Origin of the sequence: Mesorhizobium sp. M7A.F.Ca.US.005.03.1.1, from assembly GCF_003997975.1 — a bacterium.
Lineage (GTDB): Bacteria > Pseudomonadota > Alphaproteobacteria > Rhizobiales > Rhizobiaceae > Mesorhizobium > Mesorhizobium ciceri.
The window spans coordinates 1-57,671 of the sequence record NZ_RZRO01000020.1 but is presented as its reverse complement, the minus strand read 5'-3'; the positions used below and the strand labels follow the sequence as shown (position 1 = coordinate 57,671).

General features: G+C 60.2%; 53 protein-coding genes and 3 pseudogenes. 24 read left to right on the top strand and 32 right to left on the bottom strand.

The window, feature by feature from the left end:
* Window positions 1-152: 152 nt before the first annotated feature.
* The 3 genes from EN990_RS11775 (at window position 153) to EN990_RS11760 (ending at window position 1,488) form a co-directional block, all read left to right on the top strand.
* Window positions 153-650 carry an invasion associated locus B family protein gene (locus EN990_RS11775; protein ID WP_127368406.1) on the top strand — a complete coding sequence of 166 codons (498 nt, stop codon included), beginning with the start codon at window positions 153-155 and terminating at the stop codon, window positions 648-650.
* Window positions 651-732: 82 nt separating this feature from the next.
* Window positions 733-927: a hypothetical protein gene (locus tag EN990_RS11770; protein WP_127368407.1), complete on the top strand. Its 195-nt coding sequence runs from the start codon at window positions 733-735 to the stop codon at window positions 925-927.
* A 357-nt stretch (window positions 928-1,284) separates the two neighbouring features.
* Window positions 1,285-1,488, top strand: coding sequence for an SH3 domain-containing protein (locus EN990_RS11760; protein WP_164753724.1), 204 nt, complete (start codon window positions 1,285-1,287; stop codon window positions 1,486-1,488).
* A 303-nt stretch (window positions 1,489-1,791) separates the two neighbouring features.
* On the opposite strand, the gene EN990_RS11755 is transcribed toward EN990_RS11760, so the two are convergent.
* From EN990_RS11755 to EN990_RS11740, 4 genes are all read right to left on the bottom strand, one after another.
* Entirely contained in the window at window positions 1,792-3,423 is a 1,632-nt protein-coding gene (locus EN990_RS11755) for a tetratricopeptide repeat protein (protein WP_127368410.1), read from the bottom strand.
* A 330-nt stretch (window positions 3,424-3,753) separates the two neighbouring features.
* The gene (locus EN990_RS11750) at window positions 3,754-4,431 is read right to left on the bottom strand and encodes a GNAT family protein (RefSeq protein WP_127368411.1); all 678 of its coding nucleotides are present in this window, start codon (window positions 4,429-4,431) and stop codon (window positions 3,754-3,756) included.
* 67 nt (window positions 4,432-4,498) lie between these two features.
* Window positions 4,499-5,452: an alpha/beta fold hydrolase gene (locus EN990_RS11745; RefSeq protein WP_127368412.1), complete on the bottom strand. Its 954-nt coding sequence runs from the start codon at window positions 5,450-5,452 to the stop codon at window positions 4,499-4,501.
* Between the two features lie 63 nt (window positions 5,453-5,515).
* Window positions 5,516-5,965 (bottom strand): hypothetical protein, encoded by a 450-nt coding sequence (locus tag EN990_RS11740; RefSeq protein ID WP_127368413.1) that lies wholly within the window; start codon window positions 5,963-5,965, stop codon window positions 5,516-5,518.
* Between the two features lie 85 nt (window positions 5,966-6,050).
* Here EN990_RS11740 and EN990_RS11735 point away from each other — a divergent pair, with 85 nt between their 5' ends.
* Window positions 6,051-6,674 (top strand): TetR/AcrR family transcriptional regulator, encoded by a 624-nt coding sequence (locus EN990_RS11735; RefSeq protein ID WP_127368414.1) that lies wholly within the window; start codon window positions 6,051-6,053, stop codon window positions 6,672-6,674.
* Window positions 6,675-6,875: 201 nt separating this feature from the next.
* Here the strand turns inward: EN990_RS11735 and EN990_RS36795 are convergent, their stop codons facing one another.
* Entirely contained in the window at window positions 6,876-7,085 is a 210-nt protein-coding gene (locus tag EN990_RS36795) for a hypothetical protein (protein ID WP_348629882.1), read from the bottom strand.
* 21 nt (window positions 7,086-7,106) lie between these two features.
* Between EN990_RS36795 and EN990_RS36090 the strand changes: the two are divergent.
* The 3 genes and pseudogenes from EN990_RS36090 to EN990_RS11720 form a co-directional block, all read left to right on the top strand.
* Window positions 7,107-7,299 (top strand): annotated as a pseudogene (locus EN990_RS36090) (transposase); the annotation flags it as partial.
* A gap of 991 nt (window positions 7,300-8,290) precedes the next feature.
* Entirely contained in the window at window positions 8,291-8,698 is a 408-nt protein-coding gene (locus EN990_RS11725; protein WP_127368417.1) for a helix-turn-helix domain-containing protein, read from the top strand.
* Window positions 8,650-8,997, top strand: coding sequence for a hypothetical protein (locus EN990_RS11720; RefSeq protein WP_128336980.1), 348 nt, complete (start codon window positions 8,650-8,652; stop codon window positions 8,995-8,997). The genes EN990_RS11725 and EN990_RS11720 overlap by 49 nt, the downstream gene beginning before the upstream one ends.
* A 661-nt stretch (window positions 8,998-9,658) precedes the next feature.
* Here EN990_RS11720 and EN990_RS11710 read toward each other — a convergent pair.
* From EN990_RS11710 to EN990_RS11645, 15 genes are all read right to left on the bottom strand, one after another.
* Window positions 9,659-10,816, bottom strand: a complete 1,158-nt coding sequence (locus EN990_RS11710; RefSeq protein ID WP_127385083.1) for a sulfite oxidase — start codon at window positions 10,814-10,816, stop codon at window positions 9,659-9,661.
* Between the two features lie 424 nt (window positions 10,817-11,240).
* A complete protein-coding gene (locus tag EN990_RS35780) occupies window positions 11,241-11,672 on the bottom strand; it encodes a helix-turn-helix domain-containing protein (protein WP_164753726.1) in 432 nt (143 codons plus the stop codon).
* 29 nt (window positions 11,673-11,701) lie between these two features.
* A complete protein-coding gene (locus tag EN990_RS35775) occupies window positions 11,702-12,196 on the bottom strand; it encodes a DJ-1/PfpI family protein (RefSeq protein ID WP_206526341.1) in 495 nt (164 codons plus the stop codon).
* Window positions 12,197-12,376: 180 nt separating this feature from the next.
* Window positions 12,377-13,477, bottom strand: a complete 1,101-nt coding sequence (locus tag EN990_RS11700; RefSeq protein WP_127368292.1) for a four-carbon acid sugar kinase family protein — start codon at window positions 13,475-13,477, stop codon at window positions 12,377-12,379.
* Window positions 13,461-14,477 carry a 4-hydroxythreonine-4-phosphate dehydrogenase PdxA gene (gene pdxA / locus EN990_RS11695; protein ID WP_064994848.1) on the bottom strand — a complete coding sequence of 339 codons (1,017 nt, stop codon included), beginning with the start codon at window positions 14,475-14,477 and terminating at the stop codon, window positions 13,461-13,463. Before pdxA ends, EN990_RS11700 begins: the two co-directional genes overlap by 17 nt.
* 40 nt (window positions 14,478-14,517) lie before the next feature.
* Window positions 14,518-15,267 carry an SDR family oxidoreductase gene (locus EN990_RS11690; RefSeq protein WP_084016082.1) on the bottom strand — a complete coding sequence of 250 codons (750 nt, stop codon included), beginning with the start codon at window positions 15,265-15,267 and terminating at the stop codon, window positions 14,518-14,520.
* Between the two features lie 13 nt (window positions 15,268-15,280).
* Window positions 15,281-16,231 (bottom strand): 3-hydroxyacyl-CoA dehydrogenase, encoded by a 951-nt coding sequence (locus EN990_RS11685; RefSeq protein ID WP_245465092.1) that lies wholly within the window; start codon window positions 16,229-16,231, stop codon window positions 15,281-15,283.
* Window positions 16,219-17,094, bottom strand: coding sequence for an N-acyl homoserine lactonase family protein (locus EN990_RS11680; RefSeq protein ID WP_127369321.1), 876 nt, complete (start codon window positions 17,092-17,094; stop codon window positions 16,219-16,221). Before EN990_RS11680 ends, EN990_RS11685 begins: the two co-directional genes overlap by 13 nt.
* On the bottom strand, window positions 17,066-17,683 hold the full coding sequence (locus EN990_RS11675; RefSeq protein ID WP_127369320.1) for a hypothetical protein: 618 nt from the start codon (window positions 17,681-17,683) through the stop codon (window positions 17,066-17,068). Before EN990_RS11675 ends, EN990_RS11680 begins: the two co-directional genes overlap by 29 nt.
* Window positions 17,676-18,716 carry a LacI family DNA-binding transcriptional regulator gene (locus tag EN990_RS11670; RefSeq protein ID WP_064994844.1) on the bottom strand — a complete coding sequence of 347 codons (1,041 nt, stop codon included), beginning with the start codon at window positions 18,714-18,716 and terminating at the stop codon, window positions 17,676-17,678. The genes EN990_RS11675 and EN990_RS11670 overlap by 8 nt, the downstream gene beginning before the upstream one ends.
* Before the next feature lie 23 nt (window positions 18,717-18,739).
* The gene (gene hisD / locus EN990_RS11665) at window positions 18,740-20,029 is read right to left on the bottom strand and encodes a histidinol dehydrogenase (protein WP_064994852.1); all 1,290 of its coding nucleotides are present in this window, start codon (window positions 20,027-20,029) and stop codon (window positions 18,740-18,742) included.
* Between the two features lie 65 nt (window positions 20,030-20,094).
* The gene (locus EN990_RS11660) at window positions 20,095-21,315 is read right to left on the bottom strand and encodes a sugar ABC transporter substrate-binding protein (protein WP_245461008.1); all 1,221 of its coding nucleotides are present in this window, start codon (window positions 21,313-21,315) and stop codon (window positions 20,095-20,097) included.
* Between the two features lie 99 nt (window positions 21,316-21,414).
* Window positions 21,415-22,443, bottom strand: coding sequence for an ABC transporter permease (locus EN990_RS11655; RefSeq protein ID WP_127385218.1), 1,029 nt, complete (start codon window positions 22,441-22,443; stop codon window positions 21,415-21,417).
* Window positions 22,440-23,432 (bottom strand): ABC transporter permease, encoded by a 993-nt coding sequence (locus tag EN990_RS11650; protein WP_127370204.1) that lies wholly within the window; start codon window positions 23,430-23,432, stop codon window positions 22,440-22,442. Before EN990_RS11650 ends, EN990_RS11655 begins: the two co-directional genes overlap by 4 nt.
* Entirely contained in the window at window positions 23,429-24,964 is a 1,536-nt protein-coding gene (locus EN990_RS11645; protein WP_127385219.1) for a sugar ABC transporter ATP-binding protein, read from the bottom strand. Before EN990_RS11645 ends, EN990_RS11650 begins: the two co-directional genes overlap by 4 nt.
* A gap of 183 nt (window positions 24,965-25,147) precedes the next feature.
* Here EN990_RS11645 and EN990_RS11640 point away from each other — a divergent pair, with 183 nt between their 5' ends.
* The 10 genes and pseudogenes from EN990_RS11640 to EN990_RS11595 form a co-directional block, all read left to right on the top strand.
* Entirely contained in the window at window positions 25,148-25,894 is a 747-nt protein-coding gene (locus EN990_RS11640; RefSeq protein WP_064994839.1) for an FCD domain-containing protein, read from the top strand.
* A gap of 47 nt (window positions 25,895-25,941) precedes the next feature.
* Entirely contained in the window at window positions 25,942-26,925 is a 984-nt protein-coding gene (locus EN990_RS11635) for a substrate-binding domain-containing protein (RefSeq protein WP_064994838.1), read from the top strand.
* Between the two features lie 120 nt (window positions 26,926-27,045).
* Window positions 27,046-28,917, top strand: a complete 1,872-nt coding sequence (locus EN990_RS11630) for a sugar ABC transporter ATP-binding protein (protein ID WP_245469178.1) — start codon at window positions 27,046-27,048, stop codon at window positions 28,915-28,917.
* A 23-nt stretch (window positions 28,918-28,940) separates the two neighbouring features.
* Window positions 28,941-29,879, top strand: coding sequence for an ABC transporter permease (locus EN990_RS11625; RefSeq protein ID WP_245461103.1), 939 nt, complete (start codon window positions 28,941-28,943; stop codon window positions 29,877-29,879).
* 16 nt (window positions 29,880-29,895) lie between these two features.
* Window positions 29,896-31,851 (top strand): hypothetical protein, encoded by a 1,956-nt coding sequence (locus tag EN990_RS11620; protein WP_127388300.1) that lies wholly within the window; start codon window positions 29,896-29,898, stop codon window positions 31,849-31,851.
* Between the two features lie 41 nt (window positions 31,852-31,892).
* Complete coding sequence (gene denD / locus EN990_RS11615) at window positions 31,893-32,879, top strand: D-erythronate dehydrogenase (RefSeq protein WP_064994851.1); 987 nt, start codon at window positions 31,893-31,895, stop codon at window positions 32,877-32,879.
* A 41-nt stretch (window positions 32,880-32,920) separates the two neighbouring features.
* The gene (gene otnK / locus EN990_RS11610) at window positions 32,921-34,198 is read left to right on the top strand and encodes a 3-oxo-tetronate kinase (protein WP_337122168.1); all 1,278 of its coding nucleotides are present in this window, start codon (window positions 32,921-32,923) and stop codon (window positions 34,196-34,198) included.
* Window positions 34,195-34,848: a 3-oxo-tetronate 4-phosphate decarboxylase gene (otnC, locus tag EN990_RS11605; RefSeq protein ID WP_064994833.1), complete on the top strand. Its 654-nt coding sequence runs from the start codon at window positions 34,195-34,197 to the stop codon at window positions 34,846-34,848. Before otnK ends, otnC begins: the two co-directional genes overlap by 4 nt.
* Complete coding sequence (locus EN990_RS11600) at window positions 34,848-35,345, top strand: TIM barrel protein (RefSeq protein ID WP_127368272.1); 498 nt, start codon at window positions 34,848-34,850, stop codon at window positions 35,343-35,345. The genes otnC and EN990_RS11600 overlap by 1 nt, the downstream gene beginning before the upstream one ends.
* Window positions 35,315-35,656: pseudogene (locus tag EN990_RS11595) on the top strand (helix-turn-helix transcriptional regulator); the annotation flags it as partial. The gene EN990_RS11600 and the pseudogene EN990_RS11595, both read left to right, overlap by 31 nt.
* Before the next feature lie 379 nt (window positions 35,657-36,035).
* Here the strand turns inward: EN990_RS11595 and EN990_RS11585 are convergent.
* Window positions 36,036-37,274, bottom strand: a complete 1,239-nt coding sequence (locus tag EN990_RS11585) for an amidohydrolase family protein (protein WP_064994830.1) — start codon at window positions 37,272-37,274, stop codon at window positions 36,036-36,038.
* Window positions 37,275-37,300: 26 nt separating this feature from the next.
* The gene (locus tag EN990_RS11580) at window positions 37,301-38,053 is read right to left on the bottom strand and encodes an SDR family NAD(P)-dependent oxidoreductase (protein ID WP_064994829.1); all 753 of its coding nucleotides are present in this window, start codon (window positions 38,051-38,053) and stop codon (window positions 37,301-37,303) included.
* A gap of 255 nt (window positions 38,054-38,308) precedes the next feature.
* On the opposite strand from EN990_RS11580, the gene EN990_RS11575 reads away from it, so the two are divergent.
* The 4 genes from EN990_RS11575 (at window position 38,309) to EN990_RS11560 (ending at window position 42,218) form a co-directional block, all read left to right on the top strand.
* Window positions 38,309-39,202, top strand: coding sequence for a LysR family transcriptional regulator (locus EN990_RS11575; protein ID WP_127368273.1), 894 nt, complete (start codon window positions 38,309-38,311; stop codon window positions 39,200-39,202).
* A 191-nt stretch (window positions 39,203-39,393) separates the two neighbouring features.
* A complete protein-coding gene (gene leuB / locus EN990_RS11570) occupies window positions 39,394-40,488 on the top strand; it encodes a 3-isopropylmalate dehydrogenase (RefSeq protein ID WP_064994827.1) in 1,095 nt (364 codons plus the stop codon).
* 118 nt (window positions 40,489-40,606) lie between these two features.
* Window positions 40,607-41,449, top strand: a complete 843-nt coding sequence (locus tag EN990_RS11565; protein ID WP_127368274.1) for a fumarylacetoacetate hydrolase family protein — start codon at window positions 40,607-40,609, stop codon at window positions 41,447-41,449.
* A gap of 160 nt (window positions 41,450-41,609) precedes the next feature.
* The gene (locus EN990_RS11560; protein ID WP_064994825.1) at window positions 41,610-42,218 is read left to right on the top strand and encodes a flavin reductase family protein; all 609 of its coding nucleotides are present in this window, start codon (window positions 41,610-41,612) and stop codon (window positions 42,216-42,218) included.
* A 288-nt stretch (window positions 42,219-42,506) separates the two neighbouring features.
* On the opposite strand, the gene leuD is transcribed toward EN990_RS11560, so the two are convergent.
* The 6 genes from leuD to EN990_RS11530 all read right to left on the bottom strand — a co-directional run bounded on the left by leuD (window position 42,507) and on the right by EN990_RS11530 (window position 49,613).
* Window positions 42,507-43,133 (bottom strand): 3-isopropylmalate dehydratase small subunit, encoded by a 627-nt coding sequence (gene leuD / locus EN990_RS11555; RefSeq protein WP_064994824.1) that lies wholly within the window; start codon window positions 43,131-43,133, stop codon window positions 42,507-42,509.
* Window positions 43,134-43,140: 7 nt separating this feature from the next.
* Window positions 43,141-44,547, bottom strand: a complete 1,407-nt coding sequence (gene leuC, locus EN990_RS11550) for a 3-isopropylmalate dehydratase large subunit (RefSeq protein WP_127368275.1) — start codon at window positions 44,545-44,547, stop codon at window positions 43,141-43,143.
* 370 nt (window positions 44,548-44,917) lie between these two features.
* Window positions 44,918-45,610, bottom strand: coding sequence for an ABC transporter ATP-binding protein (locus EN990_RS11545; RefSeq protein ID WP_064994822.1), 693 nt, complete (start codon window positions 45,608-45,610; stop codon window positions 44,918-44,920).
* A gap of 2 nt (window positions 45,611-45,612) precedes the next feature.
* On the bottom strand, window positions 45,613-46,410 hold the full coding sequence (locus EN990_RS11540) for an ABC transporter ATP-binding protein (RefSeq protein WP_157678544.1): 798 nt from the start codon (window positions 46,408-46,410) through the stop codon (window positions 45,613-45,615).
* The gene (locus EN990_RS11535; RefSeq protein ID WP_064994820.1) at window positions 46,403-48,319 is read right to left on the bottom strand and encodes an ABC transporter permease; all 1,917 of its coding nucleotides are present in this window, start codon (window positions 48,317-48,319) and stop codon (window positions 46,403-46,405) included. The genes EN990_RS11540 and EN990_RS11535 overlap by 8 nt, the downstream gene beginning before the upstream one ends.
* A 79-nt stretch (window positions 48,320-48,398) precedes the next feature.
* Window positions 48,399-49,613 (bottom strand): ABC transporter substrate-binding protein, encoded by a 1,215-nt coding sequence (locus EN990_RS11530; RefSeq protein WP_064994819.1) that lies wholly within the window; start codon window positions 49,611-49,613, stop codon window positions 48,399-48,401.
* A gap of 1,113 nt (window positions 49,614-50,726) precedes the next feature.
* On the opposite strand from EN990_RS11530, the gene EN990_RS11525 reads away from it, so the two are divergent.
* Genes EN990_RS11525 through EN990_RS35470 form a run of 3 tightly spaced genes read left to right on the top strand, consistent with a single transcriptional unit; the run spans window position 50,727 to window position 52,821 of the window.
* Complete coding sequence (locus tag EN990_RS11525) at window positions 50,727-51,515, top strand: alpha/beta hydrolase (RefSeq protein WP_064994850.1); 789 nt, start codon at window positions 50,727-50,729, stop codon at window positions 51,513-51,515.
* A 7-nt stretch (window positions 51,516-51,522) separates the two neighbouring features.
* Window positions 51,523-52,629, top strand: coding sequence for a PAS domain-containing sensor histidine kinase (locus tag EN990_RS11520; protein ID WP_127369082.1), 1,107 nt, complete (start codon window positions 51,523-51,525; stop codon window positions 52,627-52,629).
* Window positions 52,630-52,683: 54 nt separating this feature from the next.
* Window positions 52,684-52,821, top strand: a complete 138-nt coding sequence (locus EN990_RS35470; RefSeq protein WP_157678546.1) for a hypothetical protein — start codon at window positions 52,684-52,686, stop codon at window positions 52,819-52,821.
* Between the two features lie 16 nt (window positions 52,822-52,837).
* Here the strand turns inward: EN990_RS35470 and EN990_RS11515 are convergent, their stop codons facing one another.
* The 4 genes and pseudogenes from EN990_RS11515 to EN990_RS11480 form a co-directional block, all read right to left on the bottom strand.
* Complete coding sequence (locus EN990_RS11515; RefSeq protein WP_127369081.1) at window positions 52,838-53,179, bottom strand: hypothetical protein; 342 nt, start codon at window positions 53,177-53,179, stop codon at window positions 52,838-52,840.
* Between the two features lie 1,694 nt (window positions 53,180-54,873).
* Complete coding sequence (locus EN990_RS11495; RefSeq protein WP_127369080.1) at window positions 54,874-55,440, bottom strand: hypothetical protein; 567 nt, start codon at window positions 55,438-55,440, stop codon at window positions 54,874-54,876.
* A 749-nt stretch (window positions 55,441-56,189) separates the two neighbouring features.
* Window positions 56,190-56,444, bottom strand: a complete 255-nt coding sequence (locus tag EN990_RS11490; protein WP_127369079.1) for a hypothetical protein — start codon at window positions 56,442-56,444, stop codon at window positions 56,190-56,192.
* Between the two features lie 332 nt (window positions 56,445-56,776).
* Window positions 56,777-57,671 (bottom strand): annotated as a pseudogene (locus EN990_RS11480) (IS3 family transposase); the annotation flags it as partial.

Here is a 57,671-nt window from a genome sequence, read left to right as displayed (position 1 = left end):
CCCGACTGAGGCAGTTCGATCAAGCCGCAGCACGGCCGGCTTGATGGTGGTCAGAACTTCCAAAGATCCCCCTTGAGAAGCCCATCTTCAAACATCAGTGATATGGAAACCACCTTGACCACGTTTGCTGGTATGAAATCTGGAAGGATATGATGACCATCAAAGCAGTTGTGGCAAGCATTGCATCCTTGCTACTTTCTATCACTTGGGTGCAAGCTGGCCCCAGACTTCTCTCTCGGCACGGTGCATGGGGCGTCTATTCTTATCGTTCAGACACAACATGGTGCTATGTCCTGAGTGTCCCTGTTTCCGAACTTCCTGCGGATGTCGATCATGGCGAGAATTTTGTCATGATCTCGCGAGCGCCGAAGGATGACCAGCCCGAAGCCGTCATGGGGTATCGGCTTAAGCCGGGGTCGGACATCGATGTGGTGATCGCAGACGAGCACTTCTCAATGTTTACTCAAGACAACAAGGCTTGGTTGGCGAGCGCCGAAGAGGATCGATCGATGGTCAATGCCATGCGGGCAGCCAGCAAAATGAAGCTGTTGGCCACGTCCTGGAGAGGTACACAAACCCAGTACGCCTATTCGCTGATGGGGCTCACCGCCGCCTTGAAAGCGAGCAAGATTTGCAAATCAGCTCGTTGAGCGAAGTCCGGCGACGCACGGTAGTCGCTCCAAAGCCGCTCAATCGACTTGGAGAAAACCACCCAGGCGCGTGAAACCTTGGATGAAGAAGATGAGAGAGTTCTTCAATACCGCTATCGTTATCCTGCTGATAGCGATTGCTGTCGTCCTGCTCTTCCTGGCACCAAGAGGCTTTCAGCTCGGTCCGCCCGATCCGCTTGTTACCTCACGTGCTTCTGGTTTGATGCGAGGGGTCGACTCCATTGTGCAGACCCCTTTAACAAAAACTATGGTGTGAGGTGGTCCGGCCGCGCCGCATGCAATCCTTTTTCGAAACCGAACGCGGCGCCCAGGTTTTTAAAGCGTGGGCGCTCATTCGATCTGCTCTCACGGTTGGCTTGGTAGCCGCTTCTGCACCGACGACAGGATTGCGAGCCGAGACCACTAGCGTTCCTATACCCCGCTTCGTCTCGTTGAAAGGTTCACCCGCGAACCTGCGGATCGGCCCTAGTGTCGATTACAGCATTGAATGGGTCTACATGCGCCCGGGCATTCCCCTTGAGATTTACCAGCAATTTGGCAACTGGCGGCGGGTACGGGATTGGAGCGGGGCGGATGGATCTATGCTCCGCTTCTGTCTGGACGCAGAACGGCCGTGATCGCTCCTTGGAGCAAAGGTAACGTTGCTCTACGCAAAAAGGCTAAATTCGATGGCCCGGTTATCTCCTGGCTGGAACCTGCCGTTGAAGTCAAACTCAGGGGCTGCGATGGTCAATGGTGCAGCGTCGCGCTGAGTTCGATGTCAGGCTTCATCAAACAGTTCGACTTGTGGGGGGCTTATCCCGGCGAAGTGTTCTGAATGACGAGGCCGGAAAATCGTTGACGGACGTTCATTCACTTTTCGGCGATCTATGTCCTCCCTCCGGTGTAAGCGTCATCAGGTGCCCACTGTGATCCAGACACCCCACGTCCTCACACTTGCTCGAAGCTGTCAGTTCGATGCATCACGCGCATCCATCGTATAGGCGTATGGGCGGCTACGACAGGAGTTCAGCCTGCGGATGGGCCATCTGCCCGTCTTCGCGCGCAATGGATGCGTGCGACTCGATGCTGGCTCTTTTGGCGCAGAGATCGTTGCAACTAGCGAGCGGAACCTTGCCACTTATCGCGGTGCACTCCGACAGGCACATGATGCCATGATGGGCACTTCTGCATGCGCCAGAGCCTGATCCAACTGCTGTCGGACGTCGCTGATTTCTACCGCGTCACCCCGTCGGCTAAGGCATTCAAGCAGACCGTGAAGGCTCCAGACGTTGCGTGGGTGTTGGCAAGGCCGCGGCAACGTCGCATCAAGCCCAAGGTCAGCGCGATAGACAGCCTCAGCTTCGCCATATCGTTCGGCATCCATCAGCAATGCGCCAAGCGCGTGTCGCGTCGGCTGCATCCAACCCCATGGCTCGTCATAAAGTAAATTGTCGTCGAGATCGACCGCATGCCGCAGGAAATCCAGACCTTCATGGACGCGGCCGGATTTGTAGTGCAACTCCCCCAGCATCATCGCTTCGGCAACCTTCAGGATATCGGCGCAGGGGTTGTTGAACAGCATGCGCTCGGGTTGCACTGCATCGCGCGCTGCCGCGAAAAGGCTAGCGCTTTCCTCGGCTTGGGGAATTCTACCGAGGTTGGACAGAGCCACTGTCCGGGCATAATGCAACAGGACGGTGCTGTAGGAGTAAAGCTCCGCATCCTCGGGGAAGGCCTCTTCCAGGATACAGGACCAGCGCCCAAAGCGTATAAGTACGTGCAACTTCATCGGCGCAAAGGCTTCAAACATCTCTGGCATGTAACGCACCACCGGCTCTGGCAGGTTTTCCATCAATGCTTTCGCAGCTTCGAAGGCGTCCGACGGGCGACCAAGAAACATGGCCCCGTAGATTTGAAAGTGAAGGTTGTGGATCCGGTAGACCGTGTAAAAGTTCTTACCGCCTGCATGAGCGAAATATGAACGATCCACCTGAGCCGCCTGCCGGTTGCGCATCACGACTTTGTGGTAATCGCCGCAAAGCACGTCGATATGCGTCGCCATATGCACAAGATGCCCGGAGTCTGGCACGAGGCGCTCCAGCCGATCTGCATGCGGCAAGGCTTTTTCCGGCGTCGACGACATCTCCATCAGATGAATGTAGAAATGCAACAACCCCGGATGTGCCCAGGCTGCTGGCTGGGTCGTGAAGGCGCGGTCCAGAGCCGCGTGCGCTTCCTCCGTCGAGGTGCCAGCCGCAGGCTGCCCGGTACGAGTATCCCACAGCGCCCAAGGCGTGCGGTTGATCAGTGCCTCGACAAAGATCGCGGTCACATCTAGATCGTCAGGGAAACTCTCGTATACCGTGCGCATCGCTGCAGCGAAATCGTCATTCCAAGGGCCATAATCCGTAATCTCAGGGTCAGTAGGGAACCGCGATGTCAGCGCATCAAGCAGTGCGCGCTCGACTTCGATTGCAGGCAGATGGCACGCCTCCGCCAACAATACATGCGCCCGCGTCAAAGCGACAATACGCTCTTCAGGCCCGAAGGAGGTCCATAGCTTGTTGTAGTTTGGACCTAGACAGTGGGCAATTCCCCACCGCGCCATGACGTTTGTAGGCGCCACTTCCAGCACGCGCTCGTAACAGGCAATGGCCTCTTCGTGGTTAAATCCGTATTGCCAGATTAGCCCCCGGTCGAACCACATCTGCGCCTCGGAAGGCGTGTTGTCCAGCCGGCGGGAGAAGGTGCCTAGATCGAAATACGTCATCGTATCCAACTCCATGGCTGACGGCGACTACCGGCCCAGACTACATCAAACCCGGGAAGGAAGGGAGTTCGACAGAAGGCTGACCGCTTGATCTCACCTGCCATCTTCCTCAACAGCCGCGATATCGTTCGCCTTTCCCAGCCCCGACCCCGATTTCGTACCGGGCCGAAAACGATGTCCCCTCGACGGACGACGTCAGCGAATTCTTGACCTGTTCAATCGGTGGCTCCGAGAATCGGAAACGAGATGAAGCTGAGTGCGGCGGGGCCGGAAGCGGAAGGTCCTCTTCCGTAAGGGAAAGGGAACGAGGCTTTCACTGAGAAGGATCGATTACATGCCGCAATCCAGCTCCGCGAGCCGCGCCATCTGATTGCCCGCGGCGTCGAAGTTTTCGCTCATCAACCACCGACTTATTGTGGCCCGACGACGGGGCCACTCTTCTTTCAAGATGGAAAACCAAGCCACGTCACGCTGACACCCGTCAACGATTGCCGCGCGTCGCCATGTTTCTTCGTAGGTAAATCCTATATTCTTGGCAGCCTTGAACGATTTCTGATTTTGCGACTGACATCTCCAGACAAGACGTTGATAACCCAACTCATCCATCGCATGACACATCAGCAGAAAAATAGCTTCCCGCGCCGCGCGTGTCCCCTGCAACGACGGGGAGAACCAGATACTGCCGATTTCGATGCTGCTATCCTTTTGTTCCACGTCGCAAATTGAAAGCCATCCCTGCGGCGCTTGCCCTTTTGGCTCCACTATCCAAAATGGTTGATGCGTACGAGCGCTGACCTCCTTAAGAAACATTTGAAGGCTTTTGATTTCTGCAAATGGTCCGTATCGCAGATAGGTAAAACTCTCAGGGGCCGCAACGACAGCCGGCCAGAGAGCGTCAGCGTCATTCGCGCTCAAAGGCAGCAAATCGACATAGTTACCGGCACGCCGTTCCTTTATCGGAAAGGGCCAGCTTTGTTGGGAAATACGAGTGCCGAGCGATGACGTCATACAGAAAGACGAACTGTCTCATCCAACGCTCGTGTGAGAATACACAGCCGTGGAATGAGCTTTGTCCTCAGGCCACTGACCGCAAGATCGTGGTCCGAGCTTCCCGGCCTTCCGGCGTTGGCATCCCAGCATAATTATGCGGCTGGCCCTGTTTAAGATGAAGTTCGACCGCCACTCCTGCCGCAGATGCCTTGGCGGCCATGTCGACGCAATCGGGATAGAACAGATCGAGCGTCCCGGAAAAGATGATTATCGGCGCCAGCCCACGGAAATCGCCATTCAATGGACTGACATAAGGATGGGCGATATCAAGGTCCCCCGCAAAGAGGCGCCCGACTTCGCGTACGCCAGGTATATCATTGACAGGATCCCGCGCAGCAATCGGCACCTGCTCCGGCCGGCTGACGGAAAAATCCCCGCCAGGCGAGATCAACACAAGTCGGCTCGGTTGTGTGTGTCCACGATCTCGCAGCCACTGGGCCGCTGCCAATCCCAACGCGGCTCCGGCCGAATTGCCGACCACTGTCACCTTCACCGCCCCCGCATCTTGCAGGATTTTACGCAACAGTTCGCCCATGGCCGGCACTACCTCTTCTGCGGTGTTATGGGGTGCCAATGGATAAATAGGAACGATACAGCGTACCTCGGCAGTTCGGGTGAAGTAGCCGACAATGCGCCAGTGGGCGCGAACGATCTCATTGATATAGCCGCCGCCGTGCAGGAAGACCACGATGTTGCAACCTTCACAATGTGCGGCGGGCGCTGTGTGATAGATTGGCCATCCAGCCACGTCCTTTCTCGTCACCTCGACGCCGCGCCCCAGTCCTGTTGGCCCGAAGAGAACCGGCCGCAATGCTAATCGGCGCACGCGGTGTTGCACGGCACCAGCGGATGCCATCCGCTTCTTGACACGAAACAACCTCAGCAACCCAACGAGGATGCGGCTCTGCAAGCTTGTACAGTCTGTGCCCGAAGTAAGCCGTTGCAGCGTTCTTTCATTGCCGCGAACCAAGGGTGCCATTTTTAAACTCGCCTTCGAATATATTTCGTTCGCTGGCGCGTGCCGACGAGCCAGAGTCCAAGATTATGCGAACCCGTTCAATTCAGGTTTAGCGACCATCAAAGCGATGATGAGCGCAAAAAGCGCTATGACGGCTAATCGTCCAGCCATAGCACGGCTGTCGGCGGCCAATGCCTTGACGTCCACTGCCGAGCCGCGATGCCCCATTTGGCCTCGCATCGCCCATGGACGAACGAATGTGTGCTCAACGGCCATTAGAGCGCCGATAAGCGCGATGGACGCCACCAACCACGGCGTCAACGGGGACCAGCCGCCAAGAACCACAAGGACGATACCGGCGAGGACGCCAGCGCCAGTCAGAGGTCCCGCCAAGCGACTGGCCAAGAAGGCCATTCTTGCCGGTCTTCGGTAGCCTCGTCTTGCCGCAAGGAGCAGAAACTCTGCCGCCACGAACAGGAGCAAAGCAGTGCACATGGCATAGAGATGAATTCCCAAAACAGCTCCATAAAGCATTTATTCGTCCGCTCGTTCACAAGAATGGTGGACATAATGCGAGCGATGGCTCACAATTGTCTACTCGCATTAGGACGGGAGAAACATGGCGCCTAAGCCGCTTATGAATCCAAGGAAGGGCGCGTCTCAGGAGAGGTCCCGCGCGACGGTCGATGCGCTTGTAGAAGCAACTGCTCGCATTTTGGTCAGAGAAGGCTTTGACAAGGCCAGCACCAACCGTATTGCCGTTGAAGCGGGCGTGAGCGTTGGCTCGCTTTACCAATACTATCCTGGCAAAGAGGCGCTCGTCGCCGCCGTCATCGATCGCCACAATCAAGAAATCATGCAGGTTGTCAGGGGGGCATTCGCGGAGATCGCGTCACAGCCGGTTGAAAAAGCTGTGCGCCGGCTTGTCGCAGTTGCGATCGAGGCGCATAGCATCGACCCCAAGCTGCACCGTGTCCTTGCCGAGCAGATACCCCGCACGGGACGCCTCGAAAATGTGGAAACCTTCAATCGTGAAGCCCACGCCATGTTCAAGGCCTATCTCGAAAGTCACAGAGATGAGTTACGCGCGGCAGATCTGGCACTTGCCGCTTTTGTATGTGTGACCTCGATCGAGGCGCTAGCCCATAATGCCGTCTTGCATAGCGATGGGAAGCTTTCTGACAAAACCATCGGAACGCTCACCGACGAGGCCACTCGTCTCGTGGTCGGATATCTGCAATAGTCGCAGCCACTGCGCCGCGACGGCAACGGCGTCGAGACTTGGACGAAGCATCCTCAAAGCCTGGTCTCAGCCACTCCGTGAACCTGAACCGAGACAAGGTGATAATTTCTGCTCCCCTGTAAGGCCGGTTTGAGAGCCTGCGAAATTGTCGGATTGAAGTGGTCGATGCTGCTCGATCGATCAGGACGGGCGAATGGTCAACTACTCGGGCATTGCGTAGCCAGCATATGATCCGGAGGGGGAAATAGACCGGGTGAATATAGCAAGGCGGTCGGCGCGCTGGACAAGTTCACCGTTCGGGAGTGATCGCGATCTGTGGCGGTCGTGCCACAGAACCTTGATCAGAACGCCGCAACGGCCGTAGAAGACGAACAGATGACCGTGCGGATCACGCTTTAACGTCTCCTGCACCACCAGCGCGAGGCCGGGAAAGCCTTCTGCTGGGCAAACGTGCGCCGGCGCTTCTACGAACTCGCCGCAGCCGGCCCAGCGCCGAATCGCGAGCGAGGCGCTCAGGCGCATCCCAGAACTCTATCGCGTCGAAAACGAACTCCACGGCCAGCCGGGGGTGGACGTCGTGCCGGCGCGCCAGGAAAGGTGCCGCCCGATTGTCGTTGCGCGAGAAGCTCGGAGTCCTCTTCATTCGACGCCCTTGGGAATGACGGAACTCGAAAGGCTGAAGCGGGACCTCGGATCGCTCACCTTCTCAGCCCAATACCGGCGTCCCCCCCGCTCCGACCGATTACCTCGTCAAGCGCTCGTGGTTTCGATAGTACGATCCAGGGCAGCTCAACCGTCGTTCAATGACGATCGTGCAAAACTGGGATACGGCCCTCAAAGGCGATATAAGTTGCGACTACTCCGTTGGGACGATCTGGGCGAAGGACGACAACACTACTACTTGCTCGATCTCGTTCGTACTTGCGCCGCCTACCCGCAACTGGTCCAGACGGTGAAAAGATCGATCGACGATCACGATCCGGATATCGTCCTGATTGAGGACGTCGGATCGGGGACGAGCTTGATAGCCGACCTCGACTATCAAGGTCTTTCGACCACGCCCGTCAAAGCTCGGATGGGCAAGGAGAGCCGTCTATCCCGTGTCTCGGCTATGATGGAGAAACGTTCACCTGCCGAAGGAGGCACATTGGGAGGACGATTTCCTGCTGGAAGTCTTAGCGTTCCCCGGTCGCAAGCGTGACGATCGGCTCGACTCCATGTCCCGAGCTCTGGTTTTGGATGAAGGACGACAAGCCCGTTGAACGGTCGCGCACCAAATGAAGGTCTGGAATCGGCCGCAAGCGGACAATCTGTTTCCGGTTCCTGTCTTTGGATCAACGGGGCTTTAAAACGTGCACCGCGCGCGCCAGCTTTTCCCTTCTGACCAATTGCCGGTTCGTCCCTGCACTCTTGAGCGCGCGTGAGGCGGTCTATGGAAGCTATCGGCGCAGGCCACCTCGACGTCTGCTTTGGTCAAGCCAACCGCGCAGATGGAAGTTTCATAGGTGACCAAGCGAGCGCTCTATGTTGCCGCGGGTGCCATTCATGGACAAGGGAAAGCAGGCGTCCGAGCGGACGATCAAGAAAAGTGCCCGGCACGGGCTGTGCGGTCTGGCATGACGCGACGGCCTTACGGACTGGTCTGCCCGATCTCGCGCGCGTGTGAGTTCCTGGAGCCGCGCTGGACGATCCAGATCCTGACCGAGCTCTGGAACGGCTCGACCCGTTTCAATGATATTCGCAAGGGGGTAGGCAACATCTCCTCCGCCCTCTTGTCGAGGCGGCTCAAGGAAATGGAGGCGTTGGGCCTGGTCGAGCGCATCGAGGACGAGGCTGCCCGCACCGTCGCCCTATTCCGCACCGAGAAGTCGATCAAACTCGAGCCGGCGATGAACGCGCTGGCGGAATGGGCACAATGCAACATCGAGGCGGAGATCGCGCTCGCCGACATGGATGTATCGATCCTCATGTGGGCGTGCGGCGAAAGATCGACCTCGCTGAAATGCCGCGGCGGCGCGCCGTGATCCGCTTCCATTTTCGTGACGATCCCCCACCGAAGTGTCCCCATTACTGGTTTGTGGTAGAGCCAGGCGAGGACTTACCCGAGCAATGCTCGCTCGACCCCCGCCGGGACGTCGACCTTTACGTCGAGACTGGCATTGTTTCGCTGGGGGCCATCCTGGAGGGCCGCTCCAACATCGAGCGCGAGAAAGAAAGGGGCGGCCTTTTCCTAAGCGGCGACCCCGGTCTTGCCTGCAGCATGGACCGTTGGCTGCGAACCTCGGTCTGGGCGGCGCTCGAGGGAATCGTCCCGCTTTCTTAAAAACCATAATGAGGGTGCGGCCACACGCATGGAGGGTCGCTCGTGCCCGTGCAACGCCTAGTACAGAGAATAGGGGAGGAAAGACATGTCAGCTAAAATTCTGCAAAAAACTACAAGCTCAACGGGTCCAGCACCAAGTATGAGCAAGAAAACGTGCCTTATGCTCAACCAATCGCGGACCTCTGGCCTGGCTTGGATTGTCTGGATTATAAACGAGGCGCAAAGCGAAGCCGGCGGGATCTACCTGTTCGACGATGAGCAGTGCAAGCCTTCGTGGACGGGCCAATTATTGCGGAGATGAAAGGTGACCCGACGTTGAGCATCAAGGCCTTTGACGTAATCGCGGAACTCACGACCATCACACGTCAACGTAGTATTCTCGGAGGTAGGATGGCGCATGTAACAGTTGAGATAACGGGACGAACGCCTCCCGCTATCGCGCGTATGTAAAGTCAGCCCAGGCCAAACGGGAGTAGTAGCAGGAGCGCTGCCAGAGGCCCGACGATCCCAGCACGCCGCGCGCAGTAGCGCAGAAGCGCACGGAAGAGCGGCGGATCGAGTTCCACATCGGGGTGATGTGGCGACATCGGGCTTTGATGACCCCATGCCAAAAACATGGGGTCACGTCGATCTCAGACAGTTTGATACGGCTTTCCGCCAGTCAGTGAATATCGATACGTCGCGTCACCTGACCGTTACTTTCCCAGTAGGTATGCTTCTTGGCGATGATGGGGTCGTCCATTGCGGGTTGGACCTGCCCTCCAGTACTAACCGCACGCGAGGTGACTGTGTGCTCCCCGGCGGAGGGCTTGGGCCAGTCGACGGACCATATCTTCCAAGCGAAGTCCGCCTTGTCGGTTTCGTCGATGGCCGCCGGCATCCATGGCCCGTCATCGATCTTCACCTCGACCCGGTCGATCGGCGCGCCCCAGGCCGCCCCGACGATCCGGTGGTCACTGCCGATATGAGTGACCCGGGCCGGTGCAGACTTCAAGCGCGCCCGCCCGACAGAGGTTTCCACCCATACCGTCTCTCCGTTGTGCTCCTCCTCGCGCAGTGTGACATAATCGCGTCCCATAAACCGGTTCTCGAAGCGTTGGTCGCTCACGTCCATTCGTTTGAGCCATTTCACGTTCGCGATCCCGTACCAGCCCGGCGCTATCAGCCGCAGCGGGAAGCCGTTATCAGGAGGTAAGGGAGTTCCGTTCATCTCGTAGCAGAGGATGTTTTTGGGATCCATGGCGTCGGTGAGCGACATGCTGCGCGCAAAGTTCTGCGTGAACTTGATGTCGTCGGCTCGCTTTATTTCTCCTTCATCGGTGCCCCAGAAGACAACCTCGATACCACTGTCGAGGACTCCGACCTCCTTGAGGATCGGGGCGAGCGGCGTACCCGCCCAGCGAGCATTGCCAATCCCACCATTGAAAAACGGTAGGCCAGTATTGCCCGAACATTCGACCGTGAACGTGACTTCCTGGCGCGGTCGAGCCCTGATGTCGGCGAGCGTCAGGGCTGTTGGCTTTTTGACGGAACCGCCGATTTCGAGCTTCCACGTAGTTTCGTCGATGACCGGCCGGTTGAAATGCGCGATTGAAAAGAACTTGTCGTTGGGCGTCACCCAGGAATCGAGATCCTCCCACACCAGCTGATTTTTGATGACTTTCGGTACCGGGTTCGGCGGCAGCTGATCGAGCCATTTGATGACTTCCTCGCCGGCCCGGGTTGGAAAGGCATAGGCAATCCGCGATTGAAAGGACGTCAGGGCTACAAGGGCTGCTCCGCCTTGAATGATGAATTCACGTCTGGGAAGGTAATGCATGATGACTTCTCCTCCAGTGAAAAGCTCAGTTCTCCTTCAGGGGTAAGTGCAGTAGCGACCGGGATCGCGCAAAGCAGAGGCCGGCCGCGGCGGGCAATATGAGAGCGCGTGAAACAAGCGCCGTATTTAAAGCGGCGTTTCCCGCTCTCAAATAGCCAGCTCGTCAGGTCCGAGCGGGCTGTCTTCAATCATATGCCCTATCTGTCCTCGTGGCGAGGGCAAGGGCTCGCATCTTTTCGCTCCAGGCTTGATTTCTGCGTCGTGCTCCAAAGTCGAATGCCGCCTACAATTGGTGAGTGGATCTTGTGGGCGGCATGGACCTATTCAGCACCGAGGTCGGCTTTTCAGGAACGATAGAACGACTGCCTACAGCAGAGATGAGGCGCAGAGCAGAATATGGGCATCGCGCCGCGACGGTTGAGATTCAATCGCGGCTCAGCGCTCGCCGGAGAGCACCGAAGCGAATGCGATATTGCGCCGGCGTCACCCCTACCTGGCGGCGGAAGAGACGCCCGAAAAAACTCGCATCCTCATAGCCGACTTCATTCGCCACCGCTTCGACAGGGAGCTCGCCCGTCTCCAGCAGCTGCTTGGCCTGCTCGAGCCTGAGCGCATGGATGGAGTCGATCGCCTTCATGTCCGTGGCCCTGGCGAAGCGGCGCACGAACGACCGCTCGGACAGGCCTGACAGCTTGGTCATGGCGGCGACGGGCGAGTGCATCCGGTAGTTGCCTTCGGCCCATTTCTGGCAGCGGTTGATCACCGCGTCGTCGGTCTGGCGAAAGCGCATCAGCGCGGCGAAGGGCTGCTGGCCCATATCGTGCCACTGCAGCATGTAGACCTTGGCGACCTCCATCGCCTCCCTGAGGCTGACGAAGCGCGCGATCAGATAGAGGGCGAGATCTGCCAGCTCGAGCCGCCCCCGGCCATGACGATGCGGTGGGCCTCGCCGGTCAGCACGAGTGACTGGCCCGGCTTCACCTTAACGCCGGGATAGTTGTTCGTGAGCGTCTCGACATAGCCCCAGTGAATGGTGGCATCGCGATTGTCGAGCAGCCCGACCTCGCCGAGCAGCACCGCGCCCGAACAAGCGCTGGCCAGCATGGCGCCGTCGTCATGCGCTCGCTTCAGCCATGCGGCTTCGGCGTCATACTGCCCGGCGACGCTTTCTCCCGGATTGACGAAGAAATCTGGAATACAGACGATGTCGGGTGGCGGGCAATCGGCAAGGCTGTGATCTGGGCGCACCCAGATGCCGTTTGCAGCGCGAAACGGGCTGCCGTCCCCAGCAACCACATAGGGCCGCATGCGCGGCGTGCCCGCCGCACCGCTGGTTATGAACAGGAAATCCCTGCCGGGCGAGGAAAACAGGTCGAACATGCCGTAGATCGTGGAGGCGGTAGCCTACGGAACTTACATCGCCCTTGCATTGGCATGTCGTCACGTTGGGGCATACCCCTGACGTGCAGCTATTGACGGTTGCTAATTAACTTCTCTATCGCTCCGTGGTAGCGCGCCGTTGCGTGCCAGAAGCTCATGTGCTCAGGCCAGACTGCTTTGCTACCTAGATGAATCACCAGTTTCGCGCGCTGGAAAAAACAGTCTGGCGAAAAGCTCCTCGCTACCGAACCCACCCGACTTCGAGACGATGACAGTGCCATTCCAAGCGCCCGAGATTATTCGGCTGACCGCCACACCGGGCTCGTAGAGCCCTTCGCACAGCATTTGGGAGGCCCCGCAGATGCTCGCCAGCAGCCGCAAGGTCCACCCGCCTGTTACCAGCGCTGAACGTGGCGCCGGCAATCTGGCCACGAGTTGCTTGAGCGATTGCTCTATTGCCAGCCGCGCTTGGGCTTCCGCAGCAGCGTGGGACGGCGCGACCAACAGAAATGGGGAGGCGGGATGTACGGAAATGGATCCGTCCATCACGACGGTCTCCAGCCCGCGGACCGCCGCGACCTGGCGCAAAGCAACCGGATGGTTCGTGCCACAGATGGCGAGATCGAGTGCCGGTGGCCGGAGGCTGGAAGCCGACCTTCCCGCGAGCACGGAAGCCAATCCGCCTGAGCCCACATAAAGGTCCTCGGCCTCCCCTCCGAAGGCAGCGACGGTCGCCGCAAGCTCGGCATCGCTTGAAGCGTTGGCGACAAGAAATCCATCCTGCTTCCAGGCGTCGCCGATCATCGCTGCAGGAACCCCATAGCTCGATAGTGCACCGACTAGCGCTGGACCGACAGGGGTTATCCCGTGCGACGAGCTTACCTGTTGCCGGCCATCGACCGTGGCTCGGCCCATGGCGGGGAATGCGGGAGCAAAAAGAGCACGTCTGAACCGTCCGGCGCGGAAAGCCGCTATCGCCTCGGCCACAGGGTGGCCACGCATGACGCTGTCGATTTTCTTGAATGAGAAGGTCCGTGCGTCAGGTTTGTGACTGACAAAGACGCCTGTGACCCGTTCGTACGCCGCTGCTTCCCCCAAGTCTCGGCTATCGAGGTCGATAGCATCGTAGCCGGTAAGCGACGGTGGCACATCGAACCAAACCTTCACCGGTCTTTCGGGCGTCGCGAAGTAACCGGCGGTATCGAGCGCGCCGGTGATGTCGTCGGCGACGATCAGAACATCGGACTTAGGCGATTTACGCGCGTTAGAATTTTGGCTCACGCGGCCTCTCTCCGGTCAAAAGCAGTGCGTAGTCGATGGCCTCTATGAGGCTGGTCTCTCGGGCGATGCCGCGGCCGGCTATGTCGAAGGCGGTACCGTGGTCGACAGAGGTCCGCACGATCGGTAGGCCGAGCGTGATGTTGACTCCGCTCAGGCCAAGCCATTCACCGGTCTGCGGGTCGATCTGGAAGCCAAGCAGCTTCACCGGAATATGGCCTTGGTCGTGATACATGGCCACGACCGCGTCATAGGCACCGCCGCGCATTTTCACGAAGACAGTGTCGCCGGGGACGGGGCCATGGACGTCGTGGCCGCGTGCCCTGTAGTCGGCGATGATCGGCTGGGTGATGCGGATGTCGTGGGTTCCGAAAATGCCGCCTTCGCCAGCGTGCGGATTGAGCGCCGCAATCGCGACGCGGGGGGCCGCTATCCCCACATGCCCCAAGGCTTCGATCGTAAGATCGAGAACCCGGCGCATGCGTGGCTCCGTCGCCCTCTCCGGCACATCTTCCAGCGGGATGTGGGTCGTGACGTGGCTGACGCGGAAAGAACCGTGCGCGAGCATCATTGCGCTGTCTCGCGCACCGGTCAGCGCCGCCAGCAACTCGGTGTGACCGGGGAACCGATGACCGGCAAGATGAAGCGATTCCTTGTTGAGCGGCGCGGTGACGATTGCCGAAGCCTCGCCGGCCATCGTACGCCGCACACCCTCGGCCACGGCTTCGTAGGCCTGCCTGCCTGCTTCCGCAGACACCTGCCCGATCGCGACGGCCGAACCCTCGATCGGCCAGATACCGAGCGGCTCATCCGCTGTCGTGAGGGCGCGCAAAGGCAAGACCAGCGACCGGGCTGTCTCGTCAAGCGCCGCCAGCGATCCTACCAACCGGAGCCGAAACACACCGGTCTCGAGCTGTGGCGCGAAATGCCGGGCGGCCTTGAGCGCGATCTCGGGTCCGACACCGGCCGGATCGCCGACGGTAATGGCTATAGTTGCGGTCATTCAGGTCTCCACAAGCGCTGTGCGGACGTTCAAGACAGAATCACGCGAGGGGCCGCCCGCCGTCGACTGGAATGATAACGCCTGTCGCGAAGCGAAGGTGGGTCGCGACCGCCAGAACTGCCTCGGCAACATCGTCGGGGGTGCCCAATCGCCCGAGCGGCGTCCGGTTCACCTGTTCATCTCGCCAGGACTCGTCGCGGCCCTTGATAAAATCGGTGTCGACGACGCCCGGCGACACCGACACGACCCTGATTTTCGGTGCCAGGGCGCGCGCCAGCGACTTGGTTAGGTTGTCGACAGCTGCCTTGGAGGCGCAGTAGGCGATGTTGCTGCCCATGGCCGTTACGCCCGCAATCGACGAGATGTTGACGATGACGCCGCTGGCGGCGCGGTCGAGCAGCGGTCGCATTGCCCGCGTAGCGGCGATGACACCGCGCACGTTGACGCTGAGGATGCGGTCGATCAATGCGTCGTCCAGACCATCGAGGTCCGAATGCTGCACGAACCGGGTTATGCCGGCGCAATTGACCAGGATATCCAGCCGGCCAAACCTCTTCTCGATCTGGCCGGCCAGTCGCGCAAGGCAGTCGCTCTCGGTTACGCTCGCCTTGGCGACGAGGTGGTCACGGGGCGCAAGCGAGGAGACCAGTGCCTCCGCCGCCTGGCGCGAATGGTTGTAGCCGACGACGACCGACGCCCCTTCGTGTGCGAGCCTCGATACAATCTGCCCGCCGATACCACCGGTCGCACCGGTCACCAGGGCGACCTTGTCTTGCAGCATTGCCGCCATGGCCCTCTCCCTGTCAGACGCTGGTGCGTCGCTTGTGGGCGACGAGAGCCATGAGCTTGCGGTCGCGCCAGGCGCTGCGCTCACCGAGGCGGGAGGCCGGCAGCTTTTCGCGGCGCGCGGCCTCGGCTTTGCTGACGAGCGCTTCGGACCAAGGCGCCGGATCGCGCCTTTCCAGCGCGATCGCGTGGTAGAGCGGCCCCAGACGCCGTGCATAATCGGCAATCCCACCTGGCGCGTTGAGGTCGATCGTCTCGAACGGCCCCATGAAGGACCAGCGGTAGCCAAGCCCGTGCGACACGGTCAGATCGATGTCGGCGGCACTTGCGACGCCTTCCTCAAGCAATGCCCAGGCTTCGTTGAGCAACGCGCCCTGAAGCCTGTTCAGCACAAAGCCTTCGACCTCCTTGCGCACGACGATGGCCGCCTGACCCACGGCTTCCATTTGTGCCCGAAGCCATGGAACGATGTTTGCGTCCGTCCATGGCGCCGGAACCAATTCGACCAACGGGACCAGATGTGGCGGATTTACCGGATGCACCACGAGGAAGTGTGCGCGGTTTGCACATGGTGCCGTAAACGCCGAGGCAGGTATACCTGAGCTTGAACTGCCAACGACGGCGTCGGGCCGCATGACCCGATCGATTTCGAGGCAGACGGCCTCCTTGACATCGCGCCGTTCGAGCACCGACTCCTGGATATAGTCGGCATCGGCGACCGCCTCCTCCAGGGTGTCGACAACGCTCAACCGCCGGATGACTGGATCGATTGCGTCGATCAGCCCAGCTTCTTTCATGTCGGCAAGACTGGCGCGGATCCTGTCAATCACCTTCGCGCGGATGTCGTCGCTACCATCGTAGATGGTCACCTGATGTCCCGCCCGGGCGAAAACGATCGCCCAGCCGCGGCCGACGAGCCCTGCCCCGATAATGGCGACCTTGCGGATTGCGTCCACTACTGCACCCACGATTTCTCGCCGTCCGCCAGGCAGATTTCAGTGATGCGCAGGCCATCCTTGGTGATGCGCGACGGGAAACGGTCCTTCAGCCGCTCTTCGTGGATGGGAATGACGCGCCGCGCCTCGTAATTCACCTGCTTCATCATCTCCTCGGTGGCCAGCACGAGATTTGTCTGGCTGCCGACCGCTAACCCCACCGGAACGTAGAGCGTCTCGATATCGACGGCAGCTCCCGAGCCCTCGATATTGTCGAAGACATAGACCAGATCGCCTGCCAGTACCCAGGTATCTTCCTTGCCGTTGCGTATGGTGACCCACATCGAACCGTAGGTGTGGCTATCGAAGGCGGGATTGAGATCGACATTCGGGAGCACGTCCTGCTTTGCCCCATCAATCGTCACCAGCCGCTTCTGGCGGGCAAGATCGACACCGCGCACGATATCGCCAGGGTCGACGGCGACGTTCATCCAGCGCATGCGGTCCGGCAGCGACATCGCCCAGACCCATTTCGCGATTTCCCGCTCCTGGATGTAGAAAGTCGCTTTAGGGAAGTCCTCGACATTGCCGAAATGGTCGAAGTGGGCGTGCGTGACGAAGACCGTGTCGACGTCTATCGGCGACAGGCCGATCTCGCCGAGGACGGCCTCGGGCGAGTGCCAGTTTTCGACGCCGAACTTGTCGCCGAGATGCTTGCCGTAGTCCTTGTTATTGTAGCCAACATCGACCATGGCGACGTGGCCGTTGCCCTTAATCAGCGCATAGCAGTAGGGAAGCTTGACGTGACCCTGATTGTGGGCGCCGTAGAGCACGCCGCTCCTGTGGTAGTTGGTGACGTAGCTGTACTCAAGCACCCAGATCGAATACTGACCCATCGTTTCCTCCCTGTTTTCGCCAGCGCTGTGCACAACTGCAGCAGGCATGATTGAAATCGATCGGCGTCATGCCGGCTCGAGGCTCCGACGCCGCCTGCAGCCAGGCATAGGCGTGCTTGATTCTCTCCGCTGCGCGGTCGAGATGCTGCTGCCAGTCGCGCCACAGCCGAGCCAGGCCGAATTCGTCAAGCACTTCGCCGAGCGTCGCGTGCGCAGACTCCAAGCGCACGCGATGGGCCTCCAGACCGCGCGGCGGCTGCAAGGCGCCCAGTCGCCGCTTGACCTCGGCCCATTGTTCACAGGCCGCCGGGATATCCGGCAGGTCGAGCACATCGCGGCGACCGCCAGCTTCGGCCAGAACCAGCAAGCCCGCGACCTGCCCGATCAGTCGGCGCAGACCGTCATAGATGGGACGGGTGGCAACGACATAGCGGACGACAGCCTCGTCGGTCGCCCCATCCTGATCGATGAGCGGCTGGGATTCCCCACTTTCAGCGGACGACGGCTGCGGCGCTGCAACCAGCTCGCAGTCATAGCGGTGAACGGAGAGCGCGCGTTCGAAGAATCGCTTCGCGGATGGATCAGTCATGGTCCCTCCTGCGTGTCGTCGCCCGCTCGATCACGGGGCCGGGCGCAATCATCTGCACGACCGGCTCCCGGCCAGCATTCGTGCCCAATTCCTTGGCCAGCGAGACCGTCGCCTCCAGCATCTTTTCGATGGGCTGCTTGACGGTCGTCAGACCGTGCGAGGGCCAGTGCGCCATTTCGATATCGTCGAAGCCGACGATCGAGATGTCGTCCGGCACGCTAAGCCCCAGTTCCCGCACACCGTCGAGGAAGCCGATGGCGAGAATGTCGTTGGCGCAGAACACGCCGTCGGGCATCTTTTCGAGATCATGCAGCTTGTGGGCGGCCTGATAGCCAGCGTGATAGCTGAATTGCCCCGCATCGATGACGGCAGGCTCTGCAAGGCCGCGCTCGACCGCGCGTTCGCTAAAGCCGCGGTGACGGGCGACATTGGTCGAGGCATCCGCCAGTGCGGCGATGTAGGCCAGGCGCCGGTGGCCCGTATCGGCCAGATAGTCGGCAATGCGGCGACCGCCAAGGATGTTATCGCAGGAGATGCCGAAAGCGTGGTCGTCGGCCGACAGTCGGTTGAAGAAAATCACCGGCGTGCCGGCCTTGCGGCACTCCTGCGCGGCTTCCGAAGACAAGGTCGCCGCGAGGATGATGGCGAGGTCGGGCTGGTAGTTGAGGAGAAGGCGCAGTGCCTGGTCGACCTCACCAGACTGGTCGGCAGCGACCAGCATCACATTCATGTCGATGGCGCGCAGTTCGGTGGTGAGCCGGGTCAGCACTTCCGGATAGAACGGGTTCGTGATGTCGGCGACGACCACGCCGACGATGCGCGTCTTCTTGGTGATGAGGCTGCGAGCGAAGGGATTCGGCGAATAGCCGATCTCCCGCGCCCGGTTCAGCACCACGTCCCGCGTTTCCTTGGCGATCACGGCGTCGGCGTGAAAGGCCCTGGACACGGTCGCGACAGACATGCCGAGGTCGCGCGCCAGATCCTTTACGGTCAGGCGTGGCTTGCTGCTTTTGTTACGGGCGATGACCGACATGAAAACTCCGTTGGCGCGCAGCCTTAGGCCTCGTTGCGACCTCCGTAGCGGCGAACCCGGATGTTGGCCTGCTCGGCATGTCCGTAGAATCCTTCCAGGACGCACAGGCGCGAACAGTACTCGCCGATCATAGCGCTCGCTTCGTCGGTCAGGACGCGCTGATAGGTGCAGGTCTTGATGAACTTGCCAACCCACAAACCGCCGGTGTAGCGGGCCGCCTTCTTGGTCGGCAGCGTATGATTGGTGCCGATGACCTTGTCGCCATAGGCAACGTTGGTGCGTGGACCCAGGAACAGTGCGCCGTAATTGCGCATGTTGTCGAGAAAGTAGTCGGGATCGCGCGTCATCACCTGCACGTGCTCGGAGGCGATCCGGTCGGCTTCCACAACCATTTCCTCGTAGGAATCGCATACGATCACCTCGCCGTAGTCGGCCCATGCCCTGGCAGCGATTTCGGCCGTCGGCAGGATTTTCAACTGACGTTCGATCTCCGCCATGGTGTCGCGCGCCAGCTTTAGCGAATTGGTCAGAAGCACCGCCGGGCTTGTGGGACCATGTTCGGCCTGGCCAAGCAGGTCGGTCGCGCAAATCTCCCCGTCGACGCTGTCGTCAGCGATCACCAGCGTCTCGGTCGGGCCGGCGAACAGATCGATGCCGATGCGGCCGTAGAGCTGGCGCTTGGCTTCAGCAACGAAGGCGTTGCCGGGACCGACAAGCATGTCGACGCGTCCGATGGTCTCGGTTCCGAGCGCCATGGCGCCGACGGCCTGGATACCGCCCAAAACGTAGATCTCGTCGGCGCCGCCCAAGTGCATGGCAGCGACGATGGCCGGGTGTGGCCCGCCCTGGAACGGTGGCGCGCATGCGACGATCTTCTTCACGCCGGCGACCTTCGCTGTGACCACGCTCATATGCGCGGAAGCGACCATTGGATATTTGCCGCCCGGCACGTAGCAGCCAACCGTCTCAACGGGGATGTTCTTGTGGCCAAGGACGACACCTGGCAGCGTTTCCACCTCGAGGTCCTGCAGGCAGGCGCGCTGCTTTTCCGCGAAATTGCGGACCTGCACCTGGGCGAAGCGGATGTCCTCAAGATCTCTTGCCGAGACTTCGGACATGGCCTGCTCTATATCGCTGTCGCTCAGCCGGAAGCTCGGCGGCGACCATTTGTCGAAACGCTCCGACAGTTCCCGGACGGCGTCGTCGCCGCGTTTTTCGATATCGGCGAGGACCGTTTCGACGGTCGTTCGCACGGCCGCGTCGCCCTGGGCAACAGCCTCGGGATCCCTGCCCCGCTTCAGAAAGGTCGGCATGTTCTCATCCTTGTCTTGAGTCGGATGGACGGCACGACGCCGTCCATCTATCGCATTGCTGATCGTCAAGGCTTCACTGTCGCCTCGATCTTGGTCAGCTTGTATTCGTCGGCCGCAGCCTTGCAGGACGAGCAGTTGATGCCGGGCGCGTCGGGCGCCTTCTTTACATCCGCCGGCAGCGGTTGGATGGTCGCTCCCGGTGTTGGCTTGCCCTCCAACGCCGACTGCAGCGACAGTTCCGGCAGCAGCTCGGGATTGAAGACCTCGGTGACGAAGGACGACGGCACCTTGTCTGACGGAAAGACGTTGCAGCCGTCGGCGAAGGTGTCGCCCTTGCAGGGCTTGACCTTATCGGCCGGCACCCACGGCAGCGGGTACTCGACGTTCATCGGCTTCAGGTCGCGCTTCTTGGTGAGGATCTCCATCATCAGCTTGAAGGCGTAGCCGGAGGTGGCAGGCGGCGAGCCGGCCGAGACGCCCTTGAGCCCCATGCCCTGCATCTTCGGATCGGCCAGGCCGAGGCGGAAGCCGTCAGAGTTCTCGCCGGTCATCGGCACGAGCTTGTTGCCCTTGTCAAGCTGCGCCTGGATCGCGCCGTATTCGCCAGCCTGGGCCCAGATGCCGTCGACGTCCGGATGTGCGGCGAGCGCCTTGGCCGTCTCCTGCTGCGTGGTGCGGTCATCCCAGTAGGAATAGTATTCGGCGACCACCTTGATGCCGGGATACTGGCTGAAGATGTGCATTGCGCCGTCGGTGTGGCGTTTGTCGACCGAGTTGCCCGGAACGCCGCGGCTGAGGAAGATATTGCCCTTGCCACCAAGGATATTGACCAGCGCCTGGGCGGTGTTCTCGCCAAAGCCGGCGGTGATGTAGCTGACGTTGTAGGCGCAGGGCTCGGTTACCGTGGCGTCGTACATGAAGAACAGCACGCCTTTCTGGCAGCCGCGATGTATGGTGCGGTTCAACGCCGTCGACGAGATCGGGAAGCTGATGATGCCGTCGGCGCCATCCTGGATCATGCTTTCATAGGCCGAGATCTGCGCCTGCGGATCGGTGCCGGAAATCACCTCCTTCAGTTCCACCGTCTTGTCGTAGGGCGGCGTCTGCGCCAGCGCCTTGACAATGTTCGCGGCCTCCGACTGCCACGAGTTGCCGCTATAGCTCAGCGACAGATAAACCTTGAGCTTCTTGTCCTGCGCGTCGGCCTGGTCGACGACCGTCCCGACGCTCACAGCTGTGGCAAGCGTCAGCGACGCGGCCAGACCTAGTGTTTTTAATAGCTTCATTTGCATCAACCTCCCTTTGGAATTTGGCCCTTGCGTGCCGGGCCATAGCTTGTGAGAACGTTCTCACAATCGAAAGAAACATTGCAAGCAGGGGCATGGTCATTTCCTGCGCGTCAGCATCCGATTGCCGATGTGGGTCAGGAACTCGCCCCGCAGCACCAGCAGCGCGCCAACGATGATCCCGCCCTCGATGACGGTGCGCCATCCCTCGCTGAGTCCAATGGCGGAGATCATCGTGCCGAGCGTGGTTAGAAGGATTGCGCCGCCGACCGTGCCGATGAAGGTCCCGCTGCCGCCGAGAATCGAGGAGCCGCCGATCACGACGGCGGCGATCGAGGGCAGCATATAGCTGTCGCCCATTCTGAGTGTCGCGCCGTTCGAATAGCCGACGAGCATCATGCCGACGAAACCGGCGCAGGCGGCACTCATTGCATAGGGCACGAGTTCGAGCCGGTTGACGTTGACGCCAGCGATGAGCGCGGCGTCCCTGTTGGTGCCGAGCGCACGGAGCCGGCGTCCGAGCGCTGTGAAATTCTGCAGGAGCCAGCCGAACAGGATAAAGGCGAGTGTGAAGTAGATGATCACCGGCACGCCGAGGAACCACTCCTTCATCAGCCACAGCAGCGCCGATGGCGAGCCGCCGCGCGGCGTGCCGCTGGTATAGCCAAGCGCCACCGAAGCGACGAAGATCGACGTCGCCATCGTCATAATGAATGGCGGCACCTTCAGCCAGACGATGCCGATGCCGCTCACCGCGCCGACGAGCGCGCAGATGACCAGAATGGCCGGCAGCATGTACCAGATGCCGGCGTTGCCCGTGCCGATCCAGGTCGTCGTCAGGACGCCGCCGAGCGTGATGAGGGCAGGGATCGACAGATCCAGTCCGCCGACCAGGATGACAAGCCCTTGCCCGAAGGAAAGGATGATCAGGAAGGACGCAAGGATCAGCACCGTGAGCACCTGGCTCCAGGAGCCGAGCGCCGGGCTGATGAAGCGCGAGCACAACACGAGCACGATGCTCAGCCCGAACACGACAAGCGTGTTCACCGTTTCCCGGTCGAGTTTCTGCCTGCCGCGCTGGTCGGAAGAGGCATCGAAAGGCATCGCTACGTCCTTATGCGCGTTCACTGGACTTCGTCCTTCTTGAGCAGACGCGCCACCGCGTTGCCGAAAACGATCGCAAGCACCAGTACCAAGCCTTGGAAGATACCGGTGTAGAAAGACGAGACCCCGCCCGAGAACAGCACCTTCTGCAAAAGCATGAGCGTGCCGGCACCGAGGATCGATCCGACGAGGCTGCCGCGGCCACCGCTGAGCGGGGTGCCGCCGAGCGCCACAGCGGCAAAGGTAAGCATCAGGAATGGCGTGCCCGCCGTCGGATTGCCGGTCGCGGTCTGAGCGCTCAGCATGAAGCCGGCGACACCGTAGAGCATGCCCGCACCGATGAAGGCGGTGATGCGGACGCCTGAGACAGCCACGCCGGAGAAGCGGGCCGACTGTTCGTCGGCGCCAATCGCATAAAGGCCGATGCCGGTGTTGGTTCGCCGGAAGGCCAGCCACAGCAAGACGACGGCAACCAGGAACAGGCCGGCAGTCGGAACGGCGCCGAAAAGCGTGTCGGTCAGGGTGTAGCTGACGAAGTCGGCGATCATGCCGCCGGGCGCGTCGAGAATGACGAGCGCCAGTCCCTGGCAAATGATCATCGTGCCGAGTGTCGCCGCGATGGTCTGGAGTCCGATCCTGGCAACCAGAATGCCGTTGATCAAGCCGACGAAGGCTCCGATCGCGCAGCACATCAGCAGGCTGACCAAAGCTCCACCGGGGCCATCGAGCGGATAGACGGCCATCAGCACGTTGGTCAGCGAGACGACGCCGGCGACGGACAAGTCAAAGCCGCGGCTGATGACGACCAGCGTCTCGCCCGCAGCCGCTAGTGCCAGCGGCGTCGAATTGTTGACGAGGTCGGTGAACGTATAGACCGACAGCGCATCGGGCTGCCAGAACGCATAGAGCGCGTAGAGCAGAATGTAGATCAGTGCGACGATGCCGGTGCCGCTGACGACGGCGCGCCGGAAAACCGAGCGGCGCGGCGCGGGACTTGCCGAGATCGCGCTCATGCGGCCACCCCCTTCATCGTGCCCCGGGCATGGCCGATCAGCGCGCCGACAATGGCCTGCTCGTCGATAGCCTCGCCCTGGTATTCGGCGAAGATGCGGCCGCCATAGAGCACAATGCAACGATGCGCGAGGTGGACCAGTTCCGGCAGTTCGGACGAATAAAACAGCACCGAACCACCATCGGCGGTGAACTTGCGGATCGCCTCGTAGATCGACTGTTTGGTTCCGACATCGACCCCGCGCGTCGGATCGAAGAGCAGCAAAGTGCGCGCGCCGGTCATGATGACGCGCGCCAGAAGGGCCTTTTGCTGGTTGCCGCCGGAAAGCTCCTCGATCTTGAAATGCAGGTAGCGCTCCTGCAGGTCGACCGCCTTGGCTGTTTCTTGCGCGGCGCGGCGCTCGACGGCCGGCCAGACGATGCCGCCCTGCGCGATGCGGGAGATGATCGGCAGCACCATGTTGCTGGCGGTGGTAAGGCCGGCGAGGATGCCCTCCGACTTGCGATCCTCAGGCAGGTAGGCAAGGCCGTTACCACACTGGAGCGCGGCGCTCGGGCTGCCGATCTGTGCGCCCACGCCGTCGATTTCGATGCTTCCGCCCTTCGCCTTGCCAAGACCGATCAGCGTCCTGAACAGGTCGCGCTGGCCCTGCCCTTCGAGCGCGGCAATGCCGACGATCTCGCCGCGCCTGACATTGAACGATACATCGTTCAGGATGCCGCCCGAGAGGCTCTTGATGCAGAGCGCGATGGGCGCGCCGTCACCGGCTGCCGGCAACGCGTTGATCGTTTGACGCGCGCTGCGGCCCACCATCATCTCGAAGATGTTGTCATCCGAGGCGCCCGAAAGCTCGACGGTGCCGATGCTGCGGCCGTTGCGCAGGATGGTGGCGCGTGAGCACAAAGTACGCACTTCGCCGAGGCGATGGGAAATGTAGAGGATGGCGGTCTGCAGAGTCTTTTGCCGGCGCACGAGATCGAACAGCCATTCGACGTCGGCCAGCGCTGCCGTCGGCTCGTCCAGGATCAGCAGTTTCGACGCATGGCTGAAGGCACGGACGATTTCGAGCCGCTGACGATCCGACAATGAGAGCACACCGACCGACGCGTCCGGATCGAAATGCGCGAGACCGTAGTCCTGCAGGGTCTTGCCGGCGCAGGCCATGGCCGCGCTGTGTGAAGCGAGGCCGAGCATGCCTCTGGGCATTTTCGGCAGCATCAGGTTCTGCGCGATGCTGAGATTGGGCAGCAGGCTGAGTTCCTGGAAAGCCGTAGCCACGCCCTGCGCCCGTGCATCGACGATGCCGTGCGGCGTATAGGGCTTGCCGAAAACCGACATCGACCCGCTGTCGAGCTTCACCACGCCGCTGAGAATCTTCACCAAGGTCGACTTGCCGGCGCCGTTCTCGCCCAGCAGCGCATGGACTTCTCCCGGACGCAGGTCGATGGAAACGGAATCGAGCGCGACGGTAGGCCCGTAGGACTTCGCAATGCTGGCGATGCGGACGGCTAGCCGCGTCTCGTCGGTGCTCATGCCTCCTCCCAAGGTTAGGCCTCAAGCGGTGAGAACGTTCTCTGAGAACGTTCTCACCGTTCCACAAAGCGATATTCGTTGTCAACCGGGATTTGACGCCGCGTCTTCGCTATTGACGTATAGCTGAAGCAGGCCTACTGGTACACATACCGGACCACAAGACCTGTTAGGGTGCAAGGACGGATGGATCTACGAGCAATCCTAACCGACGACAACGGCGCGCTGAGCGGGGTGCCGAAGCGGTCGATGAAGGACTTCGTCGTCCAGAAGATCGCCACGTTCATTGCGACTGGTGTGCTTGACGTGGGCGATCCACTTCCAAGCGAGCGTGAGCTTGCGGCCGCTTTGTCCGTCAGCCGCGAGACGGTGCGCGGTGCGATCCTGATCCTTTCGACGAAGGGCATCGTTTCCGTTACGCAGGGGACTCGGACCGTAGTCGCCTCTACAGAAGTCGGGGAACTCGCAGTTCAATCGGCTCGCTATCGCGATATCTCCGGATACAGTCTCGACGATGTCCATGAGGCTCGGCTGCTGATTGAAGAGCAGGTGGCGCGGGCCGCCGCTGACCGGGTCGAAGCGGCGACGCTGGAGACTCTGGCCAGATCGATCGAAGCGCAGGAGGCGGCAATCGATGATCCTGTCCGCTTCCTCATTTGCGATCGCGAGTTTCACACGACCATCTATCGAGCTGGCGGCAATGGCGCTTTGGCGGATATTGCCTCGGATCTCTATTCCTACCTTCTCGACCATCGACGGCGCGCGGTTGCTCAGCCAACGAGCATCGCGACGAGCATAGCCGATCACCGCGCCATTTTTGCGGGGCTCGAGGCGCGCGATCCTGACGCGGCGGCAAGAGCGTTCGCTGTCCATGAAACACGCATCTACACCACGACCAGGCAGCTTCTGACGAAGTCCGCCCGGAAGCGATGAGGACGGTATTGCCGAACGACCATGCAGCACAACAGGGAGGATTTACAATGCTGACCAGACGCCTTTTTGCCACCGCAGCCCTAGCGGGCATTGTCACGCTCACCGGCATTGCCGGCTCGATGACCACCGCTTTCGCCCAGTCCAAAGAGTTGGTTTATTTGACCCCAGGCCTTGACCTTGCCTTCTGGCGATACCTCTCCAAGGGCATCGAGAATGTCGCGACGAAGGGTGGATATACCTATCAGGCTCTGGATTCCGGCAACAACGCCCAGACGCAGCTTAAAAATGCCAAGGACGCGATCGCTCGCGGCGTGGCTGGCATAATTATTTCTCCAACCGACAGCTCAACCGCGCCGGCCGTGCTCGATCTCGCCAAGCAAGCAAATATCCCCGTGGTCATCGCCGACATCGGTACCGACAGCGGTGACTATGTGTCCTTCATCATCTCTGACAATTATCAGGGCGCAAACGGCGTCGGCAAAGCGCTGGCCGAGGCGATGAAAGCCGCAGGCAAGCAAGATGGCAGCGTGGGAATCGTCGGCATCAGCCAGGCCCGTCTCAACGGTCAGGCGCGGACGAAGGGCTTCAAGGACGCGATGACAGCGGCTGGCATCACCAAGGAAGCCGGGCTGCAGCAGATGCAGACCTACACCGCTGACGAAACCTTCAAGTTCACGCAGGATATGACAACCGCGCATCCGGACATGAAGGGGCTGTTCGTTCAGACCGACGGCCCGACGCTCGGCGCCTTGCAGGCGATCAAGGCGGCACGCCTCACCGGTGACGTACTGGTTGCCGGTTTCGACGGGGTGCCGGAATTCGTACCACTGCTCCAGTCGGGCGAACTGGTGGTTTCTGGCATGCAGCAGCCGTATCTGATGGGCCAAGAATCGGGGCGCGCGATGGTCGACCATCTCGGCGGCAAAACTCCAGAAAAGAAGATCCTCGTACCGATCAAGATCGTGACCAGCAAGAACATCGAACAGGAGCTTCCAACCATCAAGGAAACGGTCTTCGCCAACGAGATGTAATCGAGAGTTTAGCCGACTTATACTGTTCGGGGGACGCGCCCTCCCCGCACAGTTCAATCATGTTCTCTTGGAGTGTACCCGCGGATGGTAGAGAGCAGTAAGGCTAGCGAGCCACTTCTCGTGGCTCGTGGCATCACCCGCCTGTTTGGGACCGCCTACGCGCTCAGCAACGCATCGATAGCGCTCTGCCGGCACGAGATCTGTGGATTGATTGGCGCAAACGGTGCGGGCAAGTCGACGCTGTCGCGGATCGTTTGCGGCCACTTGCGGCCTTCGTCGGGCGAGATATTGTTTAAGGGCGCTCCTTTGATTGCGGGCTCCGCGCGTGATGCGCTGCGCTCCGGCATAGCGCTCGTCGCACAGGAAACCAGCCTGGCGCCCGACATGAACGTGCTGGAGAACATCTTCTTGCCCAGCTATGCGATGCCCGGACGCCTGTCTTTCAGCCAATTGCGGCACAAGGCGCAGGCCCTCCTGTCGGAACTCGGTCACGACCACATGCTGCCACTCGACATCGAGGTGCGGCGGCTCTCGGCGGCGCAACGGCAACTCGTCGAAATAGCGAAGGCGCTGGCCTTAAACGCCGATCTCGTCATCTTCGACGAGCCGACCGCCTCGCTGTCGCCGATCGAGGTTGACCGGCTGTTCGACATCATGACGCGGCTGAAAAACAGTGGCAAGGCACTCGCTTTCGTCTCCCATCGGCTTGAGGAAGTGTTCGCAATCACCGATCGCGTCACGATCCTGCGCGAGGGCAAGACCGTGGCGGAAGGCCTGCCGACGGCCGGTCTCACCCAGGCTGACGTCATCCGCCACATGGTGGGACGCGACATCGGCAATGTGTATCGCAAGGCATCATCGCCTGCGGCCTCGAACGAGCAGCCGGTGGCTCTCGAGGTGACCGGGCTCAGCGCTTCGCCGATGGTGCGTAACGTCTCGTTCATGGTGCGCAAGGGCGAAATTCTCGGCCTCGGCGGCCTTGTCGGAGCTGGGCGCACGGAGAGCGCCGAAGCGATATTCGGGCTACGCCATCGCAACGGGGGGCGCATCCTCGTCGGCGGCAAGGAGATTCCTCCCAATAGCCCCATCGCGGCAATTCGCGCTGGCCTCGGCATGGTCGCCGAGGACCGGCGCGCCCAGAATATCGTGCCTGATATGACGGTCGGCGAGAACCTTTTCCTCGCCCAGATGGGCAAGCACAGGGGTTTTGGCCGCGGCCACTCAGCGCGTCGAAAACAAGCCCGCGAGCTTATTTTCCGTCTCGGCCTTCCCACCGACCGGATGGAAGCAAACCTCCTGCACTTCTCCGGCGGCATGCAACAGAAGGTCATCATCGCGCGCTGGCTGCTGATCGAGCCCGAAGTGCTCATTCTGGATGAACCAACGAAGGGCGTCGATATCGGGACACGCCAGGCGATCTACGAGCTGCTGCGCGAAGTCGCCGAAAAGGGGATTGCCGTGGTGGTGATCTCCTCGGACTTTGGGGAGCTCCTGGGAGTTTGCGAGCGGGTCGTCGTGGTGAGTGACGGCTATACCATCGCCGACCTGCCGGCTTCGCTCCTGAGCGAAGAGAGCCTGACATTGCTCGCTGCGCCGCGAAGTTCAGCAGAGCGCAATGCCGCATTCCTGCGGGATCTTGTCGCCAGCTACGGCGGCACGGCATTCTGGGGACTGATCGACGACGACCGGTTCGTCTGCCTCGCCATCGCCAACAGTGCACGTAGTACACCAATGGGACTCGCGGCCGGCCATGTCTACCTGGCGCACCAGACGGCGATCCCCCTCGCTCTTGAAGGGCGCCAGCCAGGCATCGTGACTGAGAACGACGGCCGGTCTACTGTGCTTGCGCCACTCTCCAACCGCAGGGGCCACGATCTCGGCTGGATCGGCCTCACCCTACCGCCGGGATCCAAGCTGCCGAAAACTGAGACGCTGTCGGCCCGCATGGCCGGGTTGTTCGATACACCTCCAAACGAAGAGATCGACGCATGAATGCGCCCTCCCGATCCTTTGCCATGCCTAGATTCACCAGCACCCTTGAGTTCCGAATGCTCGGCCTTGCCGTGGTGCTTGCGGTGATCCTGTCGTTCATCTCGCCCTACTTCTTCACCGAACGTAACGTGTTCAACATCCTCGACCAGTCGGTGGTGCTGGGCATTGTTGCCGTCGGCATGACCCTGGTGATTCTGACCGGAGGCATCGACCTTTCCGTCGGTTCGGTTGCCGGCCTGACCGGCATTGTTCTCGCCCTGCTTCTGAAGGAATTTCCCATTCCCTTAGCGATAGCGCTCGCCGTCGGCTGCGGCGCACTGATCGGGCTTTTCTCCGGCGTTCTCATCGCGGTGTTCGGCTTGGCGCCCTTCGTGGTGACGCTCGGCGTCATGGCGATGGGGCGCAGTCTTGCCTACATCGTGTCGGGGCAGCGCTCGATTTCGGGACTGCCGATGGGGCTGCAGAACATCGTCTACACGACCCTGCTCGGCATCCCCACCAACGTCGTCTTCCTCATCGCGCTCTACGTCGCCACCTGGGCGTGGCTGACATATTCGAAGGGCGGGCGCACGATCTACGCTGTCGGCTCGAATCTCGAAGCCGCCCGGGCCGCCGGCCTCAACACCCTCTTCTACTCGATCTTCCCCTATGTGGCCTGCGGGGCCCTTTCGGCGACAGCGATGACCTTTTCGCTGGCACAGATCATGTCGGCCGACCCGATCGGCGGAAACCAGCTTGAACTCGACGCCATAGCGGCCGTGGTCATCGGTGGCGCGAGCCTCTACGGTGGACGAGGCACCATATTCGGCACGCTGATGGGGGTTCTGATCATGGTGATGATTCGCAATGGACTGAACTTGCTCGGCGTCTCGCCGTTCTGGCAGGGGACTGCTATCGGCGCCATCATCATCCTCGCCCTGCTGGCCGAGCGCCTCATCACCTGGAAATCGCGCCGCGTCTGAGATCGGGAGCACGCCGATGACACATTCCGATCCCTCCCGCACGGTCCGGCTTTACGGTACCGAGGAGCCCCCGGCAGAGGAGCGCGTGCTGAATGCCGGTCCGCTCAGCGTACTTTTTGACGGCGCCAACCTACGCGACGTCCGTATGCATGGCGAAGAGGCGATCCGCGCAATCTCCTTCGTCGTGCGCGACAAGGACTGGGCGACGCTGATTCCGAAAATTGCGGATCTGATCGTCCAGCAAGATGGCGATCGATTTTGGATCAGCTACCGCGCAGGAGTAGCCGGCAATGGCGAGACCTTTGGCTACGAAGTCGTCATCGAAGGGTCCGCAGCCGGCGTGCTGACCTATTCGGCTCGCGGGAAGACGCCGACCGGGCTTCTGACGAATCGAACCGGGTTTGTCGTCCTGCATCCTATTGAGGGCGTGAGCGGCGCGCCGGCCACGATCACGCATACAAGCGGCGAAAGGGTCGAGACACGCTTTCCCGTAGAGATCGATCCTGTACAGCCGATGATGGATCTTCGTGAAATAGCGCACCGTACTCCCGGCGGGCTGGAGGTCACCTGCCTGATGGAGGGCGACGCCTTCGAGATGGAAGACCAGCGGAACTGGACCGACGCCTCCTACAAAACCTATGTTCGTCCCCTCGCCTTGCCCTGGCCATACAGGATCGAGCCAGGCGAGGTCGTCCAACAGAAGATCACCCTGACCGTCAAGGGCTTTCCGAGGGCTCCGTCGCGTTGGGCTGGGGGCGCAGCCGTCCTGACGCTTGGCGAGGCGGAGGGCACGATGCCCCCTCTCGGCATTGGGCTCCAGCCCGAGGATGCTTCGGCTGCATTGCGGCATGTCGAGACGCTGCACCAGCTCGGCGTCGCCCATATTATCTGCCATCACGATCCACGGCGCGGCCATGATGCCGAATCGCTGGCGAGGCATGTGGAGGTCGCCGCCGCGTTAGGCGCGCAACCTTGGCTCGAAGCCGTCGTCGAGCACGTCAACGATGCCGGAGCCGCGGCGGAAATCGACTTCCTCGGCAAGCTTGTCGCGAAACTCGATCGTCGTTTCGCGACAGTTTTGGTGTCGCCGGCGCCCGACCTCAAATGCACGCTGCCCGGCAGCGTCTGGCCGGCTGCGCCTGCCCCGGCGAAACTCTATGCCGCCACGCGCACCGCCTTCCCTGGGTCCCGCATCGGCGGCGGGATGTTCAGCTTCTTCACTGAGCTCAACCGTAAACGTCCCCCGACCGAGACGATAGACCTCGTGACATTTACGACGGCAGCGATCTTCCATGCTGGTGACGACCGATCCTTGATGGAGACGCTCGAATGTTTACCGCATATCGTCAGGACCGTGCCAGCCATCGCCAGGGGGCTGCCGTATTCCGTTGGGCCGTCCGCGATCGGGTTGCGTGACAATCCCTATGGCGAAGCGCCCGTCGCCAATCCCACGAACATCCGGCAGGCGGTCAATTTCAATGATCCGCGCCAGAGGGGCATCATGGGCGCAGCCTGGAATCTCGGCTATTTCGCTGCCTTCGCGGAAGGCGGCGCGGAGGCCGTCGCGCTCGGCGGCGCGGTCGGCCCGTTCGGCGTTCTCTCCGTGCCGACGCCGTTTCCGCAGTCCTGGTTCGAGGGCAAGGGCGAACTGTATCCTGTTTGGCACATCGTGCGAGGCCTGGCGAAACTCAAAGGCCGTCCGATCCGTCCGCTGCGATCGTCCGTCGCCGGGGCGGTGCGAGGGATCGCGGCGGTTACGGAAAAAGGCACCGAGCTATGGCTCTGCAATCCCTCGCCCAACACGCTGGAAGTCCGCCTCCCCGAAGGCTTCACGACCGCTGCAATTCTTGATGCCTCATCTTTCGTTGCGGCATCCCGTCAACCGGATCTGCTCGACCGCCTGACGCCTGTCGAAACACAGACGCTGTCGCTCGAAAGCTACGCGGTGGTGCGTGCCTTCAGGCCAGTATGATGCAGCATCCCGAGACAGTCCCTGAAGAGAACGGAGCATCCATGCATATACTCATCATTGGCGCTGGTGGAATGATCGGCCGCAAACTCGCGGCGGAGCTTTCCCGGACCGGGTCGCTCGGGGATAAGAAGATCGAGCGGATGACGTTGGCAGACTTGACGAAGCCCCCAGTGCCAACCGGTGCCTTATATTCCATCGAAGCCATTGCCGCTGATATTGCCGTCTCCGGTGCAGCCGAGGAGCTAGCCGCGCGCCGCGCCGATGTGATTTTCCATCTCGCAGCCATCGTGTCCGGCGAAGCGGAACGCGATTTCGAGAAGGGGTACCTGATCAATGTGGACGGCACGCGTGCTCTTTTCGAGGCGATCCGACTGGAAGGGGCGCGTAAGAAGTATCTCCCCCGGCTGGTGTTCACCTCGTCGGTCGCAGTATATGGCGCGCCTTTACCAGACCCTATTCCCGACGATTACATTCTTGCCCCGCTAACCAGCTACGGCACCCAGAAGGCGATATCCGAGCTGTTGCTCGCAGACTATTCGCGACGCGGCTTCCTTGACGGAATTGGGATACGGCTGCCTACGATCGTTATTCGGCCTGGCGCTCCCAACGCGGCGGCCTCGGGATTCTTCTCCGGAATCCTGCGCGAGCCACTCGCCGGCCAACGCTCCGTCCTGCCGGTGGAGGAGACGGTCAAGCATTGGCTGGCTAGTCCGCGCACGGCGGTAGCTCTCCTCATCCATGCCGCGATGCTCGATACGTCCGCGCTGGGCGCCCGGCGCACGCTGAACATGCCTGGGGTCGCGGCCACAGTTTCCGACCAAATTGCCGCGCTCCGCCGCGTGGCAGGCGCCGAAGCCGAGGCTTTGATAGACCGCAAGCCGGACGAGGCGATTAAGGCCATCATTGCGGGTTGGCCAAAATCCTTCTCGCCCACGCTAGCCAACAATCTGGGCTTCGTGGCCGAAAGCACGGTGGATGAACTGATAGCGGTTTACCTGGCGGATGACGCCCCGAAGGCCATCCCTTAACCGCCAAGGCAGAGTCACTAGCGTTTCCATGGAAGTTGAAAGTGAGAGATCTGATGCTTCTCGGCTGCATAGGCGATGATTTCACCGGGTCGTCCGACTTGGCCAACACGCTCGCCAAGGGGGGTATGCGCACCGTCCAGTACAATGGCGTTCCCAAAATCGACTCCGACCGCTCGGTTGACGCGGGCGTCGTTGCCCTGAAGACCAGAACGATACCCGCCAGCGAGGCGGTGAAGCAGTCGCTTGCGGCGCTAGAGTGGCTTAGACGCCAGGGCTGCCGCCAGTATCTGTTCAAGTACTGCTCGACATTCGATTCGACCCCCGAAGGCAATATCGGGCCGGTGCTAGACGCTCTTGGCGACGCCGTGGGGGCGGCACGCGCGATCGTCTGTCCGGCGTTTCCCGCGACCGGCCGGTCGATCTACCAGGGGCATCTTTTCGTTAACGATCGTCTGTTGAGCGAATCCGGCATGGAGAAACATCCGCTTACGCCAATGACAGATCCCGATCTGAGACGTTGGCTTGCACGACAGACCGGGCGCGGGATCGGCCATGTCCCCTACGACGTCGTGGCGGGAGGAAGCATCCCGATCAGGGATGCTCTAGAGGCTGCTGCTGCGAGCGGCTCTCGCTACATCGTCGTCGACGCCATTTTGGACAAGGACCTTATCGCCATTGGCGAGGCTGCCGAATCGGATGTCCTGCTCAGCGGCGGTTCGGGCATTGCCCTTGGACTTCCGACCAACTTTCGTCGGGCCGGGCTGATTGGCAGGGCGGCCATGGATTGGATGGGAAAACAGGGGCCGGCAGCCGTGCTTTGCGGCTCGTGCTCTGCCATGAGCCGACGCCAGATCGCCGAGCACCGGAAAAGCCATCCAACGCGCGTCGTGGAGGTGGACGCTGTCATGGACCGCGCGGCCAATCCTGTCGAATATGCCGAATGGGTTATCGGCCAGCAGCAGCATGGCTTGCCGCTCGTGTTTTCGTCGGCTGAGCCCGAAGCCGTCGCAGCCGCGCAGAAGCACCACGGGAAGGAGCGCGTCGCAACGGCGGTCGAAGGTTTTTTCGGCGAATTGGCGCGCCAGCTTCTGGCGCATGGCGTCCGCCGGCTGGTCACGGCGGGCGGCGAGACATCGGGGGCCGTCGTATCGGCGCTCGAGATTTCGTCGTTCGAGATCGGACCGGAGATCGACCCCGGCGTTCCAGCGTTGAAGGCCGGTGGGCTGGAAATGGTGCTCGCACTGAAGTCGGGCAATTTCGGCGCGGCTGACTTCTTCAAAAAGGCAGCCGGCGTCCTTGCTGGAGACGTTGTCCGATGAACGATGAAACAAGGCTCAGGGAGCAAATTTGCAGCGTTGCCGCGTCCATGTTCACGCGCGGCCTTACTGCCGGAAGCTCGGGGAACATCTCCGCTCGCCTCGGCGACGGTCGGCTTCTCGTCTCGCCGACGGGATCGTCCTTTGGCACGCTCGATCCCGCCCGCCTGTCGTTGTTTGACGCGGAGGGGCGGTTCGTGGACGGCGACAAGCCGACGAAGGAAATGCCGCTGCATTCGGCGTTCTACGAGACGCGCGGTGCGCGCGCTGGAGCGGTCGTCCATCTTCATTCAACCCATTCGGTCGCGGTTTCGCTTCTGCCCGGCATCGATCCGGACAGCGTCTTCAAGCCATTGACGGCCTATTCGGTCATGCGGCTGGGCAAGGTGAAACTGCTGCCCTACATCCGGCCTGGCGATCCGTCGATGGGAGACGCCGTGCGCGGACTCGCTGGAAAACGGTCGGCAGTGTTGCTGGCCCACCACGGCCCCGTGGTGGCCGGCAAGGATCTCGAAGCCGCCGCCTACGCGATGGAAGAGCTTGAGGAAACGGCCAAACTCACGCTTCTCACCCGCGGCTTGCGGCCTAAAATCCTCGCAGCGCCGCAAATTCGTGAGTTGGTGGAATATTTTGACGTGGAGTGGGACGACTGATGCAGCTTTCGGCCAATCTGGGATTTCTTTTTCGTGACCTCGCGCTTCCAGACGCGATCCGTGCGGCAAAACGGCTCGGTTTTGCCGCCGTTGAGATGCATTGGCCATACGACACCGATGCATCGGTGATCGCGCAGACGCTCATCGAAACTGGCCTTCCGCTTCTTGGCATCAACACGGCCAGAGGCGACGTTGGAGCGGGTGACAATGGCCTCGCTGCGCTGCCGGGTCGGGAAACGGAAGCTCGCGCGGCGATTGACCAGGCGGTTCAATGGGCAGCAGCCACGCGCTGTCGCAACATCCATGTGATGGCAGGCAAGGCAACCGGTGACGAGGCCTTCGCGACCTTCGAAGGCAACTTGCGGTACGCATCGAAGAGCGCCGCGCAGCACAACATCGGGGTGCTGATCGAGCCGTTGAACCCGCGCGATGCGCCAGGCTATTTTCTTTCCGACCTCCCCACCGCCTTCTCCGTGGATTGGCTGACGCCCAGCTAGGGAGCGCAATACCCTGCATTCACGGCGACCCGCGCCATGAATGGACGGTGGAGCGACTGGCGAAGGAGGCCTCCATGTCGCGCTCGGTGTTCTTCGACAGGTTCCGCAGGGAGGTCGGCGTCCAGCCGATGGAGTACCTGCTATGTGGCGGATGGCCCTCGCCAGGGACATGCTGCGGCGCGGGGATGGCGGCGTGAAGGAGGTTGCGGAAACCGTCGGCTATGGCTCCGCCAGTTCCTTCCAGTGTTGCATTCACCCGGTTTGTCGGCATACCGCCAATACAGTTCGCACGCCAAAGGGTCTCACGGTAGGCTAGAGCTGTGAAGACCACTCCTTGGAATTCCCCTAGCCGACTTCTCGTTCGTTCATTTTTCCATGACGGACCACCGATTCCTGACCGACCAGGCCCCGCAATTGGCATCTTGCACCGGTGAGGCACCGAATAGCCGCTTGTATTCACGGCTGAATTGGGAGGCGCTGCCATAACCGACCGAAAGGCCACACCGGCTGCGTCCAGCGGCGCCTGCAACAGTTGCCGGCGCGCGCCGGATTGCCAACGTACAGTGTGCTGTCTCTTCAGATCGCGCGCGGGCCGCATGTCCGCGTCGCCCGACTATACGAAAAGACGGAGCGGAATTTTCGCGCCCGTCGCCCTCGCCACAGCCTCCATCTTGCCGAATCCGTCCACCATTAGTGGGAAAGTTCGTTCTTATAGAAAACCCCACCCTTCATGATCGCCTGGAAGGATTTGCCTTCGTCGCCGAGCAGCGAGATGTCCTTCAGTGGATCGCCGTCTATCACAATCATGTCAGCATAGGCCCCTGCGGCGATGGTGCCGATCTTGCCAGCCATCAAGCACAGTTCGGCCGCGTTGATGGTGGTCGATCGGATGACCTCGATGGGCGGCAGCGCCTCGGCGCGGATATTGAATTCCAGGTTCTGGTGTGGATGTAGAAAGCCTAGATGATCCGAACCATGGCAAATCTTTACACCGGCGTTGTGCATGATCTCCAGCGATACCGGGCCACGATCACGCACCCACTGCAGGCGCTCAACGGCGGCAGCGTCGAGTCCGAGCCTTTCAGCCTCGATGATTTGTCCCTCGTATGCGCTGATTGTCGGCGTTGAATAAGCGCCCTTCTCGGCCATGATCGCCGCCGTTGCGGGAGTGATCAGCGTACAGTGCTCGATCGACTTGATCCCGCAGGCCAGCGCCCGCGCGATTGACTCGTCCGAATGTGCGTGCACGCAAACGTAGGTCTTGGCGTTCTCCGCTTCTTCCTGGAAGGCGCGAAGCTCATCCATCGAATAGGCATTCCATGAGCGTGGCATCCGCAGCTGCGCCGCGCCGCCGCCGGCCATCACCTTGATGAACTGAGCGCCTTTGCGTATCTCCTCGCGCGCCGCGCGGCGACACTCATCAACGCCGTCGACGATCTTCGACACGTTGCCGAGTTGATTGTTGAAGGTTTCAGCCGAGATCAGGTCGCCGCGCTCGCGCGGATCGGTATGGCCGCCGGACTGGACAAAAGCCTTGCCGCACATGGTCAACCTGGGTCCGTCGATCAGACCGCTTTCAAGCGCGTATTTGAAGCCCAGCGTCGCCCCACCGACGTCGCGGACTGTCGTGAAGCCGCGCAACAGCATGCCCTTGACGATCTTGGCCGCGTGCAGCGCCACCAGTTCGTTGGGCATACGTGAGCTGGCGGACGGATCTTCAGCGGCCGAATAAACGTGGACGTGGCAATCGATCAAGCCGGGCATCAGCGTCTTGCCCTTCAGGTCGATCATGATCGCGTTGACGTCCTTAATCGGCTTGTCGGAAACTTCGTCAATCATGCCTTCCGACACCCGTACATGACGGTCATACTCCCCGTCGTCCGAGGAACCATCAAGCACGCGCGCGTTCTCGAAGACATATGAAGGCATGGGAATCTCCTCTTCAATCATTCCTGTTAGTAGGTCGCACGTCCGCCCGACAGGTCGAAGACCGCTCCGGTGGTGAAGGAATTCTCCTGCGTGGCCAGCCAGCAGATCATGGACGCTGCCTCCTCCAGTTCGAGCATGCGCCCGCGTGGGATCTTGCCAAGGATATAGGCTATATGTTCGGGCGCCTGGGCCATCGCGCCCGGTGTCTTGGCGACGGCCGGCGTCACGCAGTTGACGGCGACGTTGCGATCGGCCAACTCCTTACCAAGCGACTTGGTTAGCGCGATCACGCCGGCTTTCATTGACGAATAGGCGACCGCATTGGGATTGCCTTCCTTGCCGGCGACAGAGCTGATGTTGACGATGCGTCCGTAACCCTTCTCCATCATGTGGGGCACGATCGTTCGGCAGCAGTGGAAGGTGCCATTGAGTCCGACCTGAACCACCTCGGCGAAGGCTTCCGGCGGATACTCCCAAGTTGGCATATTAGGGCCAACCAAGGCGGCGTTATTAACTAGGATGTCGACCTTGCCGTAGCGCTCGACAGTTGCCTTTGTCGCAGCCTCAACTGAGGCGAGCACGCCGATATCGGCTGTCAGGCACTGGACGCGGTCTGAGGCTCCGACCTTCTCGGCGCAGACACCGAGCACCATCTCGTCGCGGTCCCAGATGGAGACACTCGCACCTGATTCGAGCATACGCTTGACGACGGCAAACCCGATTCCTTGAGCGCCTCCCGTGATGACTGCGGTTCGGCCTGCGAGATCATATTCATTCATGTATAGACGGTTCCTGACTTTCCGCTGGCGCCCCGGCTACGCCGGACGTGAGCAATTTCATTTTGTGTTTTCTGCCAAACCGGAATACGACCTTATTGGAGACATGATGGGCAGCGCGAAGACTTGATTGGGAACGGGTGCGTCGTGATCCGCGATGAGCCCCGGCGCAGCTGAACATTCGCGATTGTCGATCCCTTCCTTGGCACCAGGATCGTGGACAGTGGTCGGCCAATCCAGCATGGAGCTTTGCGACGAATGCGTTTTGACCTGTTGTCATTGGAATTGTTCGTCGCAGTCTGTGAGGAGCAAAGCATTGCCAAGGCCGCTGACCGCGAGCACATAGCTGCATCTGCAATCAGCAAGCGCATTTCCGATCTCGAGGCCCGGCTCAAGACACCGCTGTTCTTGCGTGGTTCCAAGGGGTTGGAACTCACCGCAGCCGCCAATTCCCTGCTGTACCACGCCCGCGTGGTCATGCGCGACCTGCGCCAGATGGAATCCGAGCTGTCCAATCATGCCAGCGGCGTGCGTGGCCACGTCCGCGTCTATGCCAGTGTTTCCACCATCATCCAACACCTGCCGCGTGACCTGCGCGAGTTCCTCGCCCTACACGACGCCGTGCGCATTGACCTGCAGGAAGGAACAAGCCAGGAGGCGCTCGAGGCGGTGGCGGAGAACGCCGCCGATATCGGCGTCTTCGGCGGCGTTGTGCCGCGCCAAGGCTTGAAGATCATCCCGTACCGTGTCGACCGCATTGTCGCACTCGTTCACAAGGACCACCCGCTGGCGGACCGCACGATCGTCAAGTTTGCTGAGTTCACCGATTTCGATCTAATCGGGCCGATGAAGGGATCCTTCCTCGACTCGCTTGTGCTACGCGCTGCTTCCGACCTCGCCCGCTCGTTGCGGATGCCAGTCCGCGTGAACGGTTTCGAGACCGTATTCAGCATGGTTGAAGCCGGACTGGGGATCGGCCTGGTCCCGGAGAAATGCGCCGAGCGCTATGTGACCAGCGGCAACACCGTCGCCATCGTCCTTGACGAACCCTGGGCCGAGCGCCAGTGGAACCTTTGCGTGCAGGCAAGCCAGACCATGCCGCCGCCCGTGCGGCTGCTGCTCAACCATCTCACCAACAGCGAAACCCGATAAGGCCGCTTGATTTCGCCGGCCGTCCTCGTCGGCGCGGTCCGCCCGCGACCGCCGGGGCGCGTTCGCCTATGGCGATGGGCTGTTTCCGAAGGACGACTTCGAGGATGCACGCGACACTCCTATAAGACACCCGAAAGGGCGCGCGCCGTGGTGGTTTGCGCTCCTGTGAAATCCATCTGGAGGAATAGGACGTGAAAATCGCGGTACTTCCCGGCGACGGCATCGGCAAGGAGGTGACCGCTGAGGCGGTCAAAGTGTTGCGCTCACTTGCCGGCGCTGGACTCGCCTTCGAGATGACCGAAGCCATCATCGGCGACGAAGGCATTCAGACCGTCGGCGATGCGTTGCCGGCGAAAACGCTTGAACTCTGCCGTGCGGTTGACGCTATCCTGCTTGGCGGTACCGGTGTGCCCGCCGACGAGCACCGCCCACCATCCGAAGGCGCTGGAAACGGGTTGTTGCGGCTTCGCCGGGCGCTGTCGCTCTATGCCAATTTTCGTCCGGTCCTGCTCTATCCCGAATTGCTCGACGCCTCGACGCTGAAGCCGGAGGTGGTCGAAGGCGTCGATATGCTGATCCTGCGGGAGTTGAATGGTGACCTGTATTTCGGCGAGCCCCGCGGCATCTCTGTCAACGCGGCCGGGGAGCGCGAAGGCATCAACACAATGCGCTACACCGAGAGCGAGATAGACCGTATCGCCCATGTAGGCTTCAAGGCGGCACAAAAACGCGGCAGGAAGCTGTGCTCTGTCGACAAGTCGAACGTGCTGGAGACAATGATGTTGTGGCGCGAGGTGGTGACCCGCGTCGGCAAGGACTATACGGATGTGGAACTGACCCATCTCTATGTCGATGCAGCCTCCATGGCGCTGATCCGCAATCCCAGGCAGTTTGACGTCATCGTCACCGGAAATGTCTTCGGTGACATCCTCTCCGATGCCGCGGCGATGCTTGCCGGTTCAATCGGCATGCTGCCGTCGGCCTCGTTGGGTGTCGGAAACAAGGGGCTCTACGAACCTGTCCACGGCACCGCACCCGACATTGCGGGCCGCAATATTGCCAATCCGCTGGCAGCGATTTTGTCGGTAGCGCTGATGCTGCGCTATTCTTTCTCGCTGGAAGATGAGGCCGCGCGGGTCGAGGCTGCGGTCCGTTCGGTGCTTGCCGCCGGCTACCGAACCGCCGACATTATGCGGCCCGGCTGTCGCAGGGTCTCCACCAGCGAGATGGGTGACGCCGTTGTAGCGGTTCTCGTCGCCGGAACCAGCAGGCAGGCCGTCTGCTGATCGGTCCGATGCGTCGCAAGTTCCTAGAAAGGAGAGTCCCTCTCCCGCCTGGGCGTCTTCAATCCAGGTCTGACGCTCGACTGAAATCCCAGTGGGCGCAAAAGGAGTACGACACGCGATGAAATTGCTGCGCTATGGCGAGCCGGGTGAGGAAAAGCCTGGCATTCTCGACCGCGAGGGCCTCATTCGTAACCTGTCTGGCCATGTCTGCGATATTGCCGGCGGGACGCTGTGTCCCATTGGTCTCGACGCGCTCCGTGCGATCGATATCGCCAGTCTCCCGGTCGTCGACGGTAATCCACGCATCGGCCCTTGCGTCGCCGGGACCGGAAAATTCATCTGCATCGGGCTGAATTATTCTGACCATGCCGAGGAAACCGGCGCCACGGTGCCGTCGGAGCCGATTATCTTCATGAAGGCAACTTCGGCGATCACCGGCCCATACGACCGGGTCGAGATCCCACGCGGTTCCGAAAAGACCGACTGGGAGGTCGAACTCGGCGTCGTTATCGGCAAGACCGCGAAATATGTCTCGGAGGACGAGGCGATGGACCATGTCGCTGGCTATTGTGTCGTCAACGACTTATCCGAGCGCTCCTTCCAGGCCGAACGACAAGGTCAGTGGACCAAGGGCAAGTCGGCCGACACCTTCGGCCCGCTCGGGCCCTGGCTGGTCACCGCGGACGAGGTGTGCGATCCACAGCCGCTGAAGATGCATCTTGAGGTCAATGGCAAAGCCTTCCAGAACGGCTCGACAGCGACCATGGTCTACGGCGTGAGGCACTTGGTATCCTATCTGTCGCAGTTCATGAGCCTGCGCCCCGGCGATATCATTTCCACTGGCACTCCGCCCGGCGTCGGCCTCGGTCAGAAGCCGAATATTTTTCTCAAGGCTGGCGATGTCATTACCTTGGGCATCGAGGGTCTTGGCGAACAACGCCAGCAATGCATTCAGGCGTAGCGATCGGATGCTCCATGACCGTCGACCCGACGCCTTTGACGTGGGTGGCAGCGATTTAAATCCTCGAAGCTCGACGATTTCCGGTCGCCATCCCGATTAGGGGCCTTCCTATCGCCCATCAATGTTGGCATCTGACATTTCTAGACCCGCCGGAGCAGGCATGCACTTCAATTTTTCCGACCTCAAGCCCATTGAGCGATACAAGCTCCTGTCCTCCACCATCACGCCCCGCCCAATAGCCTGGGTTTCCACCATCAGCGAAGCCGGTCAACGCAACGCCGCGCCGTTCTCCTTCTTCAATGTTTTCGGCGAGGATCCGCCGGTTGTCGGATTCTCGATCAACGACCGCAGTCCGGGCGACCGGAAGGACACAGGCCGTAACATCCGCGCCACCGGCGAGTTCGTCGTCAACCTAGTCGACGAGGATCAGCTGAAGGCGATGAACGTCACGGCCACTGAATACGGCCCGGCCGTCGACGAGTTCACCGTCTCCGGCCTGAGCTCGCAGGCCTCGCTTTCGATCGGCGCGCCGCGCATCGCAGAAAGTCCGGTGTCCTTCGAGTGCAAGCTGATGCAAATCGTCGAGCTGGGGTCAAACCGTTCGCTTATCCTCGGCCATGTGCAAGTCATGCATATCCGCAACGACCTGCTCATCAATCCGGAACGCTTCCATGTCGATACGGCGAAGATGCGCGTCGTCGGGCGGATGCAGGGTAACAACTACATTGTCTGCGACGACATTTTTGAGATGGCACGCCTTCAGCCATAAGCCTGATTGCGGGAATAGAAGCGGCGCTTCCTTCACGGTGTTCGGTGCTCGTCGAGCGGGTGTCAGGCCGCGGAGCGAGAGCGACCCTATGGAGTTTTGGCGTATAACCGAGGCAAGTCGTTCGAGCCATGGATGACCCTAGCTGTGTCCCGATAGCGTTGCTTTCTGTAGCGGTTGTGGCTCAAACAGCAGCGAACACGATCGTTGCTAGCGGCGTAGAGAACGGTGCATCCGCGACTGCGTGGTCTCAAAGCGCAGCCGACAATAACGCCATTTGGCCCTTTCGTGTCAGTCGGTGACAGCCCCGATACTGAGCCATGGCGTCGCTTGCGCCGACGCTTTCTCATGATCTTTGATCGCCGGCAGTTCCGCCAGAGTGTCGTCGATGAAATCATTGCCCTTCAGCAGTCGCTCCCGGTCTGAATCGACAATCAAGAACGGCACTGTGCCAAGCCGCAGGTGGCTGAGCTCGCGCCTTTCCAGGTCCACCGTGAAGCGCGCTTCCTGCGGATTCGCCGCCGCGCGCAGGCACTCTGCTAGCACGTCCTCACTGACGGTCGCAGGAATGATGCCGTTGTTGATGCAGTTCGCCTTGAAAATATCGGCGAACATGGAGGAGATCAGGCAGCGTATGCCAAATGATTTCAGTGCCCAGGGCGCGTGCTCGCGCGACGAACCGGAGCCGAAATTACGCCCCGCGATGATGATCGTCGCCTCGTCATAGGGCTGCTTGTTGAGGATAAAGTCCGGATCTGGTGTGCCGTCTGGTCTGTAGCGCAGGCTATGAAACAGGAACGGTGCCATCGCGTTGCGATCCGGCTTGCGCAGGAACTGCTGGGGATAGATCAGGTCTGTGTTGATGTCGGACATCGGAAAGGGCGCGGCGATGCCGCTGTGTCCGGAGATCGGTTCCATATTCGCCTCAGATCAGTTCGCGCACGTCTGTCAAATGGCCGGTGATCGCCGCTGCCGCGGCCATGGCGGGGCTCATCAGATGCGTACGCGCACCGCGCCCCTGTCGCCCTTCGAAATTCCGGTTCGATGTCGATGCGCATCGTTCGCCAGGTTTCAGCCGCTCGCCATTCATCGCCAGGCACATCGAGCAGCCAGGCTCACGCCAGTCGAATCCGGCCTCGATGAAGATCTGGTCGAGTCCCTCCTGCTCAGCCTGGTCCTTGACCGGCCCCGAACCAGGCACAATCCAGGCAGTCGTACCGTCGGCGACCTTGCGCCCCCGCACCACTACGGCCGCGGCCCGCAAATCCTCGATGCGGCCATTGGTGCACGAGCCGATGAAGACGTGATCAACGTGGATGTCGGTCAGCGCCTGTCCGGGCTGCAGGCCCATGTAGTCGAGTGCGCCTTGGATACTGGTGCGCTCGCTCTCGTTGTCGCAGGACGAAGGGTTTGGCACCCTGCCTACGATCGGCAGCGATTGGCCGGGATTGGTGCCCCAGGTGACGAAGGGCACTACGTCGGATCCGGCGATTTCGACATCCGCGTCGAAGAACGCATCCGGATCTGACTTCAGCGAGCGCCACGAATCCACTGCCCGGCCCCACATTTCGTCCTTCGGCGAGTATTTGCGTCCTTCCAGATAGGCGATGGTCTTCTCGTCGGGCGCCACCATGCCGGCGCGCGCGCCGCCCTCGATCGACATGTTGCACAGCGTCATGCGCTGTTCCATGGTCAGCGCCCGAACCGCCTCTCCCTGGTATTCGATGACGTGGCCGGTACCACCTGCCACGCCAATCCTATGCAGAATCGAAAGGATTAGGTCTTTCGCCGTTGCGCCGGAGGGCAGTTCGCCCTTCACGTTGACACGCATCGACTTGGACTTGCGCTGCACGATGGTCTGCGTCGCCAGCACGTGCTCGACCTCGGAGATACCGATGCCAAAGGCGAGTGCCCCGAATGCGCCAAGGGTGGAGGTGTGGCTGTCGCCGCACACCACCAGAGCGCCGGGCAGCACAAAGCCGAGTTCAGGCCCGATCACGTGGACGATACCCTGCCGGCGGTTGCCGACCGAATAGACGTCGATACCGGCCTGCCCGCAGTAGGCCTCAATGTCCTGGACCATCTTGCGTGCGTCCTCGTCCTCATAGGCGATCCCGTTGACGCGGGGCGTCGTGGGAACGACGTGGTCGGCCACGCCGATCGTCAGATCGGGACGGTGCACCTTGCGCCCGCGCGCACTTAGCCCCGAAAATGCGTAAGTCGCGACACCTTCATGAACCAGATGTCGGTCGACAAAGAGAATGGCCCTGTTGTCGCCCAGCGGCTTGACGACATGGGCATCCCAGATTTTTTCATACAGCGTCTTCGCCATGGTGACCTCTTCGCGGCGCCGCCTGATTGCATCTGCCGAGGACACTCGCTGAACGGCGCATGCGACTGGACACCAGGCGCTCGTCATCGGCGAAATCCTCAGAGGTATCAGGCCGCCTGCAATCTAGGAGTTAGCCCACACGCCTTGAAGGCTCATTTCGACATGGCTCCGTCGCGAACGACGATGCGGATCACGCCCTGGTCCAGTTTGCCCGCCGCATCTTCAAAATCAGCGGAGCGGCTGGACAGTTCTGCCTCCCAGCCCTGTCAGGTGTTGGTCGGCATTCCCAAGCCGACGCCAAAAACGGTCGGTCATGAAGGCTCCGATCCCGGCACGCCTTCCTACACGCAACGAGAAGTACGGAGAATTGTCAGACACCAAGATAGTCGAGTAGACTTTCTTCCTCCGCAGCCATCTGGAGATTCGTCAATTCCTTTACGATCTTCCCGTTCTCGATCATGTAGTATCTGTCCGTAACCTCAGCCGCAAACTGAAGATTCTGTTCGACCAATAGAATTGTCAGACCGGTCGACTTGATATCATTAATGATCGCACCGATTGCATCGACAACTACAGGAGCCAAGCCCTCGGTTGGCTCATCAAGCAGGAGGAACGACGCTCCCATATAGAGCGGACGCGCGATCGCCAGCATCTGCTTCTCTCCGCCAGACAGAGACGCTGCTTTTTGCAGGCGCCGCGCCTTGAGAATGGGGAAATGCTGGTAGATCCGTTCAAGTGGCCATCCTGTGGTTTTGTTCGGCCGACCGATGGTCAGATTTTCATGGACGTTCAATGTCGAAAATATGCCGCGGTCCTCAGGGGCAAAGCCCACTCCCATCCTGCAAATGCGCTCGGGCGAAAGGTCGATGATTTCCGAGCTGCCAAAACGGATGCTGCCCGTCCGGCGCGGTATGTCACCAATGATGGATTTAAGCAGCGTGGTCTTGCCGGCGCCGTTGCGCCCCACCAGCGTCACGACCTCGCCTGCGTCGACTGACAGGCCAACACTCTGCAATATATGGCTTTCACCATAATAGGCATCGAGATTTCTTATCTCCAACATACTCAATGGCGTTTTCCCAGATAGGCTTCGATTACGCGAGGGTCCGTTCGTACGTCGTCATAGCGCCCGCGAGCGAGCAGAGCACCCTGCTGCATGACGATGATTTCGTCGGCGACATCGGCGATGACTCCAAGATTGTGCTCCACAACGATGATCGTGCGCTCGCGGGACAATTGGGCGATTAGGTCAGTTGTGCGTGACACGTCCGCACTCGTCATCCCTGCGGTCGGTTCGTCGAGAAGAAGGATCGCCGGGTGCGCCGCCAAGGAGATCGCGAGTTCCAAGGCCCGTTTGCGGCCATAGGAAAGATCACTGGCCGGCCGCTCGCGCAAAGATGGCGGAATGCCGACTTGATCCAGCAAAGCGTTGGCTTCAGGTCTGTGGTTTTCGTGCCAGCCTGACTTCGCCAGCACTTTGGCGCCCCCATCCGCTCGCCGTTGCACCGACAGGACAACATTGTCCATGACCGCCAGATTGGGAAAAATGCTGGTGATTTGAAAACTTCGCACGATCCCGCGCCGGGCAAACTGTTCGGTGCGCAGCGAAGTCATGTCTTCACCATTAAACAGCAGACGACCACGCTTGGGCCGATAAAAACCGCTCAAGACATTGAACAGAGTGGTCTTGCCGGCGCCGTTCGGTCCGATGATCCCGTAAACCGGCTTTTTCTCGAACTTCAAGCTAATGTTGTTGATGGCCGTGAAACCGCCAAAGCTCATTGTGACCGATTGCAGTTCAAGGAGCGGCACGTCTGTCGAACCCGCCCCGTAGACGGAGTTACTAGCGCCAGGATCAGGCATCGGCCACCTCTCCGGTTGTTGCAATCTGGTTCGGGTTTGCAGCGTAAAGCTCACCCTTTGCCGGCATATCGGGCGACGTGGCGCGATCGACCGAATGATGCACGATCTCGCCGAGTATTCCGCGTCGGAACAACAGCACGACGGCCACGAACAGAAGGCCGAGGAACAGGCTGCCATTGTCCGTGATTGACGACAACGTATTGCGCATGAGCAAAACGATGCCACTGCCTAAAAATGGGCCGAAGATGGTACCGGCGCCGCCAAGCAGCGTCATCATGATAGGCTCTCCAGAAGCGCGCCATGAGACCATTTCAAGGGTAACAAACTGATGGTTAAGGGCATAGAGAGCGCCGCCGATCGAGCACACCACTGCCGAAAATACATACGCCTTCACACGCAAGCCGTAGACGCTGTAGCCAAGACTCATCATGCGCTGCTCGTTCTCGCGGGCGCCGAGAAGCGCAAGGCCATACGGCGACTTTAGAAGTCGAATTGTCGTGATAATCACCAAGGCAGCGGCAGCGAGGCAAACATAATAGAAGATCCGGTCGTCCTTGAGGTCCAAGCCCAGGAGCGTTGGTCGAACCAATCCGTGCAACCCGTCCTCACCGCCCGTGTAGTCGGGAAACTGATTGACGACGAAATAGACGATCGACGCGAATGCAAAGGTGATCATAGAGAAATAGATCCCTTTCTTTCTTGCGACGATGAAGCCAAAAAGAAGACTTACAATGGTGCTCAGGGCGACGCCGGCGAGCAGCGAAAGGAACATCGGAGCCCCGAACTTAACCATCAGGATCCCGGTGACGTAGGCCGACATGCCCCAATAGGCGGCCTGGCCGAACGAGAGGAGTCCGCCGATCGCGAACAACAGATCGAAACCAACCGCAAACAGCCCCCAAAGGATAATGTCAGTCGCAAGGACTGGATAGACCAGCCACGGAAGCAAAAGCGCTGCCGCCAGCGCAATGAGAGCGGTGGGTCGGCTCAAGAACACCCGCCGCGCACGCTCGGTCATCGGTGTATAATGCAGCGCGAAATGCGAAATATCGATGCCTTGGAAAATCCCGCCCGGGCGTATTAGGAGCACGACAAGCATCAAAATGTATATGACTGCGGAGGCCGCCGGCGCATAGAAGATGGCCGCGATAGCCGAGACGAGGCCTGACGCAAAGCCCATGATTGCCGATCCGGCGATCGAGCCCATGCCGCCGGCGACGACCACGGCGAAGACGAAATTGATCATTTCCTCTCCCATAAACGGCGACACGTTGCGCATCGGTGCGGAAAGCGCCCCCGCGAGCCCAGCCAGAGCGGAGGCGAAAAAGAACGTGCCGGACACGAGAAGGGGCACATTGCCGCCGAAGCATTTAAGCAGATCGGGCCGCTCCGATGCCGCCCGGATCAGCGCTCCCAGGCGCGTGCGCTCAAGCGCCAAATATGTGCCCAGACATAGAAATACCGATACCACAACGACGAAGAGGCGATATTTCGGGTATGAGGCGAAGCCGAGGCTGACGGCACCCTTGAGAAGGTCAGGCACCAGGTATGGCGCCGACGTAACGCCGTAAAAAATTCGAACAACGTCTTCGATGATCAGCGAGAGGCCGAAGGTCAAAATCAGGATGTAGGCGAGATCCAAGCCATAAAGTCGGCGGATGAGCAGCCGCTCAATAATCACACCAAGCAGTCCGACCAGAACGGCGGAAATGAGAAAGCCCAGCCAAAGCGAAACACCGAGATGCGATCCCAGAATCACCGCGATGATTGCGCCCAGCATGAACATCGCGCCATGCATGAAATTAACCACGCGCATCATGCCGAAGATGATGCTCATGCCGAGACTCATCAACGCCAGGACACCTCCCGTGACAAGTCCGTTGAAGAGCAAAATTGCATAGTAAGACATTGGCCGGCCTCGGTTGCGTTGCGGATGAACCCCTCTCCCCGTCGGCGATCAGCCGGCGGCGGGAGGCATGCTTCTTCCGCTACCAATCGTGCTTGCAGGTGCTTTCTGCTTCCGGGTAGTACGCCTCATCCCCTGGAACCGACCCGACGATGTTGAAAAAGTCGCTGTCGTTCTTGACCTCCGATGCGGGTTTGACCTGGCCAATAAAGGTACGCTTCACCACAAGATGGTCGCGCTTGCGCATGAGCGCGTCCTTGGTGAACATGTCGCTGAAACGCCGACCTTCTAGGGCTTCCGTTACCTTGTCGGGATCGTCCGTCCCGATTTCTTGGACGGCCTTCAGTACTTGATAGACGGCAGAATAGTTGCCCGCGTGTATGTCACCAGGGTAGAAGCTGAGCTTCTCGCGGAAACGCTTTGTGAATTTCCGGGTTTCGTCGTCGAGATCCCAATACCAGATCAGCGCGGCGTTTACGCCGGCCCACGTGTCCGGCCCGAGAGCCTTCACATCAGAAAGATTCAACTGTCCGGGAACAATCTTTATTCCGGCATCCATCAAGCCGAATTCACGGGCCTGCTTAACCGCGTTGCGCAGATCCTGTCCGGATTCAAGGATTCCGATTGCCTCGGCGCCAGCCGCCTGCGCTTTGAGAAGATAGCTTGAGAAATCGTCGTTCGGGAACGGCACCATATCCACCCCAACGACCTCACCACCGTTTTGATTAACGGCACTCGAGAAAGAAGCCAGCAACGACTTTCCGAAGGCAAAGTCGGCTGTGATAAAATACCATTTTTTGGTGCCGTCCTGGGTCATTTTCTTGACCGGCGCGGACATGGCTGAGGTATCGTATCCATAGTGCCAAGTGTATTTGCCGCAAGCTTCATTCGTAAGCGCCATGGTTCCCGGGCTAACAAAGGTCGTCAGAATGTGCCTTTCGTTAGCGAGCTTGGCTATGGCAATGGCTGCGGCGGAACTCGACACGTCGGTAATGAGGTTCACGCCCTGAGAGTCTATGATCTCGCGCGCCTTATTGACCGAGAGTGCAGGATCCAGCTTGTTGTCGACGACGATGACATTGATCGGTACCCCGTTGACCTTTCCACCGAAGTCATCAACGGCCATCTTGGCGAATTCAACGTCACCGGGACCTGATGTTTCTGAATAAACCGAAGAAAGATCGGTCAACATCAGGATATTGAACTGTTTGGCTTTCATCTGAGCATACGCCGGGACGGTACCGGCAAAAGCGATAGCCGCCAGCAGGCCAGCGGCTGCCAATGATTTAATCCGCATTTCAACTCCTCCTCCTCGAAAACAGGCATCCCTAGCCGTGAGCCACTTCAGTGACCGCATCTTATTGTCATTCGGTTTTTAGCGGCAACGAAAGCAATGGGAGAAGTCTCATATGGGCAGGACGTCATCGCGTTTGGAGATGCACCACATCGCGCCAATCGCATCGCCATGGAAACTCCAGAACATCCGCGGGCCAACCTCAAATGATTTTCGCGTGCGCCAAGGTTTTACCGCGTTTCACTGATCGCGGCGCCCCTCTGGTGACCGAGCGACACTAGTAGGCGGAACATTCCTGGATATTCGCCACGCTTCATCCTATGGGCGCTGCCGAGCACCAACGCCCTCAATTCAGTATCTTCTTCCTCACCTCGAAAGGGCCCAGCACCGAACCTGTCCCGAGCGGCAGGTGAGAGGACGGTCTTAGTGTCCGCTTTGAAATCTCGGCGCTTGAGTTTGCTCAGCAGTGGCGCGACGGCAAACGGACGCGGGCACCCCGAACGTCCGCGATGGAACGACCAATATCGTTGACAAAAGAGGGTGCGGAACATGGCCGTCGGCGGCAAGTTTGTTGCCGGCGGCTTTCATTCGCATGATTTATCACTTGGCGGGCACGCATTGCCGGATTGCGCCGTAACACTAAGTCGAAGTTGCCGCGAAGCTGATCAGTCGGCGCGGGACCTTCGGCCGCTGATCACAGTCTCTGTTGCGTTCCATCCACTCGTTGAGAAGCAGGGTTGGAGGAGCCAGCATAGCAACCATTTCTACCACCCAGCCAAAACGCCAAGCCTATCCAGAGCAGGCGCGAGCCCTTTTAGCGACACGGACAGCACCACGTCCTTCTGGTCGGTGCTTCTGACCTAGATCTTCAGCACGGTACCCGCCCGCAGTGCGGTAACCGTTGCTTCATCGAGAGTGAGCGGCACGATGCAGCCGGCCGCCTCGACAACGAGTACGGAAATGGGCTGCGGCATAAAACTATTGGACCATCGAGCTATTCATCAACCACAACGTGCTGAACGAAGATACGATTCAGGCGTCCAAACCATTTCATTTGCGTTTGAAGTTTTTTCCGAACCCGCTATTTTGCAGTAAGGGGTTATGAGACGGAAAATCGTGGACGTTCTGAAACGCAACAATGTCCGGCTCCACGGCACGGGGCCGAAAAGTATGGTGTTCGCGCACGGCTTTGGCTGTGATCAGAACATGTGGCGTTTCGTCGAGCCAGCATTCCGCCGCCAGTTTCGGACCGTGCTCTTCGACCATGTCGGCGCTGGAAGGTCCGATCTTGCCGCTTATGACAGCGCCAAGTACGCGGCCCTGGACGGTTACGCGGATGACCTTATCGAAATCGGGAATGCCGTAGAGCTTTCGGGAGCAGTGTTTGTCGGGCATTCTGTCAGCGCGATGATCGGAGTTCTCGCATCTGTAAAGGTGCCCGAAATGTTCGACAGTCTGGTTCTGGTCGGTCCGTCTCCTCGATATATTGACGATGCCGGCTATGTCGGGGGCTTTTCAGAGGCGGATGTCGAGGGTCTGCTTTCATCGCTTGCTGACAACCACATGGGCTGGTCGGCTGCGATGGCGCCAGCGATCATGGGCAACGCGGATCGCCCGGACCTTGCCGACGAGTTGACCAACAGTTTTTGTCGGACTGATCCCGACATAGCCCGCGAATTCGCACGGGCCACATTCACCTCTGACAACAGGTCCGACCTGCCGAAAGTCACAGCGCGGACGCTAGTCCTCCAGTGCTCGGACGACATCATTGCAGGCGATCATGTCGGTGAATACGTGCGTGCTCACATAGCTGGAAGCAAACTGATTCACCTGGACGCCGTCGGTCACTGCCCCAACCTCAGCGCCCCGCAGGAAGTTGTGGCGGCGATACGGGCTTTCGTCTGAGTTCGCGATGGGGGCGGACGACAAATATCTCGATCTTTTCGAGAACGCGCCGTGTGGCTACCTCGTCATAGGCGCAGATGGCCGCATCCAGGACGCGAACGGCACTTTCCAAAGATGGACTGGGTTCTCGAAGGAGGCAGTCTGCGGCAAACGCTTCCGTGAAATTCTCAATGTCGCAGGCAGGATGTTCTACGAGACACATTTCGCTCCATTGTTGAGGATGCAAGGATTTTTCGAAGAGGTCGCGTTGGATATCGTGAAGGCGGATGGCGACATCCTGCCGGTTCTAGCCAACTCATTGGAACAGCGCACGCCCGCCGGAGACGTGATCGAAACACGGGTGACATTGTTTCGCGCAACACAGCGGCGGCGCTATGAGCGCGAGTTGGGCGAGGCTAAACGTCAGCTGGAACAAGGATTGCATTCTGCGCAACAAACAGCGGAGTTGCGCGAGCAGTTCATCGCGGTGCTTGGCCACGATCTGCGAAATCCACTAGCGTCGATATCCGCTGGGGTACATATGCTCGCCCGTAACACCGATCCGAGTGACGAAAAAGTTGCCAAAGTCCTGCGCCTGATGCTGGCGAGCATAGCGCGCATGAGCGGCTTGATCGACAACGTCCTGGATTTCGCAAGGGGCAGGTTGGGAGGCGGCTTGGGATTGACGAGGGATCGAGGCAAGCCGATCCAGCCTACATTGCAGCAAGTGCTTGACGAGATTAGATCAAGTTACCCGGAGCGTCAGATCGACGTATTGTGGAATCTCGATGGTGACATGATCGAAGTTGACCATGTGAGGCTTGCGCAGCTGTTTTCCAACCTGATGGGAAACGCGATTGCCCATGGAGACCCTGAAACTCTGATCCAGGTGACCGGTAAGTTCAGTGAAGGCTTTTTCGATCTCTCGGTCGCGAATGGCGGCAAGCCTATTCCGCAAGCGGCATTGAAGCGCCTCTTTCAACCATTCTATCGAGGAGATGCAAAAGGTCGCCAACAAGGCTTGGGATTGGGGCTCTACATCGCGTCAGAAATAGCCCGTGCCCATGGTGGAACCTTGGACGTGGTGTCGGATATGGAGCAAACGCGATTTAGTTTCCGTATGCCCATAAGATGATGACGCAAGCCAATTTGACTGCGAGCAGCTCCGCTTGGCGCCGAGACGCCAGCCATGCGTGACGACCTGCTCCCACGCATGTGCAGTGAATGCCAAAGCCGCAATGTCGATCTGATCTACACGCCCGACCCGTCGAAGCATTCCGGCATGGGGCAAGCTAACGCCTGTGCGAAGGCGAAGGACGGGCGCTAGGGCCAATCCGGCCTTGTCAGTACCGGCAAACCCGAACGCGTTCCAGCACCCGGTGGTGATGGTGCCAGTGCCTAACCCACTTCACGCGGCAATGGTGACGATGCCGGTAATAGTAGCGATGCGGGTAGCGGGCCACGTAGGCAGGATAGCGGGGGCCGTAATAGCGGCCGCCATAGTCGTAAAACGGACCTCCGCCGTAGAAGGGGCCACCGCGGTAAAACGGGCCGCCGCCGAACGGACCGAAGCCCCCGAACGGACCAAAAAAGCTGATGCCAGAACCGAAGTGTGCATCCGCAGGCACAACCGTGGCTGCGGCGCAGGCGATGGCAATCACCGAAGCAAGGAACACTTTTCTCATAGCAACCTCCCTGAGGTCCCTTCACCCGAGAAACTCCCGCAGGAGCCGTACGTTCCCGATTGCTAAAATTCTCTGCGCGCCGTCACCCAACCAGACGTTTTTGCCGATTCCGCCGTATAAGGCCGCATCATACCTTCGACTTCCGCCATCCTGCCCACCATGCTTCCATTGAGAGCAGAACCAGCGCTCGCCTTTGGCCAGTTGACGACCGTTTCGGTGTAATGTCGCTGCCCTGGCATGTGGTAGATGCGCTCGCCTGTCACGCTAATGTTGCCCCTTGATGGCGCAGCCGCCCGGCGCGCTAATGCCGCCGCCCTGACGATGCACTGTGGGGAGAGGATGCTGTACGGACTGCGGTATAAGGTAGCTTGCCCCGGCAACGCCGCAAAGCACGACAGGGATTAGCGCCCGCTGCTCTAACAGCGAACGCCTACGTCGCCTTATAGGCTTGGAAGCCTTCTGCCCCTGTATGCCCACGCCCGGTGGGAGAATGCGACTCCTAAGGCTTGGAGTCCAGATGGGGCGGGCTCACCGGTCCTGTGGTGTTCCGCCGGATGAACGGGACTTCCTTCCCGGTCACTTCCCGCACGGCTTTAGACAGCGCCTCATGCAGGACGCGCGTCAGCCGGTAGTGCTTGCAATATATAACGGCTTGACGATGCTCAAGTGCAGCGCTTCCGCTGCTGTCACAAAGCGTTCAATTTCAGTCTGCGAATTTCTGCGAACCTTTTGACCTGGCCATTTTCCATCCGAATCTCTCGGTGTGCCATACGATCTTGGCCGTCGATCTTCGTCGGCTTGTGGATTATCAGGCTTCGGCAGGTGTTCGGGGTGGGCCTCGAGAAGCGTGATCTTGATCTGCGGTCTGCAGCGGTTCCAGTCGAACTTCTACCTCATAGGATCGACACCGCCGCCGTAAGCGGACATTGCCGCAGCTGCACTCGGCCTTCACAAGCATGTGTGCGGGATCGTGCGCCATCAGAACAAAAAAGGAACATATTCCTTGCGCGTCAAGACGCTTGTGGAATCTTTTCCCCCATGAGCGATGGACCATCCCGGCTTGCCGAAGGCATGACAGCGGCCCCGCGCGATCGACGAAGCGTCGACAATCATACGTGCGAGCACCCCGGCTGCGGCAAAGATGGAGGCTTCGGCTTCGCCAGGATGCGTCAGCCTTCGCACTGATTTTGCATGGAGCACCGTGGCGAAGGAGAGCTAGCACACTAAAAAGGCTCGCGGTCCCATTGGCGAGTCCGCGAGCCTCCCCGTGCCCCAACCCCACAGCAGCAAAGCGATTTCAGTCCCAGCCAATATGACCCATCGCGGGACGGCATAGCGCCAAGAATCACCTATCGCGTGAGCGGCGGACCTGTTTCCGAATAGGCGGGCCTCGCCGGCAACTTTGCCTTACTTAACGTAAGAACAGCCAGGGTCTTTAGGTGAACAGCGGGCGCGCCCATGCGAGGGATTACTCAACATTGTTTGCCCTGCTGACTTTACGCATGAGCTGCTTATCCACCCAGTCCTGAATTGGTCGGTCGGAGTTGCGACTACGCCAAGCAACCGGCGCAGTCGGATTTGAACCTACATGGAGTGCCAAATCTGTGAGCGACGGGAATGTCTTCTTGACCCCGTCGATTGTGACGGTAACCGGAATTAAAACCCCGCTCGGCATTGCCTTACCCCTCGCGCTGTTAACCAAATCCCGCCTCCGAGGTAAGCCGAGATGGCCCTCCTAGAAGTGGCGGCTGCCCCACCGGAATCAGCCCGCTGGGGCTGTTGATCAGCCCATTTAGCGACTGGCAAAAGGGGCTGTTCGGTGGTGACCCTGGATCACATTTGCAACTTGACGCCTTACTTTGGCTGGCACATCGGCCGAACAGATGAGGGCGTACGATCGATAGGAGTCGATCCGCCATATCAAGGCGTGAGAAGGCGATAGGTTCTGTCGGGAAATAGGTCTCACCAGCGCGTTTCCCCCGGCCGCCATCATACGCCGGCGATGCACCTTGCGCGTGCTGACGCCCGCCTGTGGCCAGCAGGAAGCGCGCATTCGCCCTTGCCCGGAAGAGATCGACCTCGGCCTGCTTCTGCGCTTCCCGCGCCAGCCCGTAGACCTCGGGCAGCGGTTGCCGGTCGGCCGGCTTCGCCTTCATGGTCCACTTCTCGCTGCGGAAGCCCCAATGAGCGATGCCGTCGAGTTCGCTGCCGTCGAACCAAGCGCTCGAGTTCAGTTTCGGGAAATGCAACACCCGAGCCATCCACCAGATTTTCTCGATGTCGTGTTCGCCGGCACCCTTCGCCCATGGCGTCCAGCCCTTGCCTGGTCGCTCCGTCAGATCGCGTCGCGCATGGTGGTCTCCGTTTGTCTCACTTCAGGACGGAAGTGCTGGCACCCGTCTTGCACCGAAGGCGGTTGCCGGCTGATCCCCGGCAGCTCGTCGGGCTTGAGGCAGTAGTTGGGGGCCCTCGCCCGGCGAGTTCACCAATACGGTTTGTCAATGTTGAAGGGTCGCCCGCAACCATCGCTGGGCCTTGCGGGGGCGAAGCTTGCGCACGATCCCCTGCGCTCATTCGTCGTCTTCCCAACTGTGAGTTTTTTCCACGGAGTTCATGGATGGCGCGCACAATGCAATGGAAATCTACATACCTCGGTGCATCGATCATTATTTTAGTGATCACTAAAATCCCCGATGATTTGAACGCCAGAGTTTAACGCAGCCCGTGCGATTTCAGGGCGACGTTTCTTCTGCGTGGGGTTGGATATGCGTGCCCGGATGTTAGTTAGGAACTCGAAGGCTACAGAAGCCTTCGAATTGCGCGTGAAAATCGCGTCCTTGGAAGAGGAGCAGAGGCGAAGAGTGGCGAGCTCGGCTGGTATGTTAAAGCTGGCGCAAGTCGGCCAAGAATTAAAGTGGCTCCGGTTTCGCCTGGCCATCCTGGAAGACTGTGTGGCGGCGCTTTCAACCAAACACTAATTTACGTGCCCGTACTGGATTAGCCGGGACCATCATCGGCCGCCTTCAGATGAGACACCACCGTCCCGACGGGTAGGCTCGGCAGTGTTTGGTTTTTCTTCGGTTCTCTTCGTCCCAAACTGGTAGAAAAGCGCGAATGACAATACGAGATATCCCACCTGGAAAATGATCAAGATCAGCAATGTCCATGCAAGCGACTTCCAGAACGAGCCGGTTGCTAGAAGAATCCAGATCGCCGCCACGGTCGAAGTGGCGAACATCCCGATCAGGAAACGCGGAAAAAACATTTATGCTCAATGCCGCCCCATAACTGGACCGACCGGGTCTCTCGCGTCTACTCTCTAGAAGCATTTAACGTTTCACTAAATTAGTAATTGCGCAAGTCATCATGAGAGGTGACCCCAGCGAGCCCTCTGGTCACCCACTTTGGAATATAGGATTATTATCCTCGTTGCAGCGATCCCCTCAAAACGGAGTTCGCCAAATGCCTAGGTCAAAAGGTTCGCAGAAGCTATCGCAGGCTGAAATTGAGCGCTTTGTGGCGGCAGCGGAATCGCTGCACTTGAGCATCATCAAGCCCTTCATATCCCCGCATTGCGAGTGACGTTGCCCCCAGTTTTTATCCAGTTTTGAGTTCGTTTCCGGCGTGGGCTGTGCCCTGCTGGGCGGGTGAAGCGACGGGCGCTGGCGCGGAGCCTTTGGCATAGCGCAGCGCGAGCGACCGCCGCGGATTGAAGGTGCTGGCGAACTCGGCCGGTGTCTGCCAGGCGATTTGGGAGTGCGGCCGCGCGGTATCGTAGTCGGCGTGCCACAGGGCAATGGCTACGCGCGCCTGAGCCAGCGAGGTAAACAGTGTCTCGTTGAGCAGTTCATCGCGCAGTCGGCCGTTGAAGCTCTCGATGAAGCCGTTCTGCATCGGCTTCCCGGGCGCAATGTAATGCCATTCGACGCGGCTCTGATCCGCCCAGGAGAGGATGGCGTTCGAGGTGAACTCGCTGCCATTGTCGCTGACGATCATCCTCGGCCGGCCGCGCTCGGTGGATGAGCCGGTCCAATTCGCGGGCGACCCGCATGCCCGAGAGACGCGTATCAACGATCAGTGCCAGGCACTCTCTCGTGCATGTCGACGACGGCCAGGATGCGCAAGCGTCGCCCGTCGGTGAGCTGGTCCGATACGAAGTCAAGCGACCATCGCTCGTCGGGCCTCAGCGGCACCAGCATCGGCGCCCTGGTCCCGATTGCCCGTTTGCGGCCGCCACGCCGGCGAACGGCGAGCTTATCCTCCCGATAAAGCCGGAACAGCTTCTTGTGGTTAACGACCAGGCCCTCCCGCCTCAGCATCACCAGAAGACGCCGGTAGCCGAACCGGCGACGCTCCTGCGCGATCGCCTTCATCCGCTCGCGAACCTCGCGGTCGTCCGGCCTGCTGGTCTCGTAGCGAACCGTCATGCGGCAACAGCCGATGGCTTTACACGCCCGCCGTTCGCTCATCCCGAAGCCTTCCTTCAGGCGAG

Bases quoted from the DNA above. Each gene is read 5' to 3' on its own strand.
- EN990_RS11575 (WP_127368273.1), top strand. From the start codon at position 38,309: ATGCGTTTTGACCTGTTGTCATTGGAATTGTTCGTCGCAGTCTGTGAG.
- EN990_RS11770 (WP_127368407.1), top strand. From the start codon at position 733: ATGAAGAAGATGAGAGAGTTCTTCAATACCGCTATCGTTATCCTGCTG.
- EN990_RS11625 (WP_245461103.1), top strand. From the start codon at position 28,941: ATGCCTAGATTCACCAGCACCCTTGAGTTCCGAATGCTCGGCCTTGCC.
- EN990_RS11620 (WP_127388300.1), top strand. From the start codon at position 29,896: ATGACACATTCCGATCCCTCCCGCACGGTCCGGCTTTACGGTACCGAG.
- EN990_RS11735 (WP_127368414.1), top strand. From the start codon at position 6,051: ATGGCGCCTAAGCCGCTTATGAATCCAAGGAAGGGCGCGTCTCAGGAG.
- EN990_RS11600 (WP_127368272.1), top strand. From the start codon at position 34,848: ATGCAGCTTTCGGCCAATCTGGGATTTCTTTTTCGTGACCTCGCGCTT.
- EN990_RS11515 (WP_127369081.1), bottom strand. From the start codon at position 53,179: ATGAGAAAAGTGTTCCTTGCTTCGGTGATTGCCATCGCCTGCGCCGCA.
- EN990_RS35780 (WP_164753726.1), bottom strand. From the start codon at position 11,672: ATGGAGGTCGCCAAGGTCTACATGCTGCAGTGGCACGATATGGGCCAG.
- EN990_RS11680 (WP_127369321.1), bottom strand. From the start codon at position 17,094: ATGGGTCAGTATTCGATCTGGGTGCTTGAGTACAGCTACGTCACCAAC.
- EN990_RS11635 (WP_064994838.1), top strand. From the start codon at position 25,942: ATGCTGACCAGACGCCTTTTTGCCACCGCAGCCCTAGCGGGCATTGTC.
- EN990_RS35775 (WP_206526341.1), bottom strand. From the start codon at position 12,196: ATGTTCGACCTGTTTTCCTCGCCCGGCAGGGATTTCCTGTTCATAACC.
- EN990_RS11645 (WP_127385219.1), bottom strand. From the start codon at position 24,964: ATGAGCACCGACGAGACGCGGCTAGCCGTCCGCATCGCCAGCATTGCG.
- EN990_RS11580 (WP_064994829.1), bottom strand. From the start codon at position 38,053: ATGAATGAATATGATCTCGCAGGCCGAACCGCAGTCATCACGGGAGGC.
- EN990_RS11540 (WP_157678544.1), bottom strand. From the start codon at position 46,410: ATGCCTGATCCTGGCGCTAGTAACTCCGTCTACGGGGCGGGTTCGACA.
- EN990_RS11750 (WP_127368411.1), bottom strand. From the start codon at position 4,431: ATGACGTCATCGCTCGGCACTCGTATTTCCCAACAAAGCTGGCCCTTT.
- EN990_RS35470 (WP_157678546.1), top strand. From the start codon at position 52,684: ATGCGTGACGACCTGCTCCCACGCATGTGCAGTGAATGCCAAAGCCGC.
- EN990_RS11745 (WP_127368412.1), bottom strand. From the start codon at position 5,452: ATGGCACCCTTGGTTCGCGGCAATGAAAGAACGCTGCAACGGCTTACT.
- otnC (WP_064994833.1), top strand. From the start codon at position 34,195: ATGAACGATGAAACAAGGCTCAGGGAGCAAATTTGCAGCGTTGCCGCG.
- EN990_RS11520 (WP_127369082.1), top strand. From the start codon at position 51,523: ATGGGGGCGGACGACAAATATCTCGATCTTTTCGAGAACGCGCCGTGT.
- EN990_RS11725 (WP_127368417.1), top strand. From the start codon at position 8,291: ATGACGCGACGGCCTTACGGACTGGTCTGCCCGATCTCGCGCGCGTGT.
- EN990_RS11565 (WP_127368274.1), top strand. From the start codon at position 40,607: ATGAAATTGCTGCGCTATGGCGAGCCGGGTGAGGAAAAGCCTGGCATT.
- pdxA (WP_064994848.1), bottom strand. From the start codon at position 14,477: ATGACCGCAACTATAGCCATTACCGTCGGCGATCCGGCCGGTGTCGGA.
- denD (WP_064994851.1), top strand. From the start codon at position 31,893: ATGCATATACTCATCATTGGCGCTGGTGGAATGATCGGCCGCAAACTC.
- leuC (WP_127368275.1), bottom strand. From the start codon at position 44,547: ATGGCGAAGACGCTGTATGAAAAAATCTGGGATGCCCATGTCGTCAAG.
- EN990_RS11690 (WP_084016082.1), bottom strand. From the start codon at position 15,267: ATGGCGGCAATGCTGCAAGACAAGGTCGCCCTGGTGACCGGTGCGACC.
- hisD (WP_064994852.1), bottom strand. From the start codon at position 20,029: ATGCCGACCTTTCTGAAGCGGGGCAGGGATCCCGAGGCTGTTGCCCAG.
- EN990_RS11650 (WP_127370204.1), bottom strand. From the start codon at position 23,432: ATGAGCGCGATCTCGGCAAGTCCCGCGCCGCGCCGCTCGGTTTTCCGG.
- EN990_RS11490 (WP_127369079.1), bottom strand. From the start codon at position 56,444: ATGTTTTTTCCGCGTTTCCTGATCGGGATGTTCGCCACTTCGACCGTG.
- EN990_RS11675 (WP_127369320.1), bottom strand. From the start codon at position 17,683: ATGACTGATCCATCCGCGAAGCGATTCTTCGAACGCGCGCTCTCCGTT.
- EN990_RS11560 (WP_064994825.1), top strand. From the start codon at position 41,610: ATGCACTTCAATTTTTCCGACCTCAAGCCCATTGAGCGATACAAGCTC.
- EN990_RS11710 (WP_127385083.1), bottom strand. From the start codon at position 10,816: ATGCATTACCTTCCCAGACGTGAATTCATCATTCAAGGCGGAGCAGCC.
- EN990_RS11545 (WP_064994822.1), bottom strand. From the start codon at position 45,610: ATGTTGGAGATAAGAAATCTCGATGCCTATTATGGTGAAAGCCATATA.
- EN990_RS11670 (WP_064994844.1), bottom strand. From the start codon at position 18,716: ATGTCGGTCATCGCCCGTAACAAAAGCAGCAAGCCACGCCTGACCGTA.
- EN990_RS11740 (WP_127368413.1), bottom strand. From the start codon at position 5,965: ATGCTTTATGGAGCTGTTTTGGGAATTCATCTCTATGCCATGTGCACT.
- EN990_RS11585 (WP_064994830.1), bottom strand. From the start codon at position 37,274: ATGCCTTCATATGTCTTCGAGAACGCGCGCGTGCTTGATGGTTCCTCG.
- EN990_RS11755 (WP_127368410.1), bottom strand. From the start codon at position 3,423: ATGACGTATTTCGATCTAGGCACCTTCTCCCGCCGGCTGGACAACACG.
- EN990_RS11535 (WP_064994820.1), bottom strand. From the start codon at position 48,319: ATGTCTTACTATGCAATTTTGCTCTTCAACGGACTTGTCACGGGAGGT.
- EN990_RS11530 (WP_064994819.1), bottom strand. From the start codon at position 49,613: ATGCGGATTAAATCATTGGCAGCCGCTGGCCTGCTGGCGGCTATCGCT.
- EN990_RS11775 (WP_127368406.1), top strand. From the start codon at position 153: ATGACCATCAAAGCAGTTGTGGCAAGCATTGCATCCTTGCTACTTTCT.
- EN990_RS11495 (WP_127369080.1), bottom strand. From the start codon at position 55,440: ATGGCTCGGGTGTTGCATTTCCCGAAACTGAACTCGAGCGCTTGGTTC.
- EN990_RS11640 (WP_064994839.1), top strand. From the start codon at position 25,148: ATGGATCTACGAGCAATCCTAACCGACGACAACGGCGCGCTGAGCGGG.
- EN990_RS11660 (WP_245461008.1), bottom strand. From the start codon at position 21,315: ATGAAGCTATTAAAAACACTAGGTCTGGCCGCGTCGCTGACGCTTGCC.
- leuD (WP_064994824.1), bottom strand. From the start codon at position 43,133: ATGGAACCGATCTCCGGACACAGCGGCATCGCCGCGCCCTTTCCGATG.